General features: G+C 55.8%; 44 protein-coding genes (2 of these 44 cut by a window edge). 28 read left to right on the forward strand and 16 right to left on the reverse strand.

All coding sequences use genetic code 11. The features are described from left to right. Positions 1 to 675: the 5' portion of an excinuclease ABC subunit UvrA gene (gene uvrA, locus HX773_RS00995; RefSeq protein ID WP_176970075.1), read on the reverse strand. It extends 2,154 nt beyond the left edge of the window; only the first 675 of its 2,829 coding nucleotides appear in the window; the start codon lies at positions 673 to 675; its stop codon lies beyond the left edge, outside the window. A gap of 222 nt (positions 676 to 897) precedes the next feature. On the opposite strand from uvrA, the gene ssb1 reads away from it, so the two are divergent. Next, a complete protein-coding gene (gene ssb1, locus HX773_RS01000; RefSeq protein WP_061718369.1) occupies positions 898 to 1,452 on the forward strand; it encodes a single-stranded DNA-binding protein SSB1 in 555 nt (184 codons plus the stop codon). A gap of 101 nt (positions 1,453 to 1,553) precedes the next feature. On the opposite strand, the gene HX773_RS01005 is transcribed toward ssb1, so the two are convergent. Next, complete coding sequence (locus tag HX773_RS01005) at positions 1,554 to 2,081, reverse strand: isochorismatase family protein (RefSeq protein ID WP_176970076.1); 528 nt, start codon at positions 2,079 to 2,081, stop codon at positions 1,554 to 1,556. Positions 2,082 to 2,203: 122 nt separating this feature from the next. Here HX773_RS01005 and HX773_RS01010 point away from each other — a divergent pair, with 122 nt between their 5' ends. Then, on the forward strand, positions 2,204 to 3,034 hold the full coding sequence (locus HX773_RS01010; protein WP_176970077.1) for an AraC family transcriptional regulator: 831 nt from the start codon (positions 2,204 to 2,206) through the stop codon (positions 3,032 to 3,034). 72 nt (positions 3,035 to 3,106) lie between these two features. Next, the gene (locus HX773_RS01015; RefSeq protein ID WP_176970078.1) at positions 3,107 to 4,060 is read left to right on the forward strand and encodes a DMT family transporter; all 954 of its coding nucleotides are present in this window, start codon (positions 3,107 to 3,109) and stop codon (positions 4,058 to 4,060) included. A 933-nt stretch (positions 4,061 to 4,993) separates the two neighbouring features. Here the strand turns inward: HX773_RS01015 and HX773_RS01020 are convergent. Beyond that, entirely contained in the window at positions 4,994 to 5,389 is a 396-nt protein-coding gene (locus tag HX773_RS01020; protein WP_008109970.1) for an IS3 family transposase, read from the reverse strand. 526 nt (positions 5,390 to 5,915) lie between these two features. Here HX773_RS01020 and HX773_RS01025 point away from each other — a divergent pair. Both HX773_RS01025 and HX773_RS01030 read left to right on the forward strand, forming a co-directional pair. Next, entirely contained in the window at positions 5,916 to 7,172 is a 1,257-nt protein-coding gene (locus HX773_RS01025) for a polysaccharide biosynthesis C-terminal domain-containing protein (protein ID WP_176970079.1), read from the forward strand. Between the two features lie 8 nt (positions 7,173 to 7,180). Further along, positions 7,181 to 8,131, forward strand: a complete 951-nt coding sequence (locus HX773_RS01030; RefSeq protein WP_176970080.1) for an ATP-grasp fold amidoligase family protein — start codon at positions 7,181 to 7,183, stop codon at positions 8,129 to 8,131. A gap of 55 nt (positions 8,132 to 8,186) precedes the next feature. On the opposite strand, the gene HX773_RS01035 is transcribed toward HX773_RS01030, so the two are convergent. Then, positions 8,187 to 8,468, reverse strand: coding sequence for a YjcB family protein (locus HX773_RS01035; RefSeq protein WP_008109973.1), 282 nt, complete (start codon positions 8,466 to 8,468; stop codon positions 8,187 to 8,189). Positions 8,469 to 8,722: 254 nt separating this feature from the next. Further along, on the reverse strand, positions 8,723 to 9,154 hold the full coding sequence (gene soxS, locus HX773_RS01040; protein ID WP_036649992.1) for a superoxide response transcriptional regulator SoxS: 432 nt from the start codon (positions 9,152 to 9,154) through the stop codon (positions 8,723 to 8,725). A gap of 98 nt (positions 9,155 to 9,252) precedes the next feature. Here soxS and soxR point away from each other — a divergent pair, with 98 nt between their 5' ends. From soxR to HX773_RS01060, 4 genes are all read left to right on the forward strand, one after another. Next, positions 9,253 to 9,729 carry a redox-sensitive transcriptional activator SoxR gene (gene soxR / locus HX773_RS01045; RefSeq protein ID WP_064737890.1) on the forward strand — a complete coding sequence of 159 codons (477 nt, stop codon included), beginning with the start codon at positions 9,253 to 9,255 and terminating at the stop codon, positions 9,727 to 9,729. 43 nt (positions 9,730 to 9,772) lie between these two features. Beyond that, positions 9,773 to 10,438 carry a glutathione S-transferase family protein gene (locus tag HX773_RS01050; RefSeq protein WP_176970081.1) on the forward strand — a complete coding sequence of 222 codons (666 nt, stop codon included), beginning with the start codon at positions 9,773 to 9,775 and terminating at the stop codon, positions 10,436 to 10,438. Between the two features lie 258 nt (positions 10,439 to 10,696). Further along, complete coding sequence (locus HX773_RS01055) at positions 10,697 to 12,046, forward strand: NCS2 family permease (protein WP_176970082.1); 1,350 nt, start codon at positions 10,697 to 10,699, stop codon at positions 12,044 to 12,046. Between the two features lie 139 nt (positions 12,047 to 12,185). Beyond that, positions 12,186 to 13,835 (forward strand): Na+/H+ antiporter, encoded by a 1,650-nt coding sequence (locus HX773_RS01060; RefSeq protein WP_176970083.1) that lies wholly within the window; start codon positions 12,186 to 12,188, stop codon positions 13,833 to 13,835. Positions 13,836 to 13,918: 83 nt separating this feature from the next. On the opposite strand, the gene HX773_RS01065 is transcribed toward HX773_RS01060, so the two are convergent. Next, a complete protein-coding gene (locus tag HX773_RS01065; protein WP_176970084.1) occupies positions 13,919 to 14,821 on the reverse strand; it encodes a LysR family transcriptional regulator in 903 nt (300 codons plus the stop codon). Positions 14,822 to 14,925: 104 nt separating this feature from the next. Between HX773_RS01065 and HX773_RS01070 the strand changes: the two genes are divergently transcribed. From HX773_RS01070 to HX773_RS01090, 5 genes are all read left to right on the forward strand, one after another. Continuing rightward, positions 14,926 to 15,348 (forward strand): CidA/LrgA family protein, encoded by a 423-nt coding sequence (locus HX773_RS01070; RefSeq protein WP_008109984.1) that lies wholly within the window; start codon positions 14,926 to 14,928, stop codon positions 15,346 to 15,348. After that, entirely contained in the window at positions 15,341 to 16,036 is a 696-nt protein-coding gene (locus HX773_RS01075; RefSeq protein ID WP_176970085.1) for an LrgB family protein, read from the forward strand. Before HX773_RS01070 ends, HX773_RS01075 begins: the two co-directional genes overlap by 8 nt. A gap of 85 nt (positions 16,037 to 16,121) precedes the next feature. Then, positions 16,122 to 16,667, forward strand: a complete 546-nt coding sequence (locus tag HX773_RS01080; RefSeq protein ID WP_176970086.1) for a YfaZ family outer membrane protein — start codon at positions 16,122 to 16,124, stop codon at positions 16,665 to 16,667. A 104-nt stretch (positions 16,668 to 16,771) separates the two neighbouring features. Further along, positions 16,772 to 17,314, forward strand: coding sequence for a YfaZ family outer membrane protein (locus HX773_RS01085; protein ID WP_176970087.1), 543 nt, complete (start codon positions 16,772 to 16,774; stop codon positions 17,312 to 17,314). 140 nt (positions 17,315 to 17,454) lie between these two features. Continuing rightward, positions 17,455 to 18,000, forward strand: a complete 546-nt coding sequence (locus HX773_RS01090; protein WP_008109987.1) for a YfaZ family outer membrane protein — start codon at positions 17,455 to 17,457, stop codon at positions 17,998 to 18,000. Between the two features lie 173 nt (positions 18,001 to 18,173). Here HX773_RS01090 and actP read toward each other — a convergent pair whose 3' ends face one another. The 3 genes from actP to acs all read right to left on the reverse strand — a co-directional run bounded on the left by actP (position 18,174) and on the right by acs (position 22,252). After that, the gene (gene actP, locus HX773_RS01095; protein ID WP_176970088.1) at positions 18,174 to 19,826 is read right to left on the reverse strand and encodes a cation/acetate symporter ActP; all 1,653 of its coding nucleotides are present in this window, start codon (positions 19,824 to 19,826) and stop codon (positions 18,174 to 18,176) included. Further along, positions 19,823 to 20,149: a DUF485 domain-containing protein gene (locus HX773_RS01100; RefSeq protein ID WP_008109989.1), complete on the reverse strand. Its 327-nt coding sequence runs from the start codon at positions 20,147 to 20,149 to the stop codon at positions 19,823 to 19,825. The genes actP and HX773_RS01100 overlap by 4 nt, the downstream gene beginning before the upstream one ends. 147 nt (positions 20,150 to 20,296) lie before the next feature. After that, positions 20,297 to 22,252, reverse strand: coding sequence for an acetate--CoA ligase (gene acs, locus HX773_RS01105; RefSeq protein WP_176970089.1), 1,956 nt, complete (start codon positions 22,250 to 22,252; stop codon positions 20,297 to 20,299). Positions 22,253 to 22,833: 581 nt separating this feature from the next. On the opposite strand from acs, the gene gltP reads away from it, so the two are divergent. From gltP to HX773_RS01130, 5 genes are all read left to right on the forward strand, one after another. Beyond that, a complete protein-coding gene (gene gltP, locus HX773_RS01110) occupies positions 22,834 to 24,135 on the forward strand; it encodes a glutamate/aspartate:proton symporter GltP (protein WP_176970090.1) in 1,302 nt (433 codons plus the stop codon). Positions 24,136 to 24,348: 213 nt separating this feature from the next. Beyond that, entirely contained in the window at positions 24,349 to 24,753 is a 405-nt protein-coding gene (locus HX773_RS01115) for a type II toxin-antitoxin system HicB family antitoxin (RefSeq protein WP_176970091.1), read from the forward strand. 140 nt (positions 24,754 to 24,893) lie between these two features. Beyond that, positions 24,894 to 25,805: an N-acetylmuramic acid 6-phosphate etherase gene (gene murQ, locus HX773_RS01120; RefSeq protein WP_176970092.1), complete on the forward strand. Its 912-nt coding sequence runs from the start codon at positions 24,894 to 24,896 to the stop codon at positions 25,803 to 25,805. Then, positions 25,805 to 27,235, forward strand: a complete 1,431-nt coding sequence (murP, locus tag HX773_RS01125; RefSeq protein WP_176970093.1) for a PTS N-acetylmuramic acid transporter subunit IIBC — start codon at positions 25,805 to 25,807, stop codon at positions 27,233 to 27,235. Before murQ ends, murP begins: the two co-directional genes overlap by 1 nt. Positions 27,236 to 27,766: 531 nt before the next feature. Next, complete coding sequence (locus HX773_RS01130) at positions 27,767 to 33,838, forward strand: autotransporter outer membrane beta-barrel domain-containing protein (RefSeq protein WP_176970094.1); 6,072 nt, start codon at positions 27,767 to 27,769, stop codon at positions 33,836 to 33,838. Positions 33,839 to 33,932: 94 nt separating this feature from the next. On the opposite strand, the gene HX773_RS01135 is transcribed toward HX773_RS01130, so the two are convergent. After that, positions 33,933 to 37,862 carry an Ig-like domain-containing protein gene (locus HX773_RS01135; RefSeq protein WP_176970095.1) on the reverse strand — a complete coding sequence of 1,310 codons (3,930 nt, stop codon included), beginning with the start codon at positions 37,860 to 37,862 and terminating at the stop codon, positions 33,933 to 33,935. Positions 37,863 to 38,373: 511 nt separating this feature from the next. Between HX773_RS01135 and HX773_RS01140 the strand changes: the two genes are divergently transcribed. Next, complete coding sequence (locus HX773_RS01140; protein ID WP_176970096.1) at positions 38,374 to 39,918, forward strand: PAS domain-containing methyl-accepting chemotaxis protein; 1,545 nt, start codon at positions 38,374 to 38,376, stop codon at positions 39,916 to 39,918. Here the strand turns inward: HX773_RS01140 and HX773_RS01145 are convergent. After that, entirely contained in the window at positions 39,915 to 40,865 is a 951-nt protein-coding gene (locus tag HX773_RS01145; protein ID WP_176970097.1) for an AraC family transcriptional regulator, read from the reverse strand. The genes HX773_RS01140 and HX773_RS01145 overlap by 4 nt on opposite strands. A 104-nt stretch (positions 40,866 to 40,969) precedes the next feature. Here HX773_RS01145 and HX773_RS01150 point away from each other — a divergent pair, with 104 nt between their 5' ends. From HX773_RS01150 to HX773_RS01165, 4 genes are all read left to right on the forward strand, one after another. Beyond that, entirely contained in the window at positions 40,970 to 42,157 is a 1,188-nt protein-coding gene (locus HX773_RS01150; protein WP_176970098.1) for an MFS transporter, read from the forward strand. A gap of 313 nt (positions 42,158 to 42,470) precedes the next feature. Further along, on the forward strand, positions 42,471 to 42,680 hold the full coding sequence (locus HX773_RS01155; RefSeq protein ID WP_007888545.1) for a DUF1471 domain-containing protein: 210 nt from the start codon (positions 42,471 to 42,473) through the stop codon (positions 42,678 to 42,680). 214 nt (positions 42,681 to 42,894) lie between these two features. Continuing rightward, positions 42,895 to 43,947 carry a YncE family protein gene (locus HX773_RS01160; protein WP_176970099.1) on the forward strand — a complete coding sequence of 351 codons (1,053 nt, stop codon included), beginning with the start codon at positions 42,895 to 42,897 and terminating at the stop codon, positions 43,945 to 43,947. Positions 43,948 to 44,069: 122 nt separating this feature from the next. Continuing rightward, entirely contained in the window at positions 44,070 to 45,710 is a 1,641-nt protein-coding gene (locus tag HX773_RS01165) for a dihydroxyacetone kinase subunit DhaK (RefSeq protein WP_176970100.1), read from the forward strand. A 136-nt stretch (positions 45,711 to 45,846) separates the two neighbouring features. Here the strand turns inward: HX773_RS01165 and sbmA are convergent, their stop codons facing one another. Next, the gene (gene sbmA / locus HX773_RS01170) at positions 45,847 to 47,082 is read right to left on the reverse strand and encodes a peptide antibiotic transporter SbmA (protein ID WP_176970101.1); all 1,236 of its coding nucleotides are present in this window, start codon (positions 47,080 to 47,082) and stop codon (positions 45,847 to 45,849) included. A gap of 296 nt (positions 47,083 to 47,378) precedes the next feature. On the opposite strand from sbmA, the gene HX773_RS01175 reads away from it, so the two are divergent. From HX773_RS01175 to HX773_RS01185, 3 genes are read left to right on the forward strand one after another with little or no spacing between them, the layout of a single operon-like run. Beyond that, positions 47,379 to 48,113, forward strand: a complete 735-nt coding sequence (locus HX773_RS01175; RefSeq protein WP_176970102.1) for a gluconate 2-dehydrogenase subunit 3 family protein — start codon at positions 47,379 to 47,381, stop codon at positions 48,111 to 48,113. Positions 48,114 to 48,115: 2 nt separating this feature from the next. Next, positions 48,116 to 49,900, forward strand: a complete 1,785-nt coding sequence (locus HX773_RS01180; RefSeq protein ID WP_176970103.1) for a GMC family oxidoreductase — start codon at positions 48,116 to 48,118, stop codon at positions 49,898 to 49,900. 11 nt (positions 49,901 to 49,911) lie between these two features. Further along, positions 49,912 to 51,231: a cytochrome c gene (locus HX773_RS01185; RefSeq protein ID WP_176970104.1), complete on the forward strand. Its 1,320-nt coding sequence runs from the start codon at positions 49,912 to 49,914 to the stop codon at positions 51,229 to 51,231. Positions 51,232 to 51,463: 232 nt separating this feature from the next. On the opposite strand, the gene HX773_RS01190 is transcribed toward HX773_RS01185, so the two are convergent. The 4 genes from HX773_RS01190 to HX773_RS01205 all read right to left on the reverse strand — a co-directional run bounded on the left by HX773_RS01190 (position 51,464) and on the right by HX773_RS01205 (position 57,546). Further along, on the reverse strand, positions 51,464 to 52,891 hold the full coding sequence (locus HX773_RS01190; protein ID WP_176970105.1) for an MFS transporter: 1,428 nt from the start codon (positions 52,889 to 52,891) through the stop codon (positions 51,464 to 51,466). A 190-nt stretch (positions 52,892 to 53,081) separates the two neighbouring features. After that, positions 53,082 to 54,602 carry a p-aminobenzoyl-glutamate transporter gene (gene abgT / locus HX773_RS01195; protein WP_101762360.1) on the reverse strand — a complete coding sequence of 507 codons (1,521 nt, stop codon included), beginning with the start codon at positions 54,600 to 54,602 and terminating at the stop codon, positions 53,082 to 53,084. 188 nt (positions 54,603 to 54,790) lie between these two features. Beyond that, positions 54,791 to 56,236, reverse strand: coding sequence for a M20 family metallopeptidase (locus HX773_RS01200; protein ID WP_176970106.1), 1,446 nt, complete (start codon positions 56,234 to 56,236; stop codon positions 54,791 to 54,793). Beyond that, the gene (locus HX773_RS01205) at positions 56,233 to 57,546 is read right to left on the reverse strand and encodes an amidohydrolase (RefSeq protein ID WP_176970107.1); all 1,314 of its coding nucleotides are present in this window, start codon (positions 57,544 to 57,546) and stop codon (positions 56,233 to 56,235) included. Before HX773_RS01205 ends, HX773_RS01200 begins: the two co-directional genes overlap by 4 nt. Positions 57,547 to 57,659: 113 nt before the next feature. Between HX773_RS01205 and HX773_RS01210 the strand changes: the two genes are divergently transcribed. After that, positions 57,660 to 57,671, forward strand: the 5' end (the start) of a protein-coding gene (locus HX773_RS01210) for a LysR family transcriptional regulator (protein WP_176970108.1). Its footprint extends 891 nt past the window's final position; 12 of the gene's 903 nt are visible here — the first part of the coding sequence; it begins with the start codon at positions 57,660 to 57,662; its stop codon lies beyond the right edge, outside the window.

Consider the following 57,671-nt stretch of genomic DNA (forward strand, 5'->3'; position numbering starts at 1 on the left):
CAATGTGGTTTCAAACGATTCGGCCAGACGCGTCGCCAGGTCTTCGCGCACGCGGAAGCGGTCAATCACCACTTCGATGGTGTGCTTCTTCTGCAATTCCAGCTTTGGTGGATCCGACAGATCGCACACTTCACCGTCGATACGCGCACGGATGTAGCCTTGCGCGGCGAGGTTTTCCAGCGTTTTGGTGTGTTCGCCTTTGCGATCTTTCACCACTGGCGCCAACAGCATCAGGCGACGGCCTTCTTCCTGCGACAGCACCTGATCAACCATTTGGCTGACGGTTTGCGCCGCCAGCGGAACGTCATGATCCGGACAGCGCGGTTCACCCACGCGTGCAAACAGCAGGCGCAGATAATCATGAATTTCGGTAATGGTGCCGACAGTGGAACGCGGGTTATGCGACGTCGATTTCTGTTCAATGGAAATGGCGGGCGAAAGACCTTCAATATGGTCCACGTCCGGTTTCTCCATTAATGAAAGAAACTGGCGCGCATAGGCCGAAAGCGATTCGACATAGCGACGCTGGCCTTCCGCATACAGCGTATCAAACGCCAGCGAAGACTTACCGGAACCTGACAGACCGGTGACCACAATGAGCTTATCGCGAGGGATGATCAGGTTGATGTTCTTCAAATTATGGGTGCGAGCACCGCGGACTTCGATCTTATCCATTCACCTTTCCCGGATTGAACAACACTCGCCATGCCTTGCCAGCACGACCAGCAGAAACGCTCCATTATGGCACAAAAAATAACCTGAATAAATATCCAGTGTTTTTTGCTATTCTGTCCGCCATTAAAATTGGAATCCCGCTCTAAAGTGGGCACACGACAATGTGACGTGATACAATTTTTCGCTTAGACTTTTAGCATCAACTCATCGGGAGACAGCAACATGGCCAGTCGTGGCGTAAACAAAGTGATTCTAGTCGGGAATCTGGGTCAGGATCCGGAAGTGCGCTACATGCCAAATGGTGGCGCGGTAGCCAACATTACGCTGGCCACGTCAGAAAGCTGGCGCGATAAGACAACCGGTGAAAACAAAGAGATCACGGAATGGCACCGCGTTGTGCTGTTCGGCAAGCTGGCGGAAGTGGCTGGCGAATACCTGCGTAAAGGTTCTCAGGTTTACATCGAAGGCCAGCTGCGTACCCGCAAATGGACCGATCAAGCCGGCCAGGAAAAATACACCACTGAAGTGGTGGTCAACGTTGGCGGCACCATGCAGATGCTGGGCGGACGTCAGCAGGGCGCGAACGCAGGTGGTGCACCTGCGGGCGGCCAGGGTGGCGGCAATAACAACGGTTGGGGCCAGCCACAGCAGCCACAACAGCAGCCGCAGGGCGGTGGCAACCAGTTCAGCGGTGGTGCACAACAGCGTCCCCAGCAGCAGAGCGCGCCAGCCAATAACGAACCGCCAATGGATTTTGACGACGATATTCCGTTCTGATATTCCGCCTGAGCTATCTCAGGCCGGACGTTATCGAATCCAGAAATGCCATTCCGGGAGGAGTGGCATTTTTTTTGTCTGAAGCCGAACAAGGTGCAGCCTTAATGCGGTCGCCATTCCCTCAACAGCGCTTCCGTCTCACGCACCAGCACCGGGTTACCTGGAATAATCAAATCTGCCCACACTTCGTTGTGCTGATTGATCTGCTGTTGCGCCGATACATAAGTGCGGTCGGCGGTGGTATGCGCATCGGCGGCGACCGTGATGTGATAGCCAAGGCTGGCGCCGACTTTAATGGTGGTATCGACACAGTAATCGGTCGCACAGCCGCAAATGACGAAGCTTTTAATACCGAGTTGGTCGAGTTGAGCGGCAAGATCGGTTTGCCAGAAGCTGTCGCAGGCGGTTTTATTCACAAAAATGGCATTGGCCGGCTGCTGTAACTCGGGGACGATCGCCCAGCCTGCTGAATTGACTTCTAAATCGGGCCCAACGTGCTGGATGAAGATCACCTGATCGGCCGCGGCGATTAACTGATTGATACGCTCGCAGCATCCGGCACGATCAAAACGCGGCGTTGCCAGTACGCCATTTTGCATATCCACTACCACAACCACACGATTAGCCATTTTTATCTCCTGTTAAGTCTTGTCAGTGTCCGGTGAACTGGCAAAGAGGTAAAGCAAATCCGCTTTGCATTTATCGCCACTGCCGCGCATGCTTATAAGCGCGTTTATTCCGGAGGTGTGTCGTGAAGGTGGTTCCTGAAATCTTTCCATGTGAGCGAGATCGTGCGCAGTTTCAGCATTTTGCTGAGCTGCCGGGCATCGAGCTTTATCAGGCGCACATCTCCCGCTACGCTTTTGAACCGCATACCCATGAAGCCTTTGGCATCGGCACTATCGAGTCCGGCGCCCAGCGCTTTCGCTATCGCGGCGCCAATTACACCGCGCCGCAGCATTCGTTAGTGATGATGAATCCCGACGAGCTGCACACCGGTGAATCTGCCTGCGACGAAGGCTGGCGCTATCGCATGATCTATATCGATCCGCAGGAAATGGATCGTCTGACCGGCGATCGTCATTGGTGGTTCACCGACGCGCTACGCACCGATGCGCGTCTGGCGCAGCCGTTCTCTCAACTGCTGGCGCAGATGTGGCAGGCGGAAACCTCGCTGGAACGCGAAAGCATTCTACTCGAGCTGCTGGAATTGATGCGTCCGCTGGCGCGTCAGGGACAGCCGCGATCTGCTGAAGGTACACATCGCTTCGATGCGGTAAGAGACTATTTGCGTGAAAATCTTGCCGAACCGGTGCGCCTCGAAGAACTTGCTGCGCTGGCATCACTGTCGCCGTGGCATTTCCTGCGCAGTTTTAAACAACACTTCCACGTTACGCCGCATCAAATGCTGATGGCTTTTCGCCTGTTCGCAGCAAAACAGCAGCTGGCGCGCGGCGACAGTGCCGCAACCGTCGCGGCATCGGTTGGTCTTACCGATCAGGCACATCTTACCCGCGCCTTCGCGCATCGCTACGGCATCACGCCGGGCCGCTATCAAAAACAGGTGTTCCCTTCACGCTAACCGCAATCTGCTACAAGCCTTTATCCTGCGCCTGCGTCACACTGCAGCGGAATGCATATAAAGGAAGAGTTTATGTTTGCTGGAATACTGTTTGCGCTGGCGGCGGGACTGATGTGGGGATTGATCTTTGTGGGCCCGCTGCTGATACCGGATTATCCCGGCACCTTACAATCGGCCGGACGCTACGTCGCCTTTGGTTTGGTGGTGTTGCCACTTGCCTGGCTGGATCGCCGTCGTTTGCGTCAGCTGGCGCGCAAAGACTGGATTGAAGCGCTGAAGCTGTCGCTGATTGGCAATTTGCTCTATTACGCGTTTCTCGCCAGCGCAATTCAACGTACCGGCGCGCCCATCTCCACCATGATTATCGGCACCTTGCCGGTGGTGATTACCGTGACGGCCAATCTCTGTTATGGCCATCTTGAAGGGCGCTTGCCGTGGCGCAAACTGACGCCGGCGTTGCTGATTATTGCTGCCGGCCTGGCTTGCGTGAATGCCGCCGAACTTCAGACGCAAGGTCCCGATTTTGATTGGTCGCGCTATCTCACCGGTTTAGGGTTAGCGATTCTGGCGGTGGCATGCTGGACATGGTATCCGCTGCGTAATGGTTTATGGTTACGCGCGCATCCCCAGCACAAGCCATCCAGCTGGGCGACGGCACAAGGTTTGGTGACGCTGCCGCAGGCGTTGGTGTTCTATCTATTAGTCTGCGTGCAGCTCCACTGGCAGCAACCTGCGTTTGCGCTGCCATTCGGGCCGCAGCCGCAACGCTTTCTATTATTGATGTTAGGTATCGGGCTGATTTGCTCATGGCTGGGCACACTGTGCTGGAATGCGGCCAGCCAACGCGTGCCGACGGTGATCATGGGGCCGCTGATTGTGTTCGAAACCTTAGCCGGTTTGCTGTGGACATTCCTGTGGCGACAAAGTTGGCCGCCGCTGTTAACCGCTGTCGGCATTGGTTGTCTGATTATTGGCGTCATCTACGCGATGCGTATTAAACCGCAGCCGCACATCACTGCAGTATAAGTGATCAAAATAGCGCTGCTGAATAATCATTTCGGCAGCGTACTACGCTGTATTTTAAGAATTTGACCAACCCCTTTCACCTGCCTCAACGCCCATCCAGGCGCTCGCCTGGCCGTCGATATAACATTTCGGCTAATTTCAGCCGCCTTTTTAGCCCTGATTTGTCATAACAAGTCATACCGTTACGTCCGGTGCCTGAGCGTTTAAGGGTAATAAGCCTCCCTAAACCTTCACTAATCTCCGATCTTCCTGGCTATCGCAGGCCCTAAAGCGGAAAAAAGCGGCGCGTTAAGGCGGAAAAACATGCATCTAACCTACCGTTTATTGCCGTTTGGCACTGAAGATTGGCACTCGAAAGCCACTTTTTGCTTAAGGGAATCGGGCGATGTTAAGAAAGATTCCATTAACCGTTGGCCAAAAACCATTAAGCGTAACGATGAATAGGGTGCAGGAATTTAACTTATCTCCCGCTTTTTGGCTGTTATTGTTTAGGGTAGATAACCTTTCTTATCAGGATTATTCCTGGCAACAGGATAGGGAATTATGGTCTACGCGCGTCAACCAGATGACCAATGAATCTCAGAACAGATCCAGTTAAAAACAGAGGTTGTGTGTGAACGGTTACACGACGTTGTTCATTAATGCTTAACAGAATTGTCTGCATTCAGGACTGATGATTAATGTTGGTAAAGTAATAATCGAAGCGCCAATCTCACCGAAATGAGATTGGACTTCGTTTGAATGGCTTGAATAGAGAGACTTTTGCTGATGTGAATCTATTTTACCGCAAAAAAGGAAGCAATTCCGCGATGGTATTCATCAGGAAAAATTGGTGCGAATTGTTATGTTGTGAACGCCGTATTAAATGATCTTCATATCTTCTGGTAAGAACAAATCTCAGCATTAAGTCAAATAACATCGGCCTTAATGGTGTTAGCGATTATCTGTTCCTGCAGGATAATGATAAACGCTACGGCTAATATCCAATAAACGGCAGCTACGACGGGTACCTATGTCGAATGTCGTTTGCAGAAAGTTAACCGCCTGGCGCTTTTCATTGGTGGTGAAGAAGTTTTTCAATACGCTTTGTAGCATCTCTTTATCGGAACTCAGTGATTGCAGTTCACGCGTGAGGTTAAGTAGCTGATCTTCCAGCTCCTTGATTTTGCGACCTTCTTCGGAAGAGAGCCCAGAAAACTTCTTCTTCCAGCTATAGAAAGTGGCCTCGGAAATGCCTAGCTCCTCACAAATCTCCCTGACTTTCACTCCCGTTTCAGAAGCTTTAATGGCATTTGTGATTTGCTCTTCGCTATATCGTGACTTTCTCATAAATGCTATTACCTTTCTTATCAATTAGTGGATGAGAATTACTGTATTAATATCTGGCACTGCAAAAACACTATTAATGCAGTATTAAAGTGCGCGATTTGAATTGCGAGGGTTAAATTAAGATATTTAGAAGAAATATCATCATGGGATAAATCTTATTTTATTCCGAATGGCATTGAACGCCTTCCTGGCTTTAGGTTTTTGATATAAATTCTCTCCATCCCAAATGCAGAAAAATACTACATTCATTGGAAAATCGGCATAAACCACTTGCAGAAATGTCAGGGTATGCCAGTAAACTTTTGCTTAGAATTTAGGCTGAAATCGTTTACATCCACAGAGTTTCGCACCGGATATAATCGGAATTTTCCTGAATATAATTCCTAATTACTGACGCGAGTCTCATTTTTCGGACCAGTTTGGTTTGAAGTTAATAAATTAAGTCAGGCCCACTAAGCGCTTGTTAATTCATTTCAAGGACGTTGTACCGAAAGTTGTTGTAGTTCGTAATACTAAGGATCAGTCAATGAAATTGAGCGTAATGTCGAATGCCGCCTGGATGATGTCTGAAAAGATTGTCTCCGTGTTCGGCGTCATATTTGTGACCTCCTACGTGGCAAAATCCTTTGGTCCAACCATCTTTGGCCAAATGGCGTTTTCGACCTCGCTGTTTTCCATGGTGCAGACCGTGGCGATTTTCGGTACGGAAACCATTCTGTTTAAACGTATCAGTAAGAGTGCGCCGAAAGGGCTGCGCCTGATGACCGTAGCGCGCAACATGCGCATGGTTTTGCTGTTGCTCACATCGCTGCCCGTCTTGATTTGGGTCTGGTACAACATGCAGGAAAACTTCCTCGCTTTTGCACTGGCCTCGTTTATCTCATCGGTTTTCGTGACGCAAGACACCTTCAGTGTCTACAACAATGCGCGCTTAGCGTCGCGGCTGAATACCATCGCCAACTCTGTCGGATTGCTGCTGGGCTTCAGCTTAAGTTTCGCCATTGCCTGGCTGCACCTCAATCCGCTGTGGCTGACCGTGTCGATTGTCGCCGTCACGTTGGTGCCGTACGTCATTAAGCGTTTTAACTTTTATCGCGAAAATCAGGATGTGGCGCCGCCGCAGGATAAGCGCAACACCTATCTGCGCTATTTGCTGTACGCCGGATTGCCGCTGGCCATCTCCAGCATCTTTATCTCGGTGCAGGTGAAAGCGGCACAGATGTTCCTGGCAGGCATCGCCTCAGCGCGCGATCTCGGGCTGTTCGCCGCCGCCAATACCATTTCGGCCTCCTGGATTTTTATTCCGGTCGCCATCATCACTTCCTGCTTTTCGGAAATCTTCCGCGAGCGTGGAGAAGCCGCCATCAAGTTGACAGCACGGCTTAATGGCTATGTCATGGGTGTTTCATTGTTGTTGTTAGCGGTGATCGCGATGTACGGCGAAAAAATCATCATCGCTTTGTATGGTCACGAGTACACACAGTCAGGAAGTCTCATTACGTTGTTGTCGTTAGCAACCTGCTTTTCGGCGATGGGGACCGTGGCGTATCGCTACATGGTCAAAGAAGGCGGGTTTAATTATCTGTTAAAGAAAATCGTTTGCCTGATGGTCATCAGCTTGCCGCTGTCGTGGTGGCTGATCCAGAGCTACGGCATCATGGGTGCCGCGTGGAGCGTTTTCATCTCAGAATTGCTGTCTCTTACCGTAATGAATTACTTCTTCAAAAACGGCGTCATTCAAAAAATCCAGGTTTCCTCACTCAACTACAAAACCTACAAATGAGGTCAGATATGCTCAAGTTGAAAGATGAACTCAGAAGAAGCGTTCAGTACTTCATCAAGAAGATGCCCTGGGCATACCAGGATCGTATCTACTATTTTCATAAGTTCCGCAAATTGCCCAATTTGCGCGAGCCGAAAGTGTTTAATGAGAAGGTGCTGTACCGCAAATTCGTCCATGGCGATTATCAGATCTATGGCCGTCTGTCGGACAAATATTCGGTGCGTGAATATATCGCCGAGAAAGTGGGCAGCGAATACCTGATCCCGCTGGTTTACGAGACCAGCGATCCAAGCTCGTTGCACACGCTGCCGAGCTGGAAAAATACCGTTATCAAGCCGAATCACGCCTCCAACATGGTGGAGATCCTGCTGGAAGAGCCGGATGCGCTGAAGAAGCAGCAGATTATTAGCGACTGCCATCGCTGGCTGAAGACCGATTTCGCCAACGAAGCGCGTGAGATTCACTATCGCTACATCAAGCCACGCATTCTGGTGGAGCAGTACATTGGCGATGGTAAATCGGCACCGATTGACTACAAGTTCCACATGTTCAACAAGCGCGACGGCAGCTTTGAGTATGTGCTGCAGGTGATCTACAACCGCTGCAATCCGCTGTTGTCGATGAACTTCTATGTCAACAACCTCAACGAGGCGTATCACAAAATTCGTGATACCGGTCTGGACGTGACGCCGCAAATGGCCTCGTTGCAGCACGCGTTGGCGTTGAGTAAAAAGCTGGCGAGCGATTTCGATTATGTGCGCGTGGATTGGTACATCGATAACGAGCAGATCTACTTCGGCGAATTAACCTTCACGCCGGGCGCGGGTTTGGTGACCGGTTTGGATCGCGGGCTAAATCAGATGATGGGTGATATGTGGATTCAGGATCGTCGCGGTACGAAGATACCGGGCATCACGGTGGCGGAAGTGACCATTCCGGCCGTATTGAAGAAAATTTAGAATCACACAGCAAAATAAAAAACCCCGCTTCGGCGGGGTTTTTTATTGGCGGCGATTAAGGCATTGGCCAATCGGTTGGCGTCTGGCTCATCACTTCAATAAAGGCGTTTTTGGAGATTTCCATAAAGTTATGCAGATTCTCCATGCTCAGCGTGATACCGAGCAGGCCAGTAACAAACCAGCATGACATGCCAACGCCGATGCCACCGCACAGCAGCGCCATCACGTGATGACTGTTCTGACGCAGTCGAATTTTCATGGTGCTGGCGAAGAACATCATTACCGCACTCAGGAGTTCCCAGCGCATTACAATCAAACTGGTGGTTAAGGTGGCCATCTGCAAAAACCTCTTAGAATCAGTGATATCCCCGACATTCAATCGACATCACTGGCGGCTAAGAAGGAAGGTCAGGGAAGTCCTTCTGGCCGTCTTACTGAATACAGGAAAGTGTGACTTGGCTCACATTATATCACTCGATTTTAAATTTTGAACAAAATTTATACCTGGTATGGTAGAAAGATTTTTATCGAAAAAAGAGGGGAAAGCGGGGAGTGAAAAGAGGTGCGCCCGCAAGGGGCGCGCAGAAAGGGTTAGCTAACCGGGCAGCACTCGCCGGTTGTACGCTGGGCAAAACTGGTCATGTTGTTGTCTGCACAGTCAAAACTGAGCAAGCGCGGACGCTGAATCATCGCCTGGCGACGCATGGTGTGACGATAAGCGGTTGGCGTTTGCGAGAACTGACGGCGGAACACGCGCGAGAAAGTCTGCTGCGAGTCGTAACCGTATTGCATCGCGATATCGAACACCGGACGCTGGGTTTGACGCAGCGCTTCCGCGGCCAGCGTCAGACGACGTTCGCGAATATAGCCACCCAGCGTTTGTTTCGTGACAGCACGGAACATACGCTGCAGATGCCATTTTGAGTAACCTGATTTTGCCGCGACTTCATCAATAGACAGCGCTTTATCCAGATTCTGATCGATCCAGTTGGACAGCGAATGAATGATTTCCTGTTGCATCATAGCCTCATCCTTCTGATGTTTTTTGCCTGGTGAGAAATTCGAAGTTTTGCTGGGGTGCGAGTATAATTCCTCAAGTTAACTTGAGGTAAAGGCCCTAAATGAAAAAAGAACGCAATTACCCGAAGCCGGTTTTGACGCCGGGTGAAGTGGCGAAGCGCAGCGGCGTGGCGGTGTCGGCGCTGCACTTCTATGAGACCAAAGGATTGATTTTTAGCTCGCGTAACGGCGGCAATCAACGTCGCTACAGCCGTGACGTGCTGCGTCGTGTTGCCATCATCAAAATTGCGCAACGTATCGGCATTCCGCTGGCGACGGTGAGCGACAGCCTGACGCATGTGCCGGCTAATAAACGGATGTCGACGCAGGAGTGGGACGCGTTGACGCAACACTGGCGCGAAGAGTTGGATAAACGCATCGAAACCCTCACGCGCTTGCGTAACGATCTTGATGGCTGCATTGGCTGCGGCTGTTTATCGATGCGCGATTGTCCGCTGCGCAATCCCGGTGACCGGCTGGCCGAGCAAGGTTCGGGCGCGGTGCTACTCGATCCGGAACAGGACGAGCAAAAACGCTGATCGACTATACTTGGCGGAACACTTTTACCGGCAAGGAAACCGTATGATCACCGTTCACCATCTGGAAAATTCCCGCTCGCATCGCGTGTTATGGCTACTGGAAGAGCTCGCGGTGCCTTACCAAATCAAACGCTATCAGCGTGAAAACAGCCTGCTGGCACCTGATTCCTTAAAGAAAGTGCATCCGCTGGGCAAATCCCCGGTGATCACTGACGGCAATCGCGTGATTGCTGAGTCAGGCGCGATTCTCGAATACCTGCAACTGAAGTACGACAGCGAGCATCAGCTGGCGTTGAGTCATGAAGATGAGCAGATTCAGGCGCGCTACTGGCTGCACTACGCCGAAGGTTCACTGATGCCGCTGCTGGTGATGAAGCTGGTGTTTGCCCAGTTAGGTAAGAAGCCGGTGCCGTGGCTGCTGCGCCCGGCCGGCATCGCACTGAGCAAAGGGATTCAGAAAGCCTGGCTGAGCAAGCAGCTGGCTTTGCACGGCCGCGTAATTGAAGAGCATCTCACGCAGCATGCGTTTTTTGCCGGTTCACGATTTAGCATCGCCGATGTGCAGATGAGCTTCCCGCTGCTGGCGTTGCAGTTGCGTGGCTCGCTACGCGATACGCCCGCCACCGTCCGCTGGCTGGAAACCATGCAGCAGCGCGCTGCCTGGCAACGTGCGATCCAGCAGGGCGGCGCGATTCAATTGCAGAGTTGATTGCAGCCAGGTCGCCATGAATGGCGACCCTGCGGGGCGAATGCCTGGCTTTATCCTGTAATGCCCGCGATTAGTAGTTGAAAACCCCATGGCAAACGCCAGATAATCGTTTGCCTTTTTTCCGCGTCCCCCTTTACGGCCTGGAATACGCGGCGACGTAAACGATTGCCTGGATTTTCATCATGAAAAACCGCCATCAGGGAACGGCAAACGTGCGCCGCGCGGCGACTCACATCACAAAAAAATTGAGGAAGAATTATGTCTGGCGAATCGCGCCCGGCCAGTGGAAAACTGGACGCCTGGTTCAATATCTCTGCACGCGGCAGCAGCGTGCGTCAGGAAGTATTGGCGGGTCTGACAACGTTTCTGGCGATGGTGTACTCCGTCATCGTGGTGCCCGGCATGCTGGGCAAAGCGGGCTTCTCGCCAACGGCGGTGTTCGTTGCCACCTGTCTGGTCGCCAGTTTTGGTTCGATCATCATGGGTTTGTGGGCCAATCTGCCGATGGCGATTGGGTGCGCCATCTCGCTGACCGCCTTCACCGCCTTCAGTCTGGTGCTCGGCCAGCACATCAGCGTGCCGGTGGCGCTTGGTGCGGTGTTCCTGATGGGCTTGCTGTTCACGCTGATTTCGGTCACCGGCATCCGCGCATGGATTCTGCGGAACTTACCGATGGGCGTGGCGCACGGAACCGGCGTAGGTATTGGCCTGTTCCTGCTGCTGATCGCCGCTGACGGCATTGGTTTAGTGGTGAAAAATCCGGCTCCGGGCTTGCCGGTGGCGTTGGGGCAGTTCGCTTCGTTCCCGGTGATTATGTCGCTGGTGGGACTGGCGGCTATTTTTGGTCTGGAAAAACGCCGTGTGCCGGGCGGCATTCTGCTGACCATCATCGCCATCTCGATTCTCGGCCTGATTTTCGATCCGGCAGTGACCTATCAAGGTCTGTTCGCCATGCCGAGCCTGAAGGATGCCAACGGGCAATCAGCGATGTTCAGCCTCGATATCATGGGCGCGCTGCAACCGGTGGTGCTGCCAAGCGTGCTGGCGCTGGTGATGACCGCGGTCTTTGATGCCACCGGCACCATCCGCGCGGTAGCGGGGCAGGCGAATTTGCTGGATAAAGAGGGGCATATCATCAACGGCGGTCGTGCGTTAACCACCGATTCCGTTAGCAGCCTGTTTGCCGGTTTAGTCGGCGCTTCGCCAGCTGCAGTCTATATCGAATCGGCGGCGGGCACGGCGGCGGGCGGAAAAACCGGTCTGACGGCGATTGTGGTCGGTTTGCTGTTCCTGGTGATTCTGTTTATGTCGCCGCTGGCCTATCTGGTTCCGGCTTACGCGACCGCACCGGCGCTGATGTACGTTGGCTTGCTGATGCTGAGCAACGTGGCAAAAATCGACTTCAACGATTTCGTTGATGCGATGTCTGGCTTGCTGACTGCGGTGTTCATCGTGCTGACCTGCAACATCGTCACCGGCATCATGCTCGGCTTCGCTTCACTGGTGATTGGTCGCCTGTTTGCCGGTGAGTGGCGCAAGCTGAATGTGGGCACCGTGGTGATTGCTGTCGCGCTGGTTGCGTTCTACGCCGGTGGCTGGGCCATCTGACTTTAAAGCGAATAAATTTCGAGATTATTCTCTTTCTGCCCCACGCCGCACATCGGGTTGCCCCGCTGTGCGGCGTTTTGTTTTACACTTTCCCACGCAACAACATCGCTTTAATGAAATTGATTCGCCTAAGGAAAGCATGGAAATCTTCTTTACTATTCTCATCATGACGCTGGTGGTTTCACTCTCCAGCGTGGCGGCACGTATTCTGCCGTTTCAAATTCCCCTGCCGCTGGTGCAAATTGCCGCCGGTGCATTACTCGCATTTCCCGTCTTCGGCCTGCATGTCGATTTTGATCCGGAACTGTTCCTCGTGCTGTTCATTCCGCCGCTGCTGTTTGCGGATGGCTGGAAAACGCCGATCAACGAGTTCCTCCATCACGGTCGCGAAATCATGGGGCTGGCGCTGGTTCTGGTGCTGATCACCGTGGTCGGGATTGGCTACCTGATTTACTGGCTGGTGCCGGGGATTCCGCTGATTCCCGCCTTTGCGCTGGCGGCGGTGCTTTCGCCAACCGATGCCGTGGCGCTGTCCGGCATTGTCGGTGAAGGACGCATCCCGAAAAAAATCATGTCGATTGTGCAGGGCGAAGCCCTGATGAACGACGCATCGGGCCTGGTATCGCTGAAGTTTGCTGTCGCGGTGGCGATGGGCACCATGGTGTTTACGTGGGGCGGCGCCAGCGTTGAGTTCCTCAAAGTGGCGGTCGGCGGTTTGGTCGCCGGTGTGGCGATATGCTGGCTGTATGGCCGCTCACTGCGTCTGCTGAGCCGCTGGAGCGGGGATGACCCGGCAACACAAACCGTGCTGCTGCTGCTGTTACCGTTCGCCTCGTACCTGATTGCGGAACACCTTGGCGTGTCGGGCATCCTCGCCGCCGTCGCCGCCGGTATGACCATCACGCGCTCCGGCATTATCCGCCAGGCACCGCTGGCGATGCGTCTGCGTGCGAACAGCGTGTGGCAGATGCTGGAATTCGTGTTCAATGGCATGGTGTTCCTGATGCTCGGCCTGCAGCTGCCCGACATCCTTTCCACCTCGATTGCGCAGGCCAACGCCGATCCTAACGTGGAACTGTGGATGCTGTTTACCGACGTTCTGTTGGTGTACGCCGCGCTGATGGTGGTGCGTTTCGGTTGGTTGTGGATCATGAAGCGCACCAGCATGCGTCTGCTGAAGAAGAAACCGCTGGAGTTTACCAACTACTCGCTGCGTGAACTGCTGATTGCCTCCTTTGCCGGGGTACGCGGCGCCATCACGCTGGCCGGTGTGCTGTCGATTCCGCTGTTCCTCAGCAACGGCGATCCGTTCCCGGCGCGTTATGAGTTGGTGTTCATCGCTACCGGCGTGATTCTGGTGTCGCTGCTGGTTGGCGTGGTGCTGCTGCCGATTCTGCTGCGCGACGTAGAAAGCATCGATAAGGTCGGCCATCGTCGTGAGATTCAGTTTGCGCGAGCCGCGATGGCGGGCGTGGCGATTGAGAGCCTGCATAAAATGGAGCAGCGTCTCGAAACCGACACCGAAGAGAACATCGATCCTGAGCTGCTGAAAGAGGTCAGCCTGCGCGTGATTGGTAATCTGCGTCGTCGCGCGGAGGGGAAAAACGATATCGAGCAGGCGCAATTTGCCGAAAACCTCGAGCGTCGTTTCCGCCTCAATGCGCTGCGTGCCGAGCGCGCCGAGGTTTATCATCTGCGCGCGACGCAGGAGATCTCCAACGAGACGATGCAGAAACTGCTGCACGATCTCGATCTGCTGGAAGCGCTGCTGATCGAGAAAGAGGAATAGCAGCAAGCCATATTTTTCACCTGTAGCGGCGCAATTCATTGCGCAATAAATTGCGCCGCTACATTAATGCGCTGCGGCCGTTTTCACACCGACAGCCGTGGCGCACTATCCGGCCAGTGTTCACGGCAGCACTCAATCCACGCCTCGGCGCTGCGCGACAGATAACTGCCTTCGCGCCAAATCAACCCTAAGCTCCACTGCAGCTCCGATTCCAGCGGCAGCCACAGCAGTGATTGCTTATCCAGCCGCTGACAAATGGGCTCCGGCAGAATCGCCAATCCCATGCCCGCCTGCACCATCGCGGCGAGAAAATCCCACTGCGCGCTGCGCAACGCAATCGTTGGCGTCAGGTTGTGGCGTTGAAACGCTTTGCGAATCTGGCGATTCAGCGCGAACTCTTCATTGAGGATCAGCAGCGGATGTTCGACTAATTCCGCCAAACCGACTTTACGGTGATCGCGCCATTTTTCGCTGCGCGGCAGCAGCACGCACAGCGGATGGTGCATCAGCTCCAGCGTATTGAGCGGCTGTTCTGACTCAATCGGCAGCGCGGTGAGGGCGATATCCAGCGCGCCACTCAGCACCGCTTGCTGCGCCGTCAGTCCGCCGAACTCGGATATTTTCAGCTGTACACCGGGATAACGGCGGCGAAAGGCAGAGATCGACCCGGCCATCTGCATGCCGACCATCGGCGGAATACCCAGCCGCAGCTCGCCGGTTTTCAGCTGGTTGATGTCGCCTAACTGCGCCTCGAGCTGGTGGAACTCTTGCAGAATCACCAATCCGCGCTGGTAAACCGCCTGACCGCTATCGGTAAGATGCAGTTTACGGCCTTCACGCAGTAACAAGGTGCAGCCGAGCTCCTCTTCCAGCTGGCGCAGCATTTTGCTGATAGTCGGCTGCGTCACGAACAGCTTCTCAGCGGCGCGGGTGAAGCTTTGCTGGCGCACCACTTCAGTGAAGTAGCGCAGGGCGCGCACATCCATAAACATTCCTTTTTGGCATAGTTTTAATGATTTTAATTCATTTCTTTCACAGTTTGCGGCGGATTTATACTGGGCACCTCAATTCTTCCTCAGGGTGCAAGGCAATGATGGCATTAAGTCCGCGCAGAACGGATCTCCTGCAACGTACGTTTGTTCCGCTGCAGCTGGTGCTGTATGTCGGTTTGTTTATTTTCAGCGACAGGCTGGTGAGCTGGCTGCATCTGCCGCTGCCCGCCAACGTGGTGGGCATGGTGCTGCTGCTGGTGTTGATCATGACGCGCATCGTGCCGCTGCGCTGGGTGAAAGCCGGCGCCAACTGGCTGCTGGCGGAAATGCTGCTGTTCTTTATTCCAGCGGTGGTGGCGGTGGTGAACTACAGCGATTTGCTGCGCAGCGAAGGCTGGCGCATCTGCGTGGTGATCGGCGTCAGTACCTTGCTGGTGCTGGCTTCGACTTCACTGGTGGTCGATCGTTTGTATCGCTTCGAACTGGCGCGCGCCGCACGCAAGCAGGCGCATCATGAATGATCTGCTGATTAGCCTGCTGTGTCTGGCGTTTACGCTGCTGGTTTATTATCTCAACAAAATTCTCTATCGTCGCTGGCGCACGCTGCTGTTGATGCCGCTGGTATTGACGCCGCTGGTGCTGGTGGCGCTACTGCTGCTCACTCACGTCAGTTGGAAAAATTACATCGCCGAAAGCCACTGGCTGATTTGGTTGCTCGGCCCGGCGACGCTGGCGTTTGCCGTGCCGGTGTATGAGAACCTCGAAATCATCAAGCGTCACTGGCTGTCGCTGAGCGTGGGCGTGCTGACGGCCACGCTGGTGGCAGTGTGCAGTTCGGTGTGGCTGGCGCGCTTGCTGACGCTGCCGGAAACCATCCAGCGCAGCCTGGCGGTACGCTCAATTACCACGCCGTTTGCGCTGGCGGCCGCACAGCCTATTGGTGGCCAGCCGGATCTGGTGGCGCTGTTTGTGGTGATCACCGGCGTATTCGGTATGGCGGTGGGCGATGTGCTGTTTCTGCGTATTGCCATCAAACAGGGCGTGGCCAAAGGGGCGGGTTTTGGTGCCGCATCACACGGCGCAGGCACCGCGCGTGCTTATCAACTCGGCCAGCAGGAGGGCGTGGTCTCCAGCCTGGTGATGATGCTGTCTGGCGTAGTCACCGTTATTCTCGCGCCGCTGTTAAGCCATTTATTGTGGGCGGCGTAAAGGTCCAATTACAAGCCACGGCTTATTTTGGTTAGCAGTCACTTTGCTTATTGTTTGGGCACGCAAACAATGAAAGGAAGCGACGATGAAAAAGCATTATTTAGCATTAGGTCTGATACTGGCCTCCACTGGAATCAATGCTGCAGAAGTTGGCATTAAAGGCGGTAGTGATTTTATTTCTGCCGCCATCACCACCGAAAAAACCGCACCGGGCATGCAATATGGCGTGCAATACCTCAGCGGTGAGCAGAAGTCACAGTTTGTTGAAGGTCATTTTGGCTACGGTTTTGCGCTGGGTGCCTTGCAAATCGCACCGCGTGTGGGTTTGTTCTGGGCCGATGTCGATAACGATAAATCCAATGCTCGCGGTGTGAATGCTGGCGTCCGTTTCATGGCACCGCTACCGATCGTCGAACAAACCTGGCTGTACCTCGATTACAGCATGGCCCCGGATTTCGCCACGCGTCATGTGCACCACCTGTATCAGTTTGAGGCGGGGATTCAGTATCAACCCGTCAATTGGCTGATCCTGCGTTCCGGTTACAGTTATCTGTCAACTTATGGAAAATACGGGCACAACGACCATCGCTTAATCAATGGCTTGTTTGCTGGTGCTGCCGTCAGTTTTTAATCATTTGAACGGCTGTAACCGGCCGTTTTTTTGAGTCATTGCTCATACTGCAACCCCATCGCTTTGCTTATTGTTTGCCCGCTTAAACTATAAGGAAGCGAAAAATGACAAGTCAGTATTTTGCAATGGGGCTCCTGTTGGCCTCCGCTGGGGTAAACGCTCAGGAAATCGGCGTGAAGGGTGGCAGTGATTTCTTTGCTGCTGCGATCAACAGCCAAAAAACCGCGCCAGGCCTGCAATATGGCGTGGAATACGTGAATGCCAAACATCAGTCAGAATTGCTGGACGCCAATCTGGGTTACGGCGTGGCTTTGGGCGCAATGCGCATTGTGCCGCGCGTGGGCTTGTTCTGGGCTGAATTGAACCACGATAAATCCTCCAGCTATGGCGTTAATGCCGGTATCCGCGTGATGGCGCCACTGCCAGAAGCGGGGCATACCTGGCTTTATGTTGATTACAGCATGGCGCCTAACTTCAGCACCTATAAGCTGGATCATCTGCATCAGTTCGAAGCGGGTGTTTACTACCAACCGGCCAAATGGCTCACGCTGAGTTCCGGTTATCGCTATCTCGGCAGCGGCTTGCACGGTTATAAAACCCACCGTTCAATTGATGGCCTTTTCATGGGCGCGGCCTGGCGTTTCTAGTCTGACAAGTGGCCTTGCGGGGCCACTTTTTTCTCCGCCGTAATCCATTTTTACGTAAAGCTTTCCAAATAATGTTGTCTCTCGTCGCCAGGCTGGTACCCTTGCCGCCGAATTAATTGTCCTTCATGGAGTGGAATCACATGTTAAAGCAACTTGTTACTGGAAGCGTATTGGGTCTGGCACTGCTGAGCAGCGGCGCACAGGCAATTGAGGGCAGTGTTGACGTGGGTGAGCATAGCACCAACCTGAACCTTGGCCTCGGCACCACTTCACCGGGCCTGTTCCTGAAAGGCAACTGGCTGCGCAGCGATCACGATGGCAGCACCTACGGTGCGGGCCTCGGCTATAACATCGACGTGGGCGATTTCCGCATTGCACCTACCGCGAAAGCGCTGTTCACCCATCCGGAGGATGGTCGTGACGGCTTCACCGTGGCAGTCGGTGGCGCAGCGCAGTACAGCTTCAACAGCATGTGGGGCCTGTACGGTGAATATTACTACGCGCCAGAAGCTTTCTCCGATCGTCTGGATAGCTATCAGGAAGCCTCAGGCGGCCTGAGCTTCACGCCGATTTCGCTGCTGAACCTGCGTGTGGGTTATCAGTACATCGAACTGAACAACAAAGGCAGCCGCAAAGATAACGTACTGGTCGACGGCCCGTATGTTGGCGCGTCACTGCGTTTCTAATTGTTTAAATTAGAATGAAAAATGGCGGCCCAATGGGTCGCCATTTTTGTTTGGGTGCGGTCTGTCCCTCATCCCGGCCTTCTCCCGCAAGCGGGAGAAGGAGAAAAACGCGCCGATCGGTTCCCTCTCCCATTTATGGGAGAGGGTTAGGGTGAGGGAAAGCCAGCACGGACTTAATGCGATTTCCCCTGCGAAATCCCAATCCCCGTCTGTGAGCGAATAAACTGCCCACGGAAGCGGGCACGTTCCTGCGCACCGCGTGCTGAATGATCGGTAATCGAGAACAGCCAGATACCAATAAACGCCGCCAGCATCGAGAACAGCGCCGGATACTCATACGGATAAATCGGTTTCTCATGCCCCAACACCTGCACCCAAATCGTCGGGCCAAGGATCATCAGCAGAACGGCGGTAATCAGTCCCAGCCAGCCGCCAATCATCGCGCCGCGCGTGGTGAGTTTCGACCAGTACATCGACAGCAGAATAATCGGGAAGTTACAGCTGGCCGCAATCGAGAACGCCAGGCCGACCATAAAGGCAATATTCTGTTTTTCAAACAAAATCCCCAGCGCAATCGCCACCACACCTAACACCAGCACGGTGATCTTCGAGATGCGCAACTCATCGCGTTCCGTCGCTTTACCTTCGCGGATCACGCTGGCATAGAGATCGTGTGAAACCGCCGACGCCCCCGCCAGCGTCAAACCTGCCACCACCGCCAGAATGGTGGCGAAGGCCACGGCTGAGATAAAGCCGAGGAACAGGCTGCCGCCGACCGCGTTCGCCAGATGCACCGCCGCCATGTTGGTGCCGCCGAGCAGCGCGCCGCTGGCGTCTTTAAAGGCCGGATTTGATCCCACCAGTAAAATCGCGCCGAAGCCGATGATAAAGGTCAGGAAGTAGAAGTAGCCCATAAAGCCGGTGGCCCAGAACACGCTTTTACGCGCTTCACGCGCATCGGCCACGGTGAAGAAGCGCATCAGAATATGCGGCAAACCGGCGGTACCGAACATCAAACCAAGTCCCAGTGACAGCGCCGAGATCGGATCTTTCACCAGCCCGCCCGGCTGCATAATTGCCGCGCCTTTCGGGTGCACCGCCATCGCTTCGGTAAACAGCGTGTTGAAGCTGAAGCCGGTGGCTTTCATCACCATAATCGCCATAAAGCTGGCACCAAACAGCAGCAGCACCGCTTTGATGATCTGCACCCAGGTGGTCGCCAGCATGCCGCCAAACAGCACGTACAGCACCATCAAAATGCCGACCATCACCACCGCGATATGGTAATCGAGGCCGAACAGCAGTTGGATCAGTTTACCGGCACCCACCATCTGCGCGATCAGATAAAGCGCCACCACCACCAGCGAGCCGCAGGCTGACAGCGTACGAATCGGTTTTTGCGCGAGGCGATAGGAGGCGACATCGGCGAAGGTGTAGCGTCCAAGGTTGCGCAGACGTTCGGCAATTAAAAACAGAATCATCGGCCAGCCGACGAGGAAGCCGAGCGAGTAGATCAACCCGTCGTAACCGGAGGTGTAAACCAGAGCAGAAATACCGAGGAAGGAGGCGGCAGACATAAAGTCACCGGCGATGGCGAGGCCATTCTGGAAACCGGTGATGTTGCCGCCTGCGGTGTAGTAATCGCTGCGCGAGCGGGTGCGTTTCGAGGCCCAATAGGTGATGCCGAGCGTCGCCGCGACAAACACCACGAACATGATAATGGCTTCATAGTTGGTGGCTTGCCGTTGTACTGCACCGGTAATGGCATCGGCGGCAAACACGCTGGCGGGCACGATGGCTAAAAACATCGAAAGCAGGCGCTTCATGATTTCACCTCGCTCAGGATCTGTTTGGTCAGACGATCAAACTCGCCGTTGGCGCGCCACACGTAGACGCCGGTCAGCACGAACGACATCACGATTAAACCGACACCAATCGGAATGCCGCGCGTGACGTTAGTGCCCGCGTGCAGCGGCGTACCGAGCCAGGCGGGCGCAAAAGCGATCAACAGAATAAAGCCGATATAGAGCACCAGCATGATCACGCTGAGCAGCAGCGCAAACGCCTGGCGCTTGTGCACCAGCTCATGGAAGCGCGGATTATTCTCGACTTGTTGCCAGACTGCTTCCTGTTCAGGGGTTTCGTTCATCACATTTTTCTCCAGAGGCAAGGCGGCCAGCATACTCACGATTAAATGATTTAACTGGCTGAATATTCTAGTTTTATAAGTTGTGCGAACTCAGAACTACGTGGCATATAAGGGCGGCCAAATGGCCGCCCTTACAACAGAAGCCGCTTACGGCATCGAAATGGACTGTTTCTCCTCCAGCAATTTCTCTACCACGCCCGGATCGGCCAGCGTAGAGGTATCGCCGAGATTGCTGGTATCGCCCGCGGCAATTTTGCGCAGAATGCGGCGCATAATCTTGCCGGAGCGGGTTTTTGGCAGCGAGTCGGTCCAGTGCAGCACATCCGGCGTGGCAATCGGGCCAATCTCTTTACGCACCCAGTTACGCACTTCGGTATACAGCTCTGGCGACGGCTCTTCGCCGTGATTGAGCGTGATATAAGCGTAGATCGCCTGGCCTTTGATGCTGTGCGGAATGCCCACCACCGCGGCTTCGGCAATCTTCGGATGCGACACCAGCGCCGATTCAATCTCGGCGGTGCCGAGACGATGGCCGGAGACATTCAGCACGTCATCGACGCGGCCGGTGATCCAGTAATAACCATCTTCATCACGGCGCGCGCCGTCACCGCTGAAGTAGCGATTTTTGAAGGTGGAGAAGTAGGTCTGTTCGAAACGATCGTGATCGCCATACAGCGTACGCGCCTGGCCCGGCCAGGAATCGACAATCACCAGGTTTCCTTCGGTGGCACCCTCGAGCGGATTGCCTTCGTTATCCACCAGCGCCGGCTGCACGCCGAAAAACGGTTTGGTGGCGGAACCGGCTTTCAGTTCGGTCGCACCCGGCAGCGGCGTGATCATGAAGCCGCCGGTTTCGGTTTGCCACCAGGTATCGACGATCGGGCAACGACTGTCGCCAATCTTTTTGTAATACCACTCCCAGGCTTCCGGGTTGATCGGTTCACCCACCGAACCCATGATGCGCAGGCTGCTGCGATCGGTGCCTTCAATCGCTTTATCGCCTTCAGCCATCAGCGCGCGAATCGCGGTTGGCGCGGTATACAGCAGCGTCACCTTATGTTTATCCACCACTTCCGCCATGCGGCTCGGTTTTGGCCAGTTCGGCACGCCTTCAAACATCAGCGTGGTCGCGCCGCACGCCAGCGGGCCGTAAATCAGGTAGCTGTGGCCGGTGATCCAGCCGACATCTGCGGTACACCAGTAGACGTCATCAGGATGATAATCAAACACATACTTAAAGGTGCTGGCGGCATACACCAGATAACCGCCGGTGGTGTGCAGCACGCCTTTCGGCTTGCCGGTGGAACCGGAGGTATAAAGGATAAACAGCGGATGTTCGGCATCGACGGCAACCGGTTCATGCTGATCGCTGGCCTTCGCCACCAGATCGTGCCACCACAGATCGCGGCCTTCGCGCCAGCCGGTATCTTTACCGGTGCGCTTAAACACCACCACATTTTTCACCGTGGTGACGTTTGGATTGTTCAGGGCATCATCGACGTTTTTCTTCAGCGGAATGCTGCGTCCGGCGCGCACGCCTTCATCGGCGGTGATGATCAGTTTGGCGTTGGAATCGACCACGCGCCCGGCGACCGCTTCCGGTGAGAAGCCACCGAAGATCACCGAATGCACCGCGCCAATGCGCGCACAGGCCAGCATCGCAACGGCGGCTTCGGGCACCATCGGCATGTAGATCGCCACCACGTCGCCTTTCTTCACGCCCAGGCTGTCGAGCACATTGGCAAAGCGGCAGACGTCCGCATGCAGTTCGCGGAAAGTAATGGTTTTGCTTTCGCTGGCGTCGTCACCTTCCCAGATGATGGCGGGATGATCGCCACGCGTGGCCAGATGGCGATCGAGGCAGTTAGCGGCGAGGTTCAGCGCGCCATCTTCATACCAGCGAATCGAAATATTGCCGGGGGCAAAGGAGGTATTTTTCACTTTGCTGTAAGGCTTAATCCAGTCGAGGATTTTGCCTTGCTCACCCCAAAAGGTGTCGGGATCGTCAACCGATTGTTGATACAGCGCCGCATACTGATCGGCATTAATGAGAGCATTCGCTGCAATGGCAGCGGGTACGGGATGCTTATGTATTTGGCTCATGGCTGACCTCCTTGAAGATGTTAATCATATGTCAATCAATGGTTAATTGAAGACCACGACAGGGCTTTGTTTCTGTTTTGTAGTCTGGATCACGGCCTTTGATCACCCGCAAATCCTCGGCGATCGGCGGGTAAAAACGCCGCGCCAGCAGCGTGATCTTCTGCTTTAAGCCTAAGAAATCTCTGCCTCTGCTGTGCAAATAATCAGCAAACGAGCCGGGCCGCTTTTTGCGCAATATTGCATAGCTATGCTGAAACTTATCGAATTAACACTTTTCATAACAGCGAGTTATGGCTGTTAACCTTTGTCAGCATTTTATGCTACTAACCTGAATAAGATTTGCGCTATCGCGCCGGGGGTTGCATTTACCGTAGTGAAAATGGTACTTATCTCGGCCCTGTTCAGCAGGTATCAACTCAGACTGCATCACCCCGCAGGCGCAAAATGCCTGCACAGCTGTAACCGACGTAGTCATAAATAACCCTCTATTTTATCGGGCTTTTGCTCACTTCCCTGTGTGACATTTCTCCTGCACCTTCGCAGCAGAGCAAAGGGGTTTTTAACTGAGGAAATAACGCGTTATGAAAGGTTTTAAGTTCACCCTTGCATGGCAGATTTTAGTCGCGCTGATTCTGGGCGTGATTGTGGGAACCGTGCTGCATAATCAGCCCGACGATCGTGAATGGTTAATCACTAACATTCTGACGCCAGCGGGTGACATCTTTATTCATCTGATCAAGATGATTGTGGTACCGATTGTTATCTCCTCACTGATTGTCGGCATTGCTGGCGTGGGTGATGCGAAAAAGCTCGGACGTATTGGTGTCAAAACCATTATCTATTTTGAAGTGATCACCACCCTTGCCATTGTGGTCGGCATCACGCTGGCCAACGTATTCCAACCCGGCAGCGGCATTGATATGTCAACGCTGGCAACGGTGGACATCTCTAAATACGAAGCCACAACGGAAGCCGTTCAGGGCGCACCGCACGGTCTGGTCACCACCATTCTGTCGCTGATCCCGCAGAACATCTTCGCCTCGCTGGTGAAGGGCGACATGCTGCCGATTATCTTCTTCTCGGTGCTGTTTGGTATGGGCTTGTCGGCGCTGCCGAAGGAACATCGCGATCCGCTGGTCACGGTATTCCGTTCGATTTCCGAAACCATGTTTAAAGTGACGCACATGATCATGCGTTACGCGCCAGTCGGCGTGTTTGCGCTGATTGCAGTCACCATTGCTAACTTCGGTTTTGCCTCGCTCTATCCGCTCGCCAAGCTGGTGCTGCTGGTGTACGTGGCGATTCTGTTCTTTGCTTTCGTGGTGCTCGGCACGGTGGCGCGCTTCTGTAAGCTGCGTATTACGACGCTGATGCGCATTCTGAAAGACGAGCTGATTCTTGCCTATTCCACCTCCAGCTCAGAAACCGTGCTGCCGCGCATTATGCAGAAGATGGAAGCCTACGGCGCGCCGAAAGCCATCACCAGCTTCGTGGTGCCGACCGGTTACTCGTTCAACCTCGACGGTTCAACGCTGTACCAGAGCATCGCGGCGATCTTTATCGCCCAGCTGTATGGCATTGACCTGTCGCTGACCGACGAGATCATTTTGGTGCTGACGCTGATGGTGACCTCGAAAGGCATCGCTGGCGTGCCGGGCGTCTCCTTCGTGGTGCTGCTGGCAACGCTGGGCAGCGTGGGCATTCCGCTGGAAGGTCTGGCATTTATCGCCGGTGTGGATCGCATCATGGACATGGCGCGTACCGCGCTGAACGTGATCGGAAACGCGCTGGCGGTGCTGGTGATTGCGCGCTGGGAAGACCAGTTCGACACCAAACAAGCCGCCGCCTACGAGCAGCAGCTGCGTACGCAAAGCGCCAGCTAATCTTCCAGGTGCGCATGAATGCGCACCCTACGAAAACCTCGCCATTCATGGCGACCGCTATGACTGAAACCCGCTTCGGCGGGTTTTTTTATGCCTGCTGCAGACAAGTCTTATAACCCTGTGTCACAAACCCTTGCTTAAATCCATACCCACTATAACCACCTGTGCTTTCTAAAAATCTTTTTTAAAATCATTTTCAAGTGAGGGCTCAACATGAGATTCCCCGTTTATCTTCATAAGACAGAAAGCAACACCTATTCTGGCTTTGTACCGGACGTTGTTGGATGTTTTTTTGCTGGCGAGACAGTGGATGATGCATTAACCGATGCTTCTGCTGCGATTGATGCGCATGTGGAGTCGTCGACTGATGCGGGTTACGAGGTGCCGGTGGCAACGAACATTGAAACGCATATTGATGATGAAAATTGTCAGGGTGGTTATTGGGCCTTTGTCGATATCGATCTCAGTCGCTATGAAGGCAAAGCGGTAAAGCTCAACATCACCTTGCCGCAGAATCTGTTGACTAAAATCGATAGCTATGTCGATCACCATCGTGAATATGGTTCCAGAAGCGGTTTTTTGGCCGCATTAGCGCGCAAAGAATTAGCAAACGCCTGAGCCACGAAAACGACCCGCTTCGGCGGGTTTTTTTACGCCTGCTGCGGCAAAAAGCAAAAAAATCCCGCGCAGCAGAGGAATTAACAATTCTGTGTGATATATAGTTTTACGAATAAATTATTCTCTCACAGGAGTGTCTCATGCAGATCGATCTGAGCCAGATGATCACCGAAGGGCGTAATCCCGCCAGCCAGAACATTGATGAGCTGACCACCGAAGCGATGCTGCGGGTGATTAATGATGAAGACAAAAAAGTGGCGCTGGCGGTGGAAGCCATCGTGCCGCAGATTGCACAGGTGGTGGATGCCATCACTGCTGCCTTCAGTAAAGGCGGTCGCCTGATCTATTGCGGCGCGGGCACGTCGGGTCGTCTGGGGATTCTGGATGCCAGCGAATGTCCGCCGACCTTTGGCACGCCGCGCAGCCAGGTTGTGGGGCTGATTGCCGGCGGCCACACCGCGATTTTGCAGGCGGTGGAAAACGCCGAAGACAATGTGGAGCAGGGCGCGCAGGATCTGCGGGATATCCAGTTCAATGCGAATGATGTGTTGGTCGGGATTGCCGCCAGCGGCCGCACGCCCTATGTGCTGGGCGCGCTGGCGTATGCGCGTCAGCAAGGCGCATTTACCGCAGCGTTAACCTGTAATCCCAATAGCCCAATGTCGCAGGCCGCTGATGTGGCGTTGACGCCGGTGGTCGGCCCGGAAGTGGTCACCGGTTCTTCGCGCATGAAAGCCGGCACGGCGCAGAAGCTGGTGCTGAATATGCTCACTACCGGCGCGATGATTCGCAGCGGCAAGGTGTATGGCAATCTGATGGTCGATGTGGAAGCCACCAACCAGAAGCTGGTGCAGCGCCAGGTGAACATCGTCAAACAAGCTACCGATTGTGACGATGCCACCGCGCAGCAGGCGCTGGCGGCGTGTAATGGGCATTGTAAAACCGCGATTGTAATGGTGCTGGCGGGATTAACGGCCGATGAAGCGAAATCGCTGCTGAGTCAGAATCAGGGCTTCATTCGCAATGCTTTGCGTGACGCAGGAGCGCAATAATGGCGGCCATTACTGAAGGTCTGGTGCGCGATATTCTGCAAGCGGTGGGCGGTGCCAGCAATGTGGTGCAGTGCGGCAACTGCATGACGCGCCTGCGTCTGACGCTTGCCGATGCCACGCGAGTGGATAGCGCCACACTCAAAACACTGCCGGGCGTGCTGGGCGTGATCGACAGCGATGCGCAGCTGCAAATCGTGCTCGGTCCCGGCAAAGCGCAAACCGCAGCGGAGAAGATGCAGGCGCTGCTTAATCAACAGGAGCCGGGCGATCTGCAGGCCATCGCCAGCGCGCAAAAGCAGCAGATGAAGGCGAAGCAGACCAGCGCGCTGCACCGTTTTCTCTCCTGCTTTGCCACGATCTTTACGCCGCTGATCCCCGGTTTTATCGGTGCCGGTTTACTGTTGGGTTTCGCCACGCTAATTGAGCAGATCTTCCACCTCAATCAACCTGGCGATCATGCACGCTGGCTGCTGGATACCGTGGCGTACATGAAGGTGTTTGGTAAAGGGCTGTTCACCTTCCTGAGTATTTTGATCGGCTACAACGCGCAGAAAGCCTTTGGCGGTACTGGCGTCAACGGGGCAATTATCGCCTCGCTGTTTGTGCTCGGTTATGTTCCTGACGCGAAGGTTGGTTATTACAGCGGGATGCAGGATTTCTTCGGCATGGTGATCGATCCGCGCGGCAATATTATTGGCGTGCTGCTGGCGGCGATATTTGGTGCCTGGGTTGAGAAACAGCTGCGGAAAATGATTCCCGATAATCTCGATATGATCCTGACATCGTTGCTGACGTTATTAATTACCGGCGCAGTGACTTTCCTGGTGATTATGCCAATCGGCGGCGAATTATTTAAAGGTATGTCATGGTTGTTCATTCATCTGAATAACAATCCGTTTGGTTGCGCTATTTTGGCCGGACTGTTTTTGATCGCAGTGATGTTTGGCATCCATCAGGGCTTTATTCCGGTCTATTTCGCGCTGATGGAAACCCAGGGCTTTAACTCGCTGTTCCCGATTCTGGCGATGGCCGGCGCCGGGCAGGTCGGCGCGTCGCTGGCGTTATGGTGCAAAGCGGATAAAGACTCGCTGCTGCGTAAACAGATCAAAGGCGCGATTGTGCCGGGCTTGCTCGGTGTCGGCGAACCGCTGATTTATGGCGTCACGCTGCCGCGCCTGAAACCCTTTATCACCGCCTGTTTTGGCGGCGCGCTGGGCGGCTTCTTTATCGGGCTGGTGGCGTGGCTGGGATTGCCGGTGGGAATGAACACCGTGTTTGGCCCTTCAGGTTTAGTCACGCTGCCGCTGATGACCTCATCGCAGGGCATTTTTGCCGGCATGGCGGTGTATCTCGCCGGGCTGATCGTGGCGTGGATTGGCGGGTTCGCCTTTACCTGGTGGGGCGGCACCCGCAATGTAGATTTGAGTTGAGTGCAGTGCGGATATCGACCAGGTCACCATAAATGGCGTCCCTACAAACCAACTCCCCGTAGGGTCGCCATTCATGGCGACCTGTTTAAAACGAGACTCCGATCACAGTTTTAAAGTCTCTCGTATCGCTTATCCTGGCACAGCCCGATTCACCACTTAAGTACCGTTTGTAAGTAAAGCGTCAGCAAAAAATAAAGGATTTATTAAGGAGATAGAAAGCTAGACCTAAAATTTTAATTGGTCTCAAATTATTTCGAATATCCAATCCGCCTCGCAATTATTTATCCATTATCACAATAAGTTACCCGAAATTGCCTTTTGCATTAGCAAGCAAAACTGTCTATACCTAAAGCCAATTAATCTATAACAACGATTCCATCCCTTTTTTCGCTGCACCGTATTTCTTCACACAGTTGTTCTCAAATTAGATTGCTACACGGGATTGGTATTAACCTGCCGTTTTATCCCCTCGCGATGAATTTAACGCTGTTGCAAAAACAGCGCGGACGCTGCACGCCCACTGGAGGAAGTATGAGGTTTAAATTAAATCCTATCGCATTAGGGATGTTGGCGGCGCAATTGCTGATCTATCCAGCAATGCAAAGTCAGGCTGTAACTTTGGGGACTTACACACCAGAAAATAATGACAACCAAACCGGTAAGATTACCGTCAGTAGCGGCAATGAAACCCTGACCGGAAATCAGGCCTTCACGGCAGGAACGGACGGCGCGGTCACCACCACGCTCGGGCAAGTGGCGATCACGGCGGGATCGCAGTATCTCAATCAGGATCGCCTTGATCCCGGCCCGCAAAACTTCGCCATTACCACGCCCGATGCGGCCACCGGCACCAACAGCACTTTCCAGGTTTATAACTCTGCCAGTCTGGTCGCGTTAGCGCCCGTCACCAGCACCACCAGCGTACCGGATGTACAAAATGTCAATGATGCGCAGTACATCGATGCGCGCATTGCCGATGTCACCGGCGGTACACTGGACGTGAATATCGGCCAGGCCAATGCACTCAGCAGCGCCAGCACCAACAGCTGGACCATGGCAGCCAAACAGACGCAACTTTTTGATGTGAGCGGCACCGGCACGGTCAACTGGAACAGCAATAACCGTATCAGCTTTTTCGGTGCTACCGCCACGCCAGACGGCGCGGGATCGGCCACCAGCAGCTATCAGGTACAAAACCTCGCCACCTATAACGGCGCTTTCAGCGTGCAGACGCTGGATGGCAAAAGCACCAGCTTCACGGTCACCAACGCCAGCCAGCTGCAAAGCTACAACAACTGGCTGATCAGCCAGCTGCAGGCGGGTAATCTTGATAAAACCCGCTACCTGCCCGAGTTCAACAAAGCCGTCACCTTCACCAATGCCAACATCGTCTACAACGTCAGCGCCACTCCGCCAGACGAGGTGACGCAAGCTATTGGCAATCGCATTGTGATAAATGCCAATGGCGCGGGTGCGAGAGTCAATCTGGCGGCGGGTAAAACGCTGGAAGTGGTGGGCGCGACGGGCGGCGCGATTAAAGCCTCCAACGGCGCACAAGCGGTGATTGATGGCAAACTGGCAAGCCGCGGTAGCATCACCAATAACGGTACGGCGCTGGTATTAACTGACAGCAGCAGCGGCATCAACAATGGTGTGATTAATGGCGGTTTCCTCAATCGTCAGGATGGCACCGGCATTGGCTCGACCGGCTACGGCGCTAACGGCGTATCCGTGCAAACCGGCAGCACCTTCAACAATAACGGTATCCTCAATTTCGCCACCACCGGCAGCAATTCGCAGTATGGCGTGGCGGGCATCAATCTTGGCGTGTCATCCACCGCCAATAACAGCGGCAATATTAACGTCGGCGTTAACGGTTCCAGCGCCCGCGGCACCGCGTCTGGCGTGTTACTGACCGATGCCACTTCCAGCTTCACCAATAACGGCAGCGGCAATATTTACATTGGTCGCGGACCGCAGAACAGCCTGGGTGAGGCGACGGCTGATACCGCGATGAACCAAAGCGGGCTGACCAGCGGTATCGCCCTGGTCGCCAATGGCAACGCGGTTAACGATGGCAGCATCACCATCGGTACTAAAACGCAGAACGCGGCGGGGATGTCAGCGACCGGCGCCAATAACGCCACCATGATCAACAACGGCACCATCAATGTGAACGGTGCGGCTGCCACCATTCCGCGTGAAAACGTCGGCATGCTGGTGACCAACAGTGCCGGCAACATCAATAACGCGGGCACCATCAACCTGAATGGCGTGAACGCCACCGGCGTGAAAGTGCTGGCAACCAACGGCAACACCGCCAGCGCCACCTCAACCGGCACCATCAACGTGGCGGGCGGCGCCGATCCGGCCAGCGGCACGCGCAACTATGGCGTGTGGGTGGAAGGGCAAGGTGCGACCGGCACGGCGCAGGCCACCGTCGATGGCCCGATCAATCTCAGCGGTAATGGTGCGATCGGTGTGCACGCGCGTGGTAATTCCACGGTGACCGTGGATCCGGCTGCAGTACCTACTTTCTCTAGCGGCACCAATCAGATAGCCTTCTTCGCTTACGGCCCCAATGCGCTGATTAACGTGCTGGGCAATAATCCGTTTGATGTGACGACGCAGAACTCCACGCTGTTCCGCGTTGAGCAGGGCGCAGATTTCCACGGTAATGCGTTGTCGCTCACCGCATCGGGAGCCGGTTCTACCGCCGTGCTCGGCAGCGGCGCTGGCACCGAAGTCAGCAGCGATGCGGCGGTGATCAACGTCAGCGGCAGCGGTGCCAATGGCATCACCGTTGAAGGTGGCGCAACGGGTGTGATTGATGCTGCAACCAGCATGAATCTCACCGGCAGCAACGCGATTGGCGCGATCGTTGACGGACAAAAACACGATATCTTTGGCAAAAACAGCGGCTCGCCGGTTACCAGCACCAGCCTGAACTCCGCAGCGTCACTGAATGCTTCGCAGAGTGGATTGACCGGCTATCTGGCACGCAATCGCGCGCAGCTGACTAATACCGGCGATATCACCTTCAGCGGCGCCAACTCCACCGGCATTCGCGTCGAAAGCGGCGCGACCGGTACCAACAGCGGCAACATCAACATCAATGACGGCGGCACCGGCATCGCGGTAAACAGCGGCAGCAGCACCTTTGCCACCACCGCCAATAACACCGGCACCATCAACGTTAACGGCGGCAGCACCAGCAACCGCAGCCGAGGCGTCAGCGCCAGCGGCAATCGCGCAGTAGCCAACCTGAACGGCGGCACGCTGAATCTCAACGGCACCGGCGCGATTGGGGCGGAAGCGCTCAACGGCGCACTGGTGAATATCGCCGCCGGTTCAGCGCCGGTATTTAATAACAGTGACCAAATTGCCTATCACGCGGCGGGCAGTGGATCGCGCATCAGCTCCGCCACCAACGCGTTAAATATCAACAGCAGCGGCTCAACCGGCTATCGCATTGATGACGGCGCGGCGCTGAGCTTCACCTCTCCGACCACCATCACCTCCAGCGCCAGCAACAGTACCGGCGCGATTATCTCCGGCAGCGGCAGCAGCCTGAATAGCAGCAACGCCAACTTTACCGCCAGCGGTCAGGGCAGCACGGCAATCCGTGCGGAAGGCGGCGCGAATGCCACGCTGGATAGCGGCAGCAACATCAATCTCAGCGGCAGCAACGCAGTCGGTGTGCTGGTCAACAATCTGCGTACCGATCTGAGTAACGCGCTGGATGGCAGCGCAGCGGCCACCAGCGTCACCAGCAACGGCAACGTGAGCGGCGCGGGTAATGGCGCGATAGGTTTTGATGTCACTAACGGCGCAGAGCTGGTCAACAACGGCAATGTGAATCTCACCGGCAGCAACAACATCGGGATCCGTTCGCGTGCCGGCAGCACGCTGACCAACAACGGCGTGGTCAACGTAGCCAACGGCACCGGGCTGGATGTCTCCGGCAGCGGCAGCACGCTGGCGAAAGGCGGCACTATCAATGTCGATAACGGTATCGCGGGCGTGCGCATCAGCGATGGCGCGCAGCTGGCGCTTACCGGCAGCGACACGGTGATCACCACGCGCGGCAACGCACACGGCATCTTGCTGGATAGCGGCGCAACCGCACTCAGCGCCAGCGACGCCACGGTGAACGTGCTGGGCAGCGGCAACGGTATCGAAAACCGCGCCGAACTGAGCAACGTTGGCTTGAGCAATCTCACCATTAACGTCGGCGACGGCAACGGGATTCGCACCGCCGTGCCATTTGATCCGGCTTCGACGGTGACCACCAACGTCTCCGGCAGCGGCAGCGGCTTGAATATCGCCAATGCCGATGGTTCCACCACCAGCGGCGATTTGACGCTGGGTTCGGGTTATCAATTCAACATTACCGGCGCCGGCGGCACCGGTATTCGCGCCAATACCACGGGAAATGTCACCACCGCAGCCAACGTCAATATCGATAATGCGGCGGGCGGATCGGCGCTGGTGTCCAGCACAGCGGGCACCATCGTCAATACCGGCAACTTCACCTCCAACAGCCTGACTGCGCCGGTGGTGGATCTGCGCGGCGGTAAAACCATCTTCGAGAACCTCGGCAACATCATCACCGCCAATCCACAAACCGTGGCGGTGGCGGGCAGCAACGCCGACGACGAAATCCTGCTGACGGAAGGCGCAGTGCAGGGCGATATCAATCCGGGCGGCGGATCGGATCTGTTCCGCTGGACGGGCGGCACGCTCAACGGCAGCCTGACCATGGGCAACGACAACAACAACCGTGCCGAAGTGAGCAATGTCGATCTCGGCACCACCTACCATCTCACCAGCGGTAGCGGCACCGGCAACACCTTGACCTTTAACCAGATCGACTCGCGCGGCGGCAGCTTCAGCGCCGACGATCTCAGCAAAGGCGTTAATCTTGGCAGCGGCTGGAGCACCATCAACTTTGCCAACACCAGATGGACGTTGACCGACAACCTGCAGCTGGCGCACAGCACCATTAATGTCGATGCGGATTCCACGCTGTATGCCGGCGATAACGTGCATCCAACGCTATCCGGCGGCAGCGCCGATTCGCTGGTGGTGAATAACGCCGGTACGCTGGATCTCACCAACGGTGCGGGTTCGCCGGGCAACACGCTGGATATTGCGGGTTCACTGGCGTCGAGCGGCGGCCAGCTCAATCTGGTCACTAACCTCAACGAAGGTGGCGCGCTGAGCAATCAGTTCACTGACCATCTCAACGTCACCGGCAATGCCAGCGGTACCACGCTGGTCAACCTGAAGCTGGCCGATGCCAGCACCGGCGCGCTGACCGATCTCAATCGCAACGGCGGTATTGAAGGCAACGAAGGTATTTCGCTGGCGCAGGTCGGCGGCAATGCCAGCGCCAACAGCTTCGCGCTTAAAGATGGCTATATCGGCGCCGGGCCGTGGCAATATCGGCTCTACACCTTTGCGCCGGGCAGCAGCGATCCTAACCAGCGTTTAGTCAGCGGTAGCGGTAATAACTATTGGGATTACCGTTTGGCGAACTACTACGTGTGCGAAGACAGCGCCAGCTGTCAGCCGACCTTTGTCACCGATGCCTTTGGTACGCCGCAAAGCTACGATGCGCGTCCAGCGGTGGTGCCGCAGGTGCCATCCTATGTTTCGGCACCGGTTGGCCTGGCCTACTACACGGCGGCGATTATCGATGATCTGCATAAACGTCTCGGCGAACTGCGCCACGAGCAGACGCGTCCGGAAGGCAACGGCGGCGAGATGTTCCTGCGCTATATCGGTTCGAATTTGAAGTACAAGAGCGATAAGAGTTTCCGTGACTTCGGTTATGACTTTGACCTCGATTACAGCGCGGTGCAGGTGGGCGGCAATCTGCTGCGACTCGACGGCGAGCAGGATAGCCTGCGCGGCGGTGTAGCCTATACGCGCGGTAATACGCGCATTCGTCCGCATGCGGCCGACGGTTACAGCAGCACCACCTTCGACAGCGACAGCCTGGCGTTTTACGGCACCTGGCAGCGTCAGAGCGGTTTCTATCTGGACGGCGTGCTGTCATTTGACTGGCATCGCGGCGAAACCGACATTGCCCGCACGCAAAAGGTGGCGAAGCTGAAAGGCAACGGCTGGACGGCATCGCTGGAGAGCGGCTATCCGTTTGAGTTGGGTGATGGCTACAAGCTGGAGCCGCAGGCGCAGCTGATGTACATGAAGCTGAATATGAACGACTTCACCGATGAAGACGGCAACAAAGTGCGTTACGGCGACTACAACCAAACCATTGGTCGTCTCGGCGCACGCCTCGATCGCACATGGACCGACGACAGCAATCGCCAGTACACGCCTTATCTGCGCGCTAACTACTACAAAGGTTGGGGCGGCAGCGCAGATACCTCGGTGTCATCAGTGGATAATCCGGCGTTTGGCGCAAACTTCAGCAGCGGACAGTTTGGTCAGATGTGGGAAGTGGGCGCAGGCGGCACCGCGACCGTGCAGAAAGATGTGTCGCTGTACGCGGAAGCCGATTACCGCAAAGAGATCGACGGCAATGGCGCCAAAGGCTGGCGTTATAACGTTGGCGTGAGGTGGCAGTTCTGAGGCAATAAAAAAGGTGCGCATAAATGCGCACCCTACAAAAATTCCCGTAGGGTCGCCATTCATGGCGACCTTTTTACGGGTGATTTACTTAGCGTTAGATCGCCTGATACTGCTCATCCTGCAACGCTGCATTCGCGACAGCAACGCTCTCAACCACACCAGAAGTACTGGTGACAGCGAGGTCTGCTTGGGTCAGTTGCAGTGCGGTAGCCGGTTGTGCTGCCACTTCCACTTCTTTGCCCAGCAGCGTCTCTTCGCTATCGCTTAACAGCTCAACAGCGGAGATATCGAACAGGTTGAAGGTCTCTTCCTGATTCTCGCTCGCTGGACGCTCACCGATGTGGAAAATAAAGGCTTCGCTTGCCACGCCGTCAAACTTAGCAATCACGCTGTGCATGCCATCGTCAAAGCGGCTATCAACTTCGATATACCACTTACCGCTAGCCGCAACACCAGTGAAGCCCAGTGAACGACCGTCAGACGTTAACAGTTCAACCACGGCGTCTGGCTGGCCAGAGCCATAAATCACCACGCGGTTGTCCTGAATCGCTTCGCCGTCTGATGGCTGCACGTTGTCGTAATCAGAGTAGCGACCAGAGACTGAATCGATGGTGCCTGACGCGGTTTCCGTTTCCGCTTCAACATTGAATTTACGGGCAATGCTGGAGTTGTACTCGCCTTTCACCACAATGCTATGCGGGCCATCGCTCAGCTCCAGGTTATAAGACCAGCTACCATCCAGACCGGTACGTACGCTACCAATCTTCATATCGTTATCGTAAATATCCAGAACGATATCCTGACCGGCGATACCGCGCAGCAGCGGCGTCGCATCGTTGGTGATCTCCTGATGATTAATCAGTGACTCACCCACATCGTCGGCATAGACGTTGAAGCTGATATTGAAGTTTTCAGGATCAACCAGTGAGAAGCTCAGCGTTGCGCCTTTATTGCCCAGCGCATCGGTGGCCACGACTTCATGTCCACCAGCCGTTAACGGTTCGGTAGTCTGGAAGCTCCAGCGACCGTAAGCATCAGCAACGGCGCTGCCTACGGCTTTGCCGTCAATCTCGATGAACACTGTTGAGCCTACTACCGCGACACCGCTCAAAATCGGCGTGTTGTCGTAAATGTCGCTGTTATAAGCGAACTCCTCAACACCATCGAACTCGCTAATGCCACCCAGTACCCAAGGTGCGAAGACGTTGGCGACAACCACGTTGAAGCTAAAGGCAGCGCTGGCATTATCGGCGTTTTCACCCACGGTGATGGTATGTGCACCGAGGTCGAGAGCGGTTTCTGGTTTGAATTCCCATTCGCCGTTGGCATTAGCTACCGCAGTACCAATTTCCTGACCGTTGTCGAAGATGCGAACCAGCGTATTTGCCGGAGCACTGCCGGTCATTTTCGGACGGTTGTCATCTGTTGCGTCGTTAGCCTTGATGATGCCGGTGTCGATAAAGAACGCATCGACCACTTGGTTGATTTTGAAACGACTTTCAGGCTCAACCGGTACTTCTGGCTCGACGGGTACTTCAGGCTCAACCGGTACTTCAGGCTCAACCGGTGTCTCTGGTGCGGTGATGCTGAAGTCAAACTGCGCGCTGACGTTGTCATTACCGAATTTCGCGACCACGCTGTGCGCGCCAGTAGACAATGCCTCGGTGATGTCGATTTTCCAGCTACCATCCTGAGTGCTGGTTACAACCGAGCCGATCTCTTTATCCCCTTCGTACAGACGAATCAGGACGCCTTTCGGGCCGTAGCCGCTGAAGAATGGTGTGGTATCCGCAGTGGCGTGATCGCCCGTCTCTTCGCCGGAGTTGCTGCCAACGAAATCAACGCTGACTGGCACTTTGATGATGATGTCCCAGGCGGCACTTTCGGTACCGTTGCTGCTCTTCACGACCAGGCTGTGTTTGCCGTTAGACAGGTAAGCTGGATTCACCGGGGTGAATTCCCAGAAGCCGGTTTTTGACACCTGACGTACGCCAATCTTGATGCCATTGTCGTAAATCTCTACCAGGCTGCCCGGCTCAGCGGTACCTGACAGTTTTGGTGTGTCATCATCGGTGGTGCCGTTCTTCTCAACGTAGCCGCCTTTGCCGACGTTATCGAGGATGAAATCAATCTCTGGCGCTTGTGGTTCAAGCGCTTCTGGCGCAGCGATGGTGATAACGAAAGGTGTGCTGGCGGTGCCTTCCGCAGTTTTGAACACCAGATTATAGCTACCAAACGGCAAGGTAGGCGTCAGGGTCCAGTCGCCGAACTGATTCGAGGTGGTTGAGCCAATCTCTTGCTCGCCATTGAAGAGGCGAATCACTACATTAGCACCCGCTCGGCCAATGAAGCGCGGCGTAGTGTCGATTGAAGTCGCACCAGAACCGATCGACACGCTGTAGCCCGCAGAGTTATCCAGCACGTCAGTAACGACGACCGGCTCGGCTGCTGCAGAAACAATGGTTACCGGGAATGGCTTGGTTTCTGAACCTTCACCGGCTTTGAACACCAGATTGTAGCTGCCAGACTGCAGCGTCGGCGTCAGGCTCCAGTCGCCGTAAGCATTAGCCTTGGTTGAACCAATTTCTTTGTCGCCGTTATAGAGGCGGATAATTACATTGGCACCGGCTTTACCGTAGAAGTACGGCGTGGTGTCTTTGATGGTTGAACCTGGTGCGAGGTTACGGTTGTAACCATTTGAATCTTCTAACGCAGCATAAATTTCGATTGGCTGTGAATCAGCAGAAGCGATGGTCAGTGCAAACGGTTTGCTGACCGAACCTTCACCGGCTTTGAACACCAGGTTGTAGCTGCCTGCAGGCAGGTTTGGCGTCATGTTCCAGTTGCCATTTGGGTCAGAGTAGGTTGAACCGAGCTCTTTATCGCCGTCGAACAGGCGGATCAATACGTTGGCGCCGGCTTTACCGTTGAAGCGTGGCGTGGTGTCCTGCGTGGTATCGCCGGACTTAATTGGTTTGTAGTAGTAGCGATCGGTGTCATCGTAGGCATTATAGATTTCAATCGGCTGTGCATCTGCTGAGGTGATGTTCAGGGCGAATGGCTTACTTTCTGAACCTTCGCTGGTTTTGAACACCAGATTGTAGCTACCCGCTTTAATAGAAGGCGTCAGGCTCCAGTTACCCCACGGGTCGGCCTGAGTAGAACCAATCTCTTTGTCGCCGTTATACAAGCGGACGATCACGTTAGCACCGGCTTTACCATCAAAACGTGGTGTGGTGTCTTGCGTGTTATCACCAGACTTCAGGATTTTCGGCAGGTAAGGATTGCTATTATCGTAAACCGCAGTGATGACGATCGGCAGGGCTTCTGGTGGCAGAATATTCAAAACGAACGGTGCAGTAGAGGATTCACCCGAAACAAATACCAGGCTGTGCGAGCCGCTATCCAGCTTGGTAATGAAGCTCCACTCACCGCGGCTGTTAGCCTGTACCATGGCGATTTCACGGCCACCATCCAATATTTTGATCAGCGCATGGGGTTGAGCTGTGCCCGAGAAACGCGGGGTGCTATCGGCAGTGCTGTCACCTGAAGAGATGGCTTGTGCGTAGCCTGCCGAGTCATCAATCACAGATAAAACGGCTACCGGCTGCTCTGCCACAGGGCTTACAGAAACATCATAGCTTTCTGAAACCGGATTATCGGCACCCACAACCTGCACGGTAAAGTGGTGATCACCACTGTTGAATTGATTTGAAGACCATACCCAGGTACCTGAGGTATGGACGACAACACGGGCTATTTCAACGCCATTATCAAAAATAATGATCTGCTTATTGGCTGTCGCGCGGCCCTCAAAGATCAGGGTGCCGGTATCAACTTCTGCACCTGATTCAATCGGGGTAAGTTTGTTATTAACCGGCGAACGAATGGTGTCGATAATGGCTTCATTGTATTTAATAGGAACAATGGGTGGCAGCGTATAAGTTGCTGCGGTGGCAATTGATGCCGAGTTGGTACCGGATTGTGCGGTACGCGAATTATTTTGGTTTTTAGATGTGCTCATACTTTAAGTCCTTTTGTCTTACTGCGCTCTATGGGGAAAAACAGGGCGCAGTATTCACAGTTAAAAGTATGAAAATGACAAGAAATGTCCCAATCGGATTTAAAGTGCTGTAAAGGTCAATATTTTCTTTTTTTGCATAATAAATTCATTGGGTTAGGTTTGGTCTTTGAGTTAAACTTTTTGTTATAAACGTATTTAAATGTTTATTTGTTACCTGCATTCGGAGTATTTAGAACATTCTTATGCCAGGCCGTCAGAAACTTTTTTTCCGCTGCGCTGCGGCAAAGCCTTCTTATAATATTTACTCTCGCGATCCAAACCTGCTTTTTGTTTACTCTAAATAGAATTTTATCGTTCAACAATTACCCACAAAGTGTGCGTCGCTTCCCAGTCCAGCCATACAAGGGATAAAAAAACCAAGACCACGCTAAAGCCAGGCTCTTGCGCTGCCGAAAAGGTAAAAAAGCATAATCGATTTTTCTTTTCGCCTGCATCTTGCAAGGACATACACATGCGTAACAACCAGCCCATCACTCAGCGCGAATTTGCATTTGAGGATGACGCCACATTGATGTCGACCACCGACCTCAACAGCTATATCACCTACGCCAACGATGCCTTTATAGAAGTTAGCGGGTTCAGCCCGGAAGAGGTAAATGGTCAGCCGCATAACATGGTGCGCCACCCGGATATGCCGCCGGAGGCCTTTGCTGATATGTGGGCGACGCTCAAACAGGGCGAGCCGTGGACGGCGCTGGTAAAAAACCGGCGTAAAAATGGCGATCACTATTGGGTGCGCGCCAACGCCATTCCGGTGGTGCGTGATGGCAAGGTGCAAGGCTTTATGTCGGTGCGCACCAAGCCGTCAGCGGAAGAAGTGCGTCAAACCGAAGCGCTGTACCGTGATTTCCGCGAAGGCCGCGCCAAAGGACGTCGCTTCCATAAAGGTTTGATCGTAGGCACCGGCTGGCGTCGTCTTGGATCGATTTTGAAAACGCTGCCATTGCGCTGGCGTATTCGTACTACCTTGCTCACGCTGCTGCCGCTCTCGATTCTGGGCGTGTGGCTGCTGGGCATGGCACCCTTAGCGATGGGCTGCTTTACCGGCGGTATGGCGGGCCTGCTGTTGCTGGCGAGTCTGTGGCTGGAGCAGCAAATTTCCCGTCCGATGGAGCGCATGTGCCGACAGGCATTAAGCGTGGCGACCGGTGCCAGCCATAAAGTGGAACAAATTGATCGCGTTGATGAGATTGGTGTCACGCTGCGCGCCATCGGTCAGCTCGGCCTGATGTTCCGCTGGCTGGTGGATGATGTCAGCGGCCAGGCGATTAACGTGCTGAGCGCCAGCGATGCCATTGCGCGCAGCAACGACGAACTGAGCCGCCGCACCGAACAAGCTGCCGCCAACGTGCAGCAAACCGCCGCCACCATGAACGAAATGACCGCCACGGTGAAGAGCAACACCGACACCGCCAAAGAGGTGAATGGTCTGTCGGAAAACACCAGTCATGCGGCGATCAAAGGCGGCGAAGTGATGCAGGAGATGGTGGGCATGATGGCGGAGATCGCCGATAGCTCGAAGCGCATCGCCAACATCACCAGCGTGATTGACGGCATCGCCTTCCAGACCAATATTCTGGCACTCAACGCGGCAGTGGAAGCGGCACGCGCCGGTGAGCAGGGCAAAGGTTTTGCGGTGGTGGCAGGTGAAGTGCGCAGCCTGGCGCAACGCAGCGCCAAAGCCGCCAGCGAAATCAAACACCTGGTGGAAACCAGCGCCAGCCGCGTGCAGTCCGGTAGCGATCACGCCGATGCGGCCGGTCACACCATGCAGGAAATTGTCGATCAGGTGCAGAACGTCACCGCATTGATTGCGCAAATCAGCGGGGCGACCGCCGAGCAGGCCATCGCGCTGACCCAGGTCAGCACCGCGGTAGAAGATCTCGACGATATCACCCATCAAAACGCCGCGCGCGTGGCCGAGAGCGCCGAAGCCTCGGGCCGCATGAAGCATCAGGCCAATCGCCTGGTGGAAGCGATCAGCGTGTTCCGTTAACGCATTTCTCGTTCGGCGCGCAGTGCGCCGGGCGGGGTGCCGACAATACGTTTAAACGCGCGGCTAAACGCTGCCAGCGAACCGTAACCGAGGTGGAAGGCCACGCTTTCCACCGCTTCGCCCTCATTCACAATACGTTCCACCGCCAGCCGCATGCGCAGTTCGGTGAGATAACGCAGCGGCGTCATGCCGGTTGCCGTCTGGAAACGTGCGGCAAATACCGAGCGCGAGCTGCCCGATTCACGTGCCAGCCGCTCCACCGTCCAGTTTTCGCCGGGCGCACGGTGCATTGCTGCCATCGCCTGGCTAAGACGCGGATCGCGCAGCGCCTGCACCAGCCCGCTGCCTTTGCCGCAGCCGTTTTCCACCCAACCGCGTACAATCTGCGCCGCCACCACATCCGCCAGCCGTGACAGAATCCCGGCGAAACCGGCTTTGCGCTGCCGCGTTTCGCGCTCCATCGCATCGAGAATCGGTTGGATTTCCGGGTATTGCGCCAGCAGCGTGCTCACCAGCATCACATCCGGCATGGTGTGTACCAGCGGCTGCATGCCGCCCAGCTCAAACGCCATGCAGGCGCTGAACAGAATCACATCGCTGTTATCCGGGCAGAGTTCGGTGCTGTCGTCGATGGCGCAGACGCTGGCGCAAATCGGACGGCTATTAAACGTCGAAATGGGTTCGCAAACGGCCTCTTCGCTGGAGATCAGCGCGTGCGGTTTGCCGTGCGGGATCAGCAGCGCATCGCCGGCCTGTAGCGGATAGATCACGCCCGACGCCGAACGGATCAGTAACGATCCGCGCCCAACAAAATGCAGCTGCGCGCGACCAGGCGCATCGTCGTATTGCAGGCCAAAGGGCGCGTGCAGCGCGATACGCTGGTATTTGACGCCGTACAGGCGCATGCCCATCAGCAATTCACTGGTCAGATCTTCATAGCGGCTCATACCAATCCCAGACGAATAATCAAAAAACAAAGTTTCTGCATCATAGATCGTCTGATGATCAGTCACTATGCTTAACGCTAAATATTTTGTGATGGGGATCACAGATGAGCCTGGATACTGAAATAGCTGAAACACCTTTAGACGTGGAGAAACCGGCGTGGGGCGCGGTGTTTGCCATGGCCTTTGGTGTGTTCGGCCTGATTACCGCAGAATTTCTGCCGGTGAGTTTGCTGACGCCGATTGCTGACACGCTGCACATCAGCGAAGGGCAGGCGGGACAAACCGTTACCGTCACTGCGCTGGTGGCGCTGCTCACCAGTCTGGTGATTGGCAACGTGACGCGTCAGCTTGATCGTCGCGTGGTGATGCTGGCGTTTACGCTGCTGCTGATTGCCTCCGCGCTGCTGGTGGCCTTTGCCGAAAATCTGCCGATGATTCTGCTGGCCCGCGTGTTGCTGGGCGTGGCGATTGGCGGTTTCTGGACGCTCTCCACGGCGATTACCATGCGTCTTGTGCCGAGCGATCAGGTGCCGCGCGCGCTTTCCATCGTGTTCAGCGGTATTTCGCTGGCGACCATTATTGCTGCGCCGCTTGGCAGCTATCTGGGCGGTATTATCGGCTGGCGTAACATCTTCATTCTGACCGCTGCATTGGGCGTGCTGGCGCTGCTGTGGCAGTTCTTCACCTTGCCCGCGATGCCGCCGGTTAATAAAGCGCGCAGCGGTGGCGTGCTGGATTTGCTGCGTAAAAGCGTGATGCGCTGGGGCATGCTGGCGGTGATCATGATGTTTACCGGCCACTTCGCCTTCTTTACTTATCTGCGTCCGTTCCTCGAAGGCAGCGCGCAGCTGAACGTCAATCAGCTGTCGCTGGTGCTACTGGCGTTTGGCGTAGCGAACTTCTTCGGTACTTCGCTGGCCGGTTATCTGGTGACGCGCAGCGTATCGTTGACGTTAACCGCGATGGCGCTGGTGATGAGCGTGACCGCGCTGCTGCTGGTGAGCTTCGGCGATGTGTCGTGGCTGGTCGCGGCGGGTGTGGCGTTGTGGGGCCTGGCATTTGGTTCGATGCCAACCGGCTGGTCAACGTGGATTTCCCGCGCGGTGCCGGACGATGCGGAATCGGGCGGCGGTTTGCTGGTCGCCACCATTCAGCTGGCGATCACCGCCGGTGCAGCAGCCGGTGGCTGGATGTTTGATCTGCAAGGCGCAGGCGGCGTATTCCTCGCCAGCGGCGTGCTGATGCTGCTCGCCGCCATCACCATCTTCACCCGCGTCCGTCATCACGGCTGATGCGTCTGCAATCCGTAGCGGCGCAATTTATTGCGCGTCTTTGACCTTATATAAGGCAGAAAGGTGCGCGATTAATCGCGCCGCTACAGAGATGTGCGCTCTGCCTATCGCAGCCATAAATCCTGCCTTTTAATTAAATGTCAGATTTTTAACCCTTTGCACAAAGGTTAACCCAAACGTGCTTTTTATGTTCAAAATATTCGAACAACAACGGCAAATCTCTCCGCTTTTTACTGATCAATTCTGCGCCTATTATATCTCTCAACAAGGCGATGACGCCTTACTCAATCAAACGTACATTAAGGAATTGACCATGAAATCTATCAAAACTTTTGCTGCTGTTGTTGCTCTGACCGTTCTGCCATTCGCTAGCTTTGCGCAAAGCATCACTGCAACCGCTTCAACGCTGGATGGTGCAGAAGCGCAAATCGCTGCTCAGGCGCACGAAGCTGGTGCTTCCTATAAAGTGACCGAAGCCAACTTCAACAACGGCGTGCACATGACTGCCGAACTGACCAAATAAGTTGCATTAACGTTCTGTGCTGACAGGGTGCCTTCGGGCGCCCTGGCGGCGTTTGTAAGCGGATAAAATCCTGTCACTTTCCCTTCGAAATGATTACTATTCTCAAAAAGTAGCATCCTTCGTCGGCTCGCCTCGGGCTGTCTTTTTAACATTGGTTGTAATGTCGGGCTTTCACTTCACTGCCATCAGGCGGTGTTTTTGCTATGGAGAAGTTATGAAGGCGAATAAAAAATCGTGGGCGCTGCGTCCACTGCTGTTGGCAACGGCGCTGTTCTCAACCTCTGCGGTGATGGCGGCGGAGTCTCAGCCGTTGAACCAGGTAATCTCAAAAGGCGCATACGAACTGGCGTTCAGCAACAGCGATAACGCGCTGTTCCTGGCGACCGCGCAGAGCACCACCGATAAAAAAGGCGGCACCGTTTATCGTCTCGATCCGCAGGATCTGGCGGTAAAGCAAACCATCAACACCGATCTGCCGACCTTTGGCGCGGCGATCAACCAGAAAACCAACATTCTCTATTTCGGTAACACGCGCGATGCTGCACTGACTGCAGTGGATGCCACCAGCGGCAAAGTGATCAACACGCTGGTGCTGGATGGTCGTAAGCGCAGTGAAACTGTGCGTCCGCTGCAGCCGCGTCAATTGGCGGTCGATCCGGCTACCGATCGCGTCTACATCACCGGCCTCGGTGAGCAGAGCGTGGTGTGGGTGGTGGATGGCAAAACCCTGCAACTGATCAGCACCGTGCCGAACACCGGCAAAATGGGCACCGGTTTGGCGATCGATTCTGCGGCGCAGAAACTCTACGTCACTAACTCCGATGGCGAACTGGTGACCATCAATACGCGCCTGAATGCGATTGAAAAGCGTCAGAAAATCGATGGCGATAAAGATCACTTCTTCCTCAATATCTCGCTGGATACCAAAGGCCATCGCGCCTTCCTCAGCGACTCAAAACAGGCGCAGGTGCTGGTGCTGGATACCCGCACCCAGCAGGTGATCCACAAGATCGATGTGCCGGAATCGCTGGCGGTATTGTTCAATGCCGATCGTGATGAACTTTACGTTACGCACCGTAAAGCGGGCGAAATCAGCATCATCGACGCCAATAGCTACAAAGTGAAACGCACGGTGAAAGCGCCGGGCCTGCCAAACAGCCTGGCAGTTTCCGCCGATGGCAAAACCCTGTTTGTCAGCATCAAGCAGCCGGGTTCACGCAAAGAACCACCGAAGAATCCGGACAGCGTGCTGCGTATCGCTTTATAAGCGGTAATAGTCTGAATTAAAGGGCGGCTTGTGCCGCCCTTTGCATTTCCGCACTTCGCTGCGCCTCTTCTGTGCGCACATACGCTACCTTGTAGGACGACAACACCAATGGAGAGGATGCAATGAGCCAGTTTTTTATGCATGAGAAAAACGATCTGGTTAACGAAGCCATCGAAGGGGTTTTGCTGAGTACGCCGTGGCACAACCTCAGTCGCCTCGATCTCGGTGATGAGATTCGCGTGGTGGTGCGTTCGGACTGGGATAAAAGCAAAGTGGCGCTGATCTCGGGCGGCGGTTCCGGCCATGAACCGGCGCATGCCGGATTTGTCGGCAAAGGCATGCTGACGGCGGCGGTGTGCGGCGATATCTTCGCCTCGCCGAGCGTCGATGCGGTGTTGAACGCCATTGTTAACGTCACTGGCGATGCCGGTTGCCTGCTGATTGTGAAGAACTATACCGGCGATCGCCTCAACTTTGGTCTGGCCGCCGAGAAAGCCAAAAACCTCGGCTACAAAGTTGAGCTGGTGATGGTGCAGGATGATATCGCGCTGCCGGAAAACCCGCAGCCGCGCGGCATCGCCGGGACCGTGCTGGTACACAAAATTGCTGGCTTTGCGGCGGAGCAGGGACAATCGCTGGATGAGGTCAAAGCGCTGGCGCAGCGCGCGATTGATGCCACGTCGTCCATTGGTTTGGCTTTTGCCACTTGCCATGTGCCGGGCGAAAAACGCGATGAGCGCGTCGCGCCTGGGCACAGCGAGCTCGGCATGGGCATTCACGGCGAGCCGGGCGTGATCACGCTGGATACGCAGGACAGCCGCCAAATCACCAGCATCATGACCGATAAACTGGCGCAGGCGCTGCCGGACGGCAAGCAGGCGCTGCTGCTGATCAACAATCTCGGCGGCTTCTCGCAGCTGGAGCTGGCGCTGCTGACGCGTGAAGTGTTGCAGTCGCCGCTGGCGGCGCGCATCACGCATCTGCTGGGGCCGGCAACACTGGTCAGCGCGCTGGATATGAAAGGTTTCTCGCTGACGCTGCTGGCGCTGGAGGAGCCGTTCCTTGAAGCGTTAAACGCGCCGGTTCAGGTGCTGGGTTGGGTGCCGGTATATGACTTTGCGCCGATCAGCCTGCAACGTGCGGAGAAAATCGGCAGCGTGCTGGATTTTGATGCCTCTGAGAATGCGGAGGTGGCACACATCGTCGCCAGCGTCACGCAGACGCTGATCGATCTGGAAAGCGAGCTGAACGCGCTGGATGCCAAAGTGGGCGATGGCGATACCGGCTCAACCTTTGCCGCCGGGGCGAAGAAAATTCAGCGTGGCCTGCAGGAAAAACAGCTGCCGCTGGATGAGTTGCCAACCTTGCTGGCGTTGATTGGCGAGCAGCTGGCGACGGTGATGGGTGGATCGAGCGGCGTGTTGATGTCGATTCTGTTCACCAGCGCCGGTCAGCAGCTGGAAGAGGGCAGCGCACTGCCGCAGGCGTTGATGCACGGGCTGGAACGCATGAAGCATTACGGCGGCGCACAGCCGGGCCATCGTACGTTGGTGGATGCACTGCAACCGGCGCTGGAAGCGTTAGTGGCGGGCGAGTCGCTGGCTGCGGCGGCAGAAGCGGCCCAGAAAGGCGCCGACGCCACCGCGCAGATGCAGAGCGCCAAAGCGGGGCGTTCAGCGTATCTGAATCAGCAGAGTCTGGATGGCGTGAAAGATCCGGGCGCGTATGGGATTGAGAAGGTGTTTGCGGTGTTGGCGGGTTAAACAGAGTGCGCCTGGCCCCTCACCCTAACCCTCTCCCGCAAGCGGGAGAGGGGACTGACCGAGCACATATTTAACATTTGGCAGCGTCTCCCTCTCCCCGTGGGAGAGGGCCGGGGTGAGGGCACCAGACCGCACCTTACTCCGCGGCTTCGCGCATCATCTCTTCGTGCGGAATATCCTGCAAAATCTGCTCGAAACTGCGCAGACGTTTGTAGATCGACATCAGCGTAATCAGCGTTGACCACGACGTGATCAAATACTGGAACGACGAGCGCACCTGATCAAACACGTTGGTGATCTGGTTCAACAGGCCCAGCGTAATGGTGCCCGCTACAATCGACGGGAACAGCACAAACAGCCCGAACACGTTATCCACCTGCAGATACATAATGCGGGTGATATTGAAGTACAAATAGTGGAAATAGAGGCGGAAATAGTTCTGACGCACGCGGCTAAACAGCTCATGCACCGTCGGCGGTGAGGCGCGTTCAGGATCGTCTTCACCGTACACCAGCTCTTTACGGTAGGCCGCTTCCACGCGCTGATTACGAAACTCCAGCCCCGGCAGTTTAATCCCCACCAATGCCAGCAGCGCGGTACCAAACAGCGACCACAGCAGCGCGGCAATCACCAATGCATACGGAATGCTGCCGAGAATCGGCACCTCTTTCACATGGTGCGACAGCGTGACCAGCACCGGCAGAAACGCCACCAGCGTCATAATCGCCTGAATAAAGTTGATGCCCCAATCCTGCAACGTACCGGCGAAGCGCATGGTGTCTTCCTGCACACGCTGTGCCGCACCCTCAACCAGACGCAAACGCTGCCAGTTGTGCATGTAGTAATTGTTCATCGCGGTACGCCAGCGGAACACCCAATGGCTGACAAAGAACGAGTTCATCACGCCAATCACCACCGCAATCAGCGCGATACCGAGAAACGCCAGCACTTGCACATAGAACTGGTGGATGGCGACGGAACCGGCTTTGGTCAGCGCCTGTTGAATCATGTCGTAGAACGGGCCGTACCAGGCGTTAACGCCCACGCCGACCTGCACACCAAACCAGGTGACAAAGATGATCAGAATCGATCCCCAAACCGACCAGCGCTGCCACGGATGGTTATCAATCACGCGCCACGCCAGGCCAAAAATCCCGGCAACGATCCAGTAATAGGCATAAAACCACAGTTGGCTGATGTGAATAAAACGGCTGGCATTGGTTGGCAAAGGTTCGTGCATCGCCGCCTGCAGTGCAGGCCAGCGCGCCGGGAAATCACTGAAAAAACCAAACCAGGCAAAAATCGCCAGCAAACTCCAAATCGCAGCTGAGCTGAAAAACAGCGTTGGCCGCGGAAAAAAGGACTTAAACATAGGCACTCCGCTGTTGTGTGTACTCTTTTATACCGCTTCAGACATCTCTCTGTCTGTTGTTGGTTGTATCTGACGATGACAGCTTCGCCGCTGCGATGTAAAGCGACAGCGACAATTGTTAAGTAATTAGTGCGAATTTGTTTCTAAGAACTAAATTATCCACAGCAATGGTGTTACAATATTTGCACTGTTACCGGTAACAGTGCTGCTGTATCCCTTAAGCTATCAATAAAAAAACAATACAACGCAACTACTTAACTTTCATGCCGCATTATATGTGGTACTGAGGCAATGTCATGTCAGAACAAAAAAATGGTCACACTCGCAGGGATTTTCTGCTGAGAACCATCACCCTGGCGCCGGCAATGGCGGTGGGCAGTACGGCGATGGGCGCACTGGTGGCACCGATGGTCGCTGGGGCAGCAGAACAAAACGCATCACCACAACAGGCGCGTAGCTACCAGCCAACCTGGTTCACCGCCGAAGAGTTTGCCTTTATCACTGCGGCCGTGGCGCGCCTGATCCCCAACGACGAACGCGGTCCTGGCGCACTTGAGGCCGGTGTGCCGGAGTTTATCGATCGTCAAATGAACACGCCGTATGCCACCGGTAACAACTGGTACATGCAAGGCCCGTTCAATCCCGATCTGCCAAAAGAGTTGGGTTATCAGCTGCCGCTGGTGCCGCAGCAGATCTACCGTCTCGGCCTCGCCGATGCCGATGGCTGGAGCAAAAAACAGCATGGCAAAGTGTTCGCTGAATTGACGGGCGAACAGCAGGACGCGCTGCTCACCGCATTTGAAAGCGGTACCGCTGAGTTCCCGCAGCTGCCGGCTAAAACCTTCTTCTCCTTCCTGCTGCAAAACACCCGCGAGGGTTATTTCAGCGATCCCATCCACGGCGGCAACCAGGGCATGGTGGGCTGGAAGCTGATTGGCTTCCCAGGCGCACGCGCTGACTTTATGGATTGGGTGGAGCGCGGTGAACGTTATCCGTTCCCGTCAGTGGATATTCGCGGGGAGAGGACGTAAGCGTGGCAAATGAATTGAAAAAAGTGGATGCGGTGGTGGTTGGTTTCGGTTGGGCGGGCGCCATCATGGCGAAAGAGCTCACCGAAGCTGGCCTGAATGTAGTAGCGCTGGAGCGCGGTCCGCATCGCGATACTTATCCAGATGGATCCTATCCGCAGTCGATTGACGAACTGACCTATAACATCCGCAAAAAGCTGTTCCAGGATCTGTCGAAAAGCACCGTGACCATCCGTCACGATGCTTCGCAAACTGCCGTACCTTATCGCCAGCTGGCGGCATTTCTGCCCGGCACCGGCACCGGCGGTGCAGGTTTGCACTGGTCAGGCGTGCATTTCCGCGTTGACCCGGTCGAGCTGAATCTGCGCAGCCATTACGAGCAGCGTTACGGTAAAAACTTCATCCCGGAAGGCATGACGATTCAGGATTTCGGCGTCAACTATGACGAGCTGGAACCCTTCTTCGATCAGGCCGAGAAAGTGTTCGGCACCTCGGGCAGCGCCTGGTCAATCAAAGGCAAGCTGCTGGGCAAAGAGAAGGGCGGCAACCCGTACGCGCCAGATCGTTCCAGCGACTTCCCGCTGCCGGCGCAGAAGCGTACCTACTCGGCACAGCTGTTCGCGCAAGCGGCGGAATCAGTGGGTTATCACCCTTATGATATGCCGTCGGCCAACACCTCAGGCCCGTACACCAACACCTACGGCGCACAGATGGGCCCGTGCAACTTCTGCGGTTTCTGCAGCGGTTACGCCTGCTACATGTATTCCAAAGCCTCGCCGAACGTCAACATCCTGCCCGCGCTGCGTCAGGAACCGAAGTTCGAGCTGCGCAATAACTCTTACGTGCTGCGCGTTAATCTGACCGACGATAAAAAGCGCGCCACCGGCGTGACCTATCTCGATGGTCAGGGCCGCGAAGTGGTGCAGCCAGCGGATCTGGTGATCTTGTCGGCGTTCCAGTTCCACAACGTGCACCTGATGCTCCTCTCCGGCATCGGCAAGCCGTATAACCCGATTTCCAACGAAGGTGTGGTGGGGCGTAACTTCGCCTACCAGAACATCTCGACGCTGAAAGCGCTGTTCGACAAAAACACCACCACCAACCCGTTTATCGGTGCCGGTGGCGCAGGTGTGGCGGTGGATGATTTCAACGCCGACAACTTCGATCACGGTCCGCACGGCTTCGTTGGCGGTTCGCCATTCTGGGTGAATCAGGCCGGTACCAAGCCGATCTCCGGTTTGCCGACGCCGAAGGGCACGCCAAACTGGGGCAGCCAGTGGAAATCGGCGGTAGCCGATACCTACAACCATCACATCTCGATGGATGCGCACGGCGCGCACCAGTCTTATCGCGCCAACTATCTCGATCTCGATCCGAACTACAAAGATGCCTACGGCCAGCCGCTGCTGCGTATGACCTTTGACTGGCAGGATAACGACATCAAGATGGCGCAGTTCATGATCGGTAAGATGCGCAAAATCACCGAAGCGATGAACCCGAAAATGATCATCGGCGGCGCGAAAGGGCCGGGCACGCATTTCGATACCACCGTGTATCAAACCACGCACATGAGCGGCGGGGCGATCATGGGTGAAGATCCGAAAACCAGTGCGGTGAACCGTTACCTGCAGAGCTGGGATGTGCCGAACGTGTTTGTGCCAGGTGCGTCGGCGTTCCCGCAGGGACTCGGCTACAACCCAACGGGCATGGTCGCCGCGTTGACCTATTGGTCAGCCAAAGCGATTCGTGAACAGTATCTGAAAAACCCCGGCCCGCTGGTACAGGCATAAGGAACACGGCGATGATCAAAAGCATTTTAGCCCTGTTTCTGGGCACCATGACGTTCGCCGCAGTGGCGGACGAAGCAGGTTCGGACGCGTTGGTGAAGCGCGGTGAGTATCTGGCGCGCGCCGGCGACTGCGTAGCGTGTCACAGCGCGCAAGGCGGCCAGCCGTTTGCCGGTGGACTGCCGATGGCGACGCCGATCGGCACCATTTATTCCACTAACATCACGCCGGATAAAGCTACCGGGATTGGTGACTACAGCTACGACGATTTCCAGAAAGCGGTGCGTCACGGCGTAGCGAAAAACGGCGACACGCTCTATCCAGCGATGCCGTATCCGTCTTACGCGGTGGTCAGCGATGACGACATGAAGGCGCTCTACGCCTACTTCATGCACGGCGTGCAGCCGGTGGCGCAGGCCAACAAAGAGAGCGACATTCCATGGCCGCTGTCGATGCGTTGGCCGTTGTCCATCTGGCGCGGCATCTTCGCGCCGGACGTGAAAGCGTTCCAGCCGGCGGCACAGGAAGATCCGCAACTGGCACGTGGTCGCTACCTGGTGGAAGGTCTCGGTCACTGTGGCGCTTGCCATACGCCGCGTAGCATCACCATGCAGGAAAAAGCGCTCAACAACGGCGAAGGCAATAACTATCTCGCTGGCAGCAGCGCGCCGATTGATGGCTGGACCGCCAGCAACCTGCGTGGCGATAACCGCGATGGCTTAGGCCGCTGGAGCGAAGAGGATCTCAAGCAGTTCCTGCGCTTTGGCCGCAACGATCACACCGCGGTGTTTGGTGGCATGACCGATGTGGTGCAGCACAGCCTGCAATATCTGAGCGATGACGATATCAGCGCGATTGCTAAGTATCTGAAATCCCTCGGCGCGAAAGATCCGAATCAGGCGGTGTTTAAGCAGGATGATGCGGTGTCTCAGGCGTTGTGGAAAGGTGACGACAGCCAGCCAGGCGCATCGACGTATGTTGATAGCTGCGCGGCGTGCCACAAAACCGACGGCAGCGGCTACCAGCGCTTCTATCCCGCGCTGCGCGGCAATCCGGTGGTGATGGCAGATGATCCGACCTCGCTGATTCACATCGTATTGGTCGGCGGCACCTTGCCGGGCGTGAAAGGCGCACCCACGGCGATCACCATGCCGGCATTCGGCTGGCGCTTGAACGATCAGCAGGTGGCGGATGTGGTGAACTTTATCCGTGGCAGCTGGGGCAATGGCGTGAAGTCGAGCGTGTCGGCGAAAGATGTGGCCGAGCTGCGCAAAGACGAAACCGTGCAGCCGAAGCAGGGTAATGCGGATATTAAGGTGTTGGAAGGGCAGTAGTTTTTGCTCGCTGTCCCCCATCCCGTGCTCGCTGTCCCTCGTTCTGTGCTCGCTGTCCCCCTCCTCGGTCCTCCCCCATGAATGGGGGAGGAAGATGCTGCAAAATGCTAGTACTGATGCTGCATGTGGCAGCGTCTCCTTCCCCCGCTAGCGGGGGAAGGCCGGGATGGGGGGCAGCCAGCACGATCTGGGGACAGCCAGCACGATCTGAGACAGCCAGCACGATTAACCCTCAAATATTCTCCAAATCCATCCCACGGGTTTTCGGCCCGTAAATTCCCACCGACAGCATCACAATCAGCATGCTTAGCACAATAAAGGCGATCACGCCCTGACTGCCGGCGTACTGCAAAATAAAGCCAATCAAAATACTGCTGAACACCGTCGACAGGCGGCTAAACGAGTAGCAAAAACCCACCGCGCGGGCGCGAATGTGCGTCGGGAAAATCTCGGTCTGATAAGCGTGATAGCTGAAGGTTAGCCATGCATTGCTGTAAGTGATCAGGAAGCCGCAGATGATCATCAGCACCGGATTAGTCATAAACGCAAACAGCGTGCCGAACACCACCGTCATCAGTGATGAAAACACGATCTGCCATTTATTCTCGAGCTTGTCGGCGTAGCGGCTGCAAATCAGCGAGCCGAGCGGGTAGGCCAGCGTAATGAAAAACGCATACAGCAGGCTGTGCGTGACGGTTGCGCCTTTGCCCGACAGCAGCGCCGGCAGCCAGTTGCCGAAGCCAAAAAAGCCAATCGCCTGGAAGAAGTTCATCACCACCAGCATCAGCGTGCGCTGGCGATAAGCCGGTGCCCAAATCTCGCTGAAACGCCCTTGCTTAGGTTGCTCAGGTGCGAACTGCCCCCCATCCCGTCCTTCCCCCACAAGTGGGGGAAGGGGAGAAGCGATACCACAGCGTTTTTCCATCGCACTCAGCACCTGATGCGCTTCCTGATGTCGTCCTTGTTGCGCCAGCCAGCGCGCCGATTCGGGCAGGTTTTTACGAATCAGCCAGATCACCAGCGAGCAGACCGCACCGGCAATCACCACCCAGCGCCAGCCTTCGAGGCTGAGAATGGTTTGCGGCACCAGCCACCACGACATCAGCGCCACCGTCGGTACCGACAGGAACTGGATAAAGAACGAGAAGGCGAACGCGCGGCTGCGCAGATGTGCTGGCACCCATTCGGAAAGATAGGTATCGATGGTCACCAGCTCAACGCCGAGGCCAATGCCGACCAGAAAGCGGAACAGGATAATCATCTCTGCGCTCTGCTGGAACGCCATCAGCAGCGAAAACACGCCGTACCACGCCAGCGCGCACATAAAGGTCAGGCGGCGACCAAAACGGTCGGCGTAGGGCGCAAGCAAACTCGCGCCAACAAACAGGCCGAGGAATGTAGCGGAGGCAAATGCGGCCTGATCGGCGATGCCGAACACGCCCGCAGAACCGGTATGAAACACGCCCGCCGCCACCAAGCCGGAGCTGATGTAGCCGGTTTCGAACAGATCGTAGAGCTCAAAGAAGCCGCCCAGCGCCAGCAGCGTGATAAAGCGCCACAGACCGGCGGACGAGGGCAGCGCATCAATGCGCCCGGCTAAGGTGCGGCGATCCGCGCTCATGTGATCGTTCGCCATCCCTGTCGACGTGATTGTTGTCATTGTTGTGTAAACCTCGGTGTTTGCAGAACCCGCTGACGGCTGAGATGGGTTTTAAAAATAATTAACCGTTAGCAAGCGAAGGAATAGCAGGATAATAAATTCATTGAGAGTTGCCGAGAGGCAGGACGGTGACATTTTGGCAACATACGTTGCAGTTCACAGAAAAGTGGTCGCCATCCGTGGCGCAGGCTTAGTGCAGGCTTGGGTAGACGCCCGGACCGATCGGTAACCCGAGCGCGTACCACGCCAGCAGCAGCACAATCCATGTGGTGAAGAACACCAGCGGATAGGGGAAGATCAGCACGTAATAGGTGCCAAGTTGCGCATCTTTTTGATAGCGCTGCAGGAAGCCGAGGAACAGTGGCAGGAACGGCGACATCGGTGCCAGCGGCAACACCGCAGAATCGGCGATGCGGAAGATCATCTGCGCAAAGGCCGGATGGAAGCCAAGCAGCATAAACATCGGCACAAACACCGGCGCCAGAATCGACCAGATCGCCGATCCGCTGGCGATAAACATGCACAGAAATGCCGACAGGAACATCAAGCCCATAAACGCCGGTGCGCCGCTGATGCCCGCGCTCTCCAGCACATCGGTCAGGCCGATGGCCATGAACTTGCCCATGTTGCTCCAGTTGAAGAAGGCCACGAACTGCGACAGCGGAAATACCATCACAATAAAGCCCGCCATGCTCTTCATCGGATCCACCAGCAGCTGCGGGATATCATCCGCGCGGCGAATCTGCTTGGTTACCGCGCCATAGGCAATCGCCACCACAAAGAAGAACAGGATGATGATCGGCACAATGCCCTGAATAAACGGCGACGGAATAATGCCGCCGGTTTTTGGATTGCGCAGCGGCGCGTGTTCCGGCACCACCAGCAGCGCCATCAGCGCGATAAACACCAGCGCGGCGATACCGGCAGCTTTCAGGCCGCGATTCTCTAGCGCGGTGAGCGGCGGCAGACGATCGCTATTGCCGCCGTTCCACGCGGGCAGGCGCGGCTCGACAAACTTATCGGTCAGCAGCGCACCGGCGATGGTCAGCACAATCACCGAGCTGGCCATAAAGTACCAGTTGTCGATCACGCTAACGTGTACGGTATCGCTCACCGCCTTGGCGGCTTCGCTACTGATGCCGGACAGCAGCACATCGGTGGTGACAATCAGCAGGTTGGCGGTAAAACCGGACGCCACGCCCGCGATCGCCGCCATCAATCCCGCCACCGGATGACGTCCCACCGCGAGGAAGATCAGCGCGCCGAGCGGCGGCATCACCACCAGTGCAGCATCGGAGGAAATGTGGCTGAAGAAGGCGATAAACAGCACCATGTAGCTGGCGTAGCGACGGCTCACGCGCGAAGCCATCTTCACCATCAGCGACTGCAGCAGGCCGACTTTTTCTGCCAGGCCGGCACCAATCACCAGCGCCAGAATCGATCCCAACGGCGTGAAGCCGCTGAAGTTTTTGATGATGTTGGGCAGGATCCACTGAATCCCGGCAACGCTCAGCAGGTTGTTGACCCGCACCAGCTCGCCGTTGGCCGGGTTTTTCACCGCCACGTCGAGGCTGCTGAGCACGGCGGTGGCCACCATCAGCACCACAATCAAATAGACGAACAGTAAAAACGGGTTCGGCACTTTGTTGCCAACGCGTTCAATCCAGCTAAACAGCTTTCCGGGGCTGCGGTTCTCCGTGGTGGCTTCCATAGATCAATCCTCGTTAGTCGTTTTATTGTGTTTGCATGCCCGCTGGGGGCTTTATTTTTTTATGTTTGGTCTTACAAATTTGCACATACCGTAGCGGCGCAATTCATTGCGCATTATCTGGATGGGCACGGAGCCGCCATTGATATGCGCGATGAATCGCGCCGCTACGGATGGTGCGGGTTGATGCTTTACGACGTTAATTTCGACGGGGTGACATCCGCGGGAATCGGGCAGACGTAAGGCTGCTCGCGGCGTACGCGCTCGAACTCGTCGCGGCAGCGCGCCAGCGCCTCGTCATCCTGCAGCAAGGTCAGCGCGGTGGCGGCCATCACTTTGGCGGCCAGACACATGCCTTTGTGCGCAATGGACGTGCGGCCTTGCGCCACCAGCTGCCAGGTGTGCAGCGGCGTACCGAAGGCGAAGCAGGGCGCAAAACACTGCGCGGTGGGCGTCACCCAACTCACATCGCCGACGTCGGTTGAGCCGTAAAGGATCTCGCGCGTCACCGCATAGGGCGCCACTTCATCCATCAAAATCTTGTCGCCCAGCGCCTCTGTCCAGGCAACGCCCGCTTCACCGCCGGTGCGCGCCGCATTAAGACGCGCGTTGCGCAGATCGTCTTTGCTCAGCGTGGACCGCATCTCGGCGGCAAACGCCTGTTCCGCTGCACTGTAGTCAGGCAAACCAAACTGATGCAAATAGCGCTCCATCTCGCCTTCCAGCGCGCGATTCGGCACGTAATTGGAGCAGGCTTTATCGAAGCGCACCGTCATCTGCGTGTCGGTCATCAGCGCCGCGCCTTTGGCGATGTTGATGACGCGCTGATAGATATCCTGCGCCTGATCGAGCTGCGGTGCGCGAATCAGGTACAGCACTTCGGCATCGGCTTGCACCACATTGGGGGAGACGCCGCCGGCATTGGTCACCGCGTAGTGCAGACGTGCTTCCTGCACGATGTGCTCGCGCAGAAAGTTGGCGCCGGTGTTCATCAGCGTCACCGCATCCAGCGCGCTGCGCCCTAAATGCGGTGAGTTGGCCGCATGCGCCGCCACGCCTTTGAAGCGGAAGGCGGCCTGAATATTGGCCAGCGTGCTGAGGTTGAACATGCCGCTGAAACCTTCGGGATGCCAGGTGACCGCCGCGTCGACATCGTCGAACAAGCCTTCGCGCACCATAAAGGTTTTGCCGGAGCCGCCTTCTTCGCCGGGACAGCCGTAGAAGCGTAGCGTGCCGCGCTGACCGTGCTCGGCCCACCAGGCTTTGATGGCGATAGCGGCGGCCAAACCGGCGGTGCCGAGCAGATTGTGTCCGCAGCCGTGGCCGTTGCCGTTTTCCACCAGCGGCTGCGGCGTGGCGCACCCCGATCGCTGGCTTAAACCGGCCAGCGCATCGAACTCGCCGAGAATGGCGATCACCGGTTTACCGCTGCCAATGCTGGCAATAAATGCGGTGTCGATATTCCCGACACCGCGCTCCACGCGAAAACCTTCCTGCTCCAGCGCATCGGCCAGCAGTGCGGAAGACTTTGTCTCTTCAAAGCGGGTTTCCGGTACGTCCCAGATGGCATCGCTGAGGGCGGTGAAACGTGGCTGATGTTGGTTGATGTAGCGATCGATAAATTCGCTGTGGCTCATCGCTGGCCTCCAAACTGTGCTTGATTGAGGGCCAGCGTTGCCAGCGTATGCACCGCGGTCGCCATGATCGCTTCGTCGAAATCAAACTTCGCGTTGTGATGGCCCGCTGCCAGATCGCAGCCGAAAATCACGTAGGAGGATTGGCCGCCGCGCTGCTGCACGCGCTCCAGCATGTAAGTGGCATCTTCCGAGCCCGCCGCCTGCTGTTTGGTATCGACCACTGAGGTGAAAATGCCCAGCGTTTCGGCCTGCTGGTGGATGAACGCCACCCACGGCGGGCTCGGCGTACAGCTGCGCGCGCCGCCCATCAGCTTGACCTCATATTCCACGCCGTACATCGCCGCCGCGCCGGCAATCACGCGCAGCGCCTGCTGATAGATATCGTCGTTAACCTGGTTGCTGACGCCGCGCGTTTCCACCTTCATCAGCGCGCAGTCGGGCACCACGTTGCGTCCGGTGCCGGCCTGCAATACGCCGACGTTGACGCGCGCCACGCCGCCACTGTGCTGCGGCAGATTGTGCAGCGCCAGCGTGGCCTGCGCCGCCGCCAGCAGGGCGTTGCGGCCCTCTTCCGGTTTGCCGCCCGCATGCGCGCCGACGCCGGTGAAATTGACGTCGAGTTTGGTGGTGGCGAGGAAGCTGTCGCTGCCACAGACGATTTCGCCGGCGGGCACGCCGGTGCCGAGATGAATGGCGGTGAACAGATCGACATCATCCACCACGCCGGCCGCCACCATCGCCTTCGCACCGCGCACGCCTTCTTCCGCTGGCTGGAAAATGATTTTGATGGTGCCGCTCAGCTGCGCTTTCATCTCCATCAACACGCCCGCCAGCGCCAGGCCGATGGTGGTGTGGCCGTCGTGGCCGCAGGCGTGCATCATGCCGGGATTGCAGGAGGCAAAGCCTTCGCGCGTTGGCAGATGATCGGCGGCGCGGCTTTCGTTCTGATCGAGCGCATCCATATCCACGCGGAAACCCATCACCGGGCCGGGACGACCAGTTTCCAGCGTGGCGACCACGCCACAAAATCCGCCAGAGAAGTGCTTAAGCCACTGCGGCAGCGCGCCTTGCTCCAGCGCGCGCGCTTCCTGCTGCGCCAGCACCTCATCAGAGGGCAATCCCATGCGCGAGTCGGCATCGATCACCTCGCGGCCCAGCTTGAGTTGATAACCAAGACGATGCAGCTCTTCTGCCACCAGCGTGGCGGTGCGGAACTCCAGCCAGCCTGATTCGGCAAAGTGGTGCAGATCGCGACGCCAGGATTGCATCTGCGGGATGCGCGCATCGACGAGCTCAGAAAGGGTTTTCATCGGCATTTCCTTTGTGTTGGTTTTTTATGCATTCATTCGAATCTACACATTGGTTTTGCCGCGCATAAGATGCGAATATCTTGCTACTGATAAACAACGGTTATCACCAAACTATGTCTGCGAAT

This window comes from Pantoea sp. B9002 (assembly GCF_013385945.1).
GTDB lineage: Bacteria > Pseudomonadota > Gammaproteobacteria > Enterobacterales > Enterobacteriaceae > Pantoea.

Bases quoted from the DNA above. Each gene is read 5' to 3' on its own strand.
- HX773_RS01035 (WP_008109973.1), bottom strand. From the start codon at position 8,468: ATGGCCACCTTAACCACCAGTTTGATTGTAATGCGCTGGGAACTCCTG.
- sbmA (WP_176970101.1), bottom strand. From the start codon at position 47,082: ATGTTTAAGTCCTTTTTTCCGCGGCCAACGCTGTTTTTCAGCTCAGCT.
- HX773_RS01015 (WP_176970078.1), top strand. From the start codon at position 3,107: ATGTTTGCTGGAATACTGTTTGCGCTGGCGGCGGGACTGATGTGGGGA.
- HX773_RS01050 (WP_176970081.1), top strand. From the start codon at position 9,773: ATGATCACCGTTCACCATCTGGAAAATTCCCGCTCGCATCGCGTGTTA.
- HX773_RS01080 (WP_176970086.1), top strand. From the start codon at position 16,122: ATGAAAAAGCATTATTTAGCATTAGGTCTGATACTGGCCTCCACTGGA.
- HX773_RS01090 (WP_008109987.1), top strand. From the start codon at position 17,455: ATGTTAAAGCAACTTGTTACTGGAAGCGTATTGGGTCTGGCACTGCTG.
- HX773_RS01130 (WP_176970094.1), top strand. From the start codon at position 27,767: ATGAGGTTTAAATTAAATCCTATCGCATTAGGGATGTTGGCGGCGCAA.
- HX773_RS01140 (WP_176970096.1), top strand. From the start codon at position 38,374: ATGCGTAACAACCAGCCCATCACTCAGCGCGAATTTGCATTTGAGGAT.
- HX773_RS01115 (WP_176970091.1), top strand. From the start codon at position 24,349: ATGAGATTCCCCGTTTATCTTCATAAGACAGAAAGCAACACCTATTCT.
- HX773_RS01135 (WP_176970095.1), bottom strand. From the start codon at position 37,862: ATGAGCACATCTAAAAACCAAAATAATTCGCGTACCGCACAATCCGGT.
- soxR (WP_064737890.1), top strand. From the start codon at position 9,253: ATGAAAAAAGAACGCAATTACCCGAAGCCGGTTTTGACGCCGGGTGAA.
- HX773_RS01085 (WP_176970087.1), top strand. From the start codon at position 16,772: ATGACAAGTCAGTATTTTGCAATGGGGCTCCTGTTGGCCTCCGCTGGG.
- HX773_RS01155 (WP_007888545.1), top strand. From the start codon at position 42,471: ATGAAATCTATCAAAACTTTTGCTGCTGTTGTTGCTCTGACCGTTCTG.
- HX773_RS01025 (WP_176970079.1), top strand. From the start codon at position 5,916: ATGAAATTGAGCGTAATGTCGAATGCCGCCTGGATGATGTCTGAAAAG.
- murP (WP_176970093.1), top strand. From the start codon at position 25,805: ATGGCGGCCATTACTGAAGGTCTGGTGCGCGATATTCTGCAAGCGGTG.
- HX773_RS01070 (WP_008109984.1), top strand. From the start codon at position 14,926: ATGATGGCATTAAGTCCGCGCAGAACGGATCTCCTGCAACGTACGTTT.
- murQ (WP_176970092.1), top strand. From the start codon at position 24,894: ATGCAGATCGATCTGAGCCAGATGATCACCGAAGGGCGTAATCCCGCC.
- HX773_RS01190 (WP_176970105.1), bottom strand. From the start codon at position 52,891: ATGACAACAATCACGTCGACAGGGATGGCGAACGATCACATGAGCGCG.
- HX773_RS01205 (WP_176970107.1), bottom strand. From the start codon at position 57,546: ATGAAAACCCTTTCTGAGCTCGTCGATGCGCGCATCCCGCAGATGCAA.
- HX773_RS01005 (WP_176970076.1), bottom strand. From the start codon at position 2,081: ATGGCTAATCGTGTGGTTGTGGTAGTGGATATGCAAAATGGCGTACTG.
- HX773_RS01060 (WP_176970083.1), top strand. From the start codon at position 12,186: ATGGAAATCTTCTTTACTATTCTCATCATGACGCTGGTGGTTTCACTC.
- HX773_RS01165 (WP_176970100.1), top strand. From the start codon at position 44,070: ATGAGCCAGTTTTTTATGCATGAGAAAAACGATCTGGTTAACGAAGCC.
- HX773_RS01020 (WP_008109970.1), bottom strand. From the start codon at position 5,389: ATGAGAAAGTCACGATATAGCGAAGAGCAAATCACAAATGCCATTAAA.
- actP (WP_176970088.1), bottom strand. From the start codon at position 19,826: ATGAAGCGCCTGCTTTCGATGTTTTTAGCCATCGTGCCCGCCAGCGTG.
- HX773_RS01200 (WP_176970106.1), bottom strand. From the start codon at position 56,236: ATGAGCCACAGCGAATTTATCGATCGCTACATCAACCAACATCAGCCA.
- HX773_RS01065 (WP_176970084.1), bottom strand. From the start codon at position 14,821: ATGGATGTGCGCGCCCTGCGCTACTTCACTGAAGTGGTGCGCCAGCAA.
- HX773_RS01185 (WP_176970104.1), top strand. From the start codon at position 49,912: ATGATCAAAAGCATTTTAGCCCTGTTTCTGGGCACCATGACGTTCGCC.
- ssb1 (WP_061718369.1), top strand. From the start codon at position 898: ATGGCCAGTCGTGGCGTAAACAAAGTGATTCTAGTCGGGAATCTGGGT.
- soxS (WP_036649992.1), bottom strand. From the start codon at position 9,154: ATGATGCAACAGGAAATCATTCATTCGCTGTCCAACTGGATCGATCAG.
- HX773_RS01030 (WP_176970080.1), top strand. From the start codon at position 7,181: ATGCTCAAGTTGAAAGATGAACTCAGAAGAAGCGTTCAGTACTTCATC.
- HX773_RS01075 (WP_176970085.1), top strand. From the start codon at position 15,341: ATGAATGATCTGCTGATTAGCCTGCTGTGTCTGGCGTTTACGCTGCTG.
- abgT (WP_101762360.1), bottom strand. From the start codon at position 54,602: ATGGAAGCCACCACGGAGAACCGCAGCCCCGGAAAGCTGTTTAGCTGG.
- gltP (WP_176970090.1), top strand. From the start codon at position 22,834: ATGAAAGGTTTTAAGTTCACCCTTGCATGGCAGATTTTAGTCGCGCTG.
- HX773_RS01145 (WP_176970097.1), bottom strand. From the start codon at position 40,865: ATGAGCCGCTATGAAGATCTGACCAGTGAATTGCTGATGGGCATGCGC.
- acs (WP_176970089.1), bottom strand. From the start codon at position 22,252: ATGAGCCAAATACATAAGCATCCCGTACCCGCTGCCATTGCAGCGAAT.
- HX773_RS01055 (WP_176970082.1), top strand. From the start codon at position 10,697: ATGTCTGGCGAATCGCGCCCGGCCAGTGGAAAACTGGACGCCTGGTTC.
- HX773_RS01100 (WP_008109989.1), bottom strand. From the start codon at position 20,149: ATGAACGAAACCCCTGAACAGGAAGCAGTCTGGCAACAAGTCGAGAAT.
- HX773_RS01175 (WP_176970102.1), top strand. From the start codon at position 47,379: ATGTCAGAACAAAAAAATGGTCACACTCGCAGGGATTTTCTGCTGAGA.
- HX773_RS01160 (WP_176970099.1), top strand. From the start codon at position 42,895: ATGAAGGCGAATAAAAAATCGTGGGCGCTGCGTCCACTGCTGTTGGCA.
- HX773_RS01150 (WP_176970098.1), top strand. From the start codon at position 40,970: ATGAGCCTGGATACTGAAATAGCTGAAACACCTTTAGACGTGGAGAAA.